At 70.7% G+C, this 55,331-nt stretch carries 56 protein-coding genes (1 of these 56 running past the window's edge); 20 read left to right on the top strand and 36 right to left on the bottom strand.

Annotated features, from left to right (window positions below; all coding sequences use genetic code 11):
• From MKK65_RS15480 to MKK65_RS15445, 8 genes are all read right to left on the bottom strand, one after another.
• A protein-coding gene (locus MKK65_RS15480; protein ID WP_243958678.1) for a hypothetical protein crosses the window boundary here: on the bottom strand, positions 1–142 show its 5' portion. The gene continues 56 nt to the left of window position 1, outside the view; 142 of the gene's 198 nt are visible here — the first part of the coding sequence; the start codon lies at positions 140–142; its stop codon lies off the left edge, out of view.
• 109 nt (positions 143–251) lie between these two features.
• A complete protein-coding gene (locus MKK65_RS15475) occupies positions 252–689 on the bottom strand; it encodes a phage tail tape measure protein (protein ID WP_243958676.1) in 438 nt (145 codons plus the stop codon).
• A 257-nt stretch (positions 690–946) separates the two neighbouring features.
• A complete protein-coding gene (locus MKK65_RS15470) occupies positions 947–1,168 on the bottom strand; it encodes a phage tail assembly chaperone (protein ID WP_243958674.1) in 222 nt (73 codons plus the stop codon).
• 5 nt (positions 1,169–1,173) lie between these two features.
• Positions 1,174–1,506: a gene transfer agent family protein gene (locus MKK65_RS15465; RefSeq protein ID WP_058192091.1), complete on the bottom strand. Its 333-nt coding sequence runs from the start codon at positions 1,504–1,506 to the stop codon at positions 1,174–1,176.
• A gap of 3 nt (positions 1,507–1,509) precedes the next feature.
• Entirely contained in the window at positions 1,510–1,920 is a 411-nt protein-coding gene (locus MKK65_RS15460) for a phage major tail protein, TP901-1 family (protein WP_243958672.1), read from the bottom strand.
• Between the two features lie 12 nt (positions 1,921–1,932).
• Positions 1,933–2,349 carry a DUF3168 domain-containing protein gene (locus tag MKK65_RS15455; protein ID WP_243958670.1) on the bottom strand — a complete coding sequence of 139 codons (417 nt, stop codon included), beginning with the start codon at positions 2,347–2,349 and terminating at the stop codon, positions 1,933–1,935.
• Entirely contained in the window at positions 2,346–2,699 is a 354-nt protein-coding gene (locus MKK65_RS15450) for a head-tail adaptor protein (protein ID WP_243958669.1), read from the bottom strand. The genes MKK65_RS15455 and MKK65_RS15450 overlap by 4 nt, the downstream gene beginning before the upstream one ends.
• Before the next feature lie 41 nt (positions 2,700–2,740).
• Positions 2,741–3,301, bottom strand: coding sequence for a hypothetical protein (locus MKK65_RS15445; RefSeq protein ID WP_243958668.1), 561 nt, complete (start codon positions 3,299–3,301; stop codon positions 2,741–2,743).
• 28 nt (positions 3,302–3,329) lie between these two features.
• Here MKK65_RS15445 and MKK65_RS15440 point away from each other — a divergent pair, with 28 nt between their 5' ends.
• The 3 genes from MKK65_RS15440 to dps all read left to right on the top strand — a co-directional run bounded on the left by MKK65_RS15440 (position 3,330) and on the right by dps (position 5,859).
• Positions 3,330–4,067, top strand: a complete 738-nt coding sequence (locus tag MKK65_RS15440) for a trypsin-like serine protease (protein WP_243958667.1) — start codon at positions 3,330–3,332, stop codon at positions 4,065–4,067.
• A 207-nt stretch (positions 4,068–4,274) separates the two neighbouring features.
• Positions 4,275–5,186, top strand: a complete 912-nt coding sequence (locus tag MKK65_RS15435; RefSeq protein WP_243958666.1) for a S1 family peptidase — start codon at positions 4,275–4,277, stop codon at positions 5,184–5,186.
• 127 nt (positions 5,187–5,313) lie between these two features.
• Positions 5,314–5,859, top strand: coding sequence for a DNA starvation/stationary phase protection protein Dps (dps, locus tag MKK65_RS15430; RefSeq protein ID WP_058192098.1), 546 nt, complete (start codon positions 5,314–5,316; stop codon positions 5,857–5,859).
• Positions 5,860–6,178: 319 nt separating this feature from the next.
• Here the strand turns inward: dps and MKK65_RS15425 are convergent, their stop codons facing one another.
• The 9 genes from MKK65_RS15425 to MKK65_RS15385 form a co-directional block, all read right to left on the bottom strand.
• Positions 6,179–7,474 (bottom strand): phage major capsid protein, encoded by a 1,296-nt coding sequence (locus tag MKK65_RS15425; RefSeq protein ID WP_243958665.1) that lies wholly within the window; start codon positions 7,472–7,474, stop codon positions 6,179–6,181.
• Positions 7,471–7,998: an HK97 family phage prohead protease gene (locus tag MKK65_RS15420; RefSeq protein ID WP_243958664.1), complete on the bottom strand. Its 528-nt coding sequence runs from the start codon at positions 7,996–7,998 to the stop codon at positions 7,471–7,473. The genes MKK65_RS15425 and MKK65_RS15420 overlap by 4 nt, the downstream gene beginning before the upstream one ends.
• Before the next feature lie 367 nt (positions 7,999–8,365).
• On the bottom strand, positions 8,366–9,559 hold the full coding sequence (locus MKK65_RS15415) for a phage portal protein (protein WP_243958663.1): 1,194 nt from the start codon (positions 9,557–9,559) through the stop codon (positions 8,366–8,368).
• Between the two features lie 513 nt (positions 9,560–10,072).
• Positions 10,073–10,324: a hypothetical protein gene (locus MKK65_RS15410; RefSeq protein WP_058192101.1), complete on the bottom strand. Its 252-nt coding sequence runs from the start codon at positions 10,322–10,324 to the stop codon at positions 10,073–10,075.
• Between the two features lie 105 nt (positions 10,325–10,429).
• On the bottom strand, positions 10,430–11,734 hold the full coding sequence (locus MKK65_RS15405) for a DNA-packaging protein (protein WP_243958873.1): 1,305 nt from the start codon (positions 11,732–11,734) through the stop codon (positions 10,430–10,432).
• 186 nt (positions 11,735–11,920) lie between these two features.
• On the bottom strand, positions 11,921–13,633 hold the full coding sequence (locus tag MKK65_RS15400) for a methyl-accepting chemotaxis protein (protein WP_243958662.1): 1,713 nt from the start codon (positions 13,631–13,633) through the stop codon (positions 11,921–11,923).
• A gap of 356 nt (positions 13,634–13,989) precedes the next feature.
• The gene (locus MKK65_RS15395) at positions 13,990–14,667 is read right to left on the bottom strand and encodes a sigma-70 region 4 domain-containing protein (protein WP_243958661.1); all 678 of its coding nucleotides are present in this window, start codon (positions 14,665–14,667) and stop codon (positions 13,990–13,992) included.
• Between the two features lie 207 nt (positions 14,668–14,874).
• Positions 14,875–15,162 carry a DUF3761 domain-containing protein gene (locus MKK65_RS15390; protein WP_152997523.1) on the bottom strand — a complete coding sequence of 96 codons (288 nt, stop codon included), beginning with the start codon at positions 15,160–15,162 and terminating at the stop codon, positions 14,875–14,877.
• On the bottom strand, positions 15,159–15,416 hold the full coding sequence (locus tag MKK65_RS15385; protein ID WP_243958660.1) for a hypothetical protein: 258 nt from the start codon (positions 15,414–15,416) through the stop codon (positions 15,159–15,161). The genes MKK65_RS15390 and MKK65_RS15385 overlap by 4 nt, the downstream gene beginning before the upstream one ends.
• A gap of 355 nt (positions 15,417–15,771) precedes the next feature.
• Between MKK65_RS15385 and MKK65_RS15380 the strand changes: the two genes are divergently transcribed.
• A complete protein-coding gene (locus MKK65_RS15380) occupies positions 15,772–16,077 on the top strand; it encodes a hypothetical protein (protein ID WP_152997524.1) in 306 nt (101 codons plus the stop codon).
• Positions 16,078–16,122: 45 nt separating this feature from the next.
• Here MKK65_RS15380 and MKK65_RS31215 read toward each other — a convergent pair whose 3' ends face one another.
• Entirely contained in the window at positions 16,123–16,251 is a 129-nt protein-coding gene (locus MKK65_RS31215) for a hypothetical protein (RefSeq protein ID WP_279596774.1), read from the bottom strand.
• On the opposite strand from MKK65_RS31215, the gene MKK65_RS15375 reads away from it, so the two are divergent.
• A complete protein-coding gene (locus tag MKK65_RS15375) occupies positions 16,198–16,758 on the top strand; it encodes a LysR substrate-binding domain-containing protein (protein WP_313902042.1) in 561 nt (186 codons plus the stop codon). The two genes, MKK65_RS31215 and MKK65_RS15375, sit on opposite strands and share 54 nt — an antisense overlap.
• Positions 16,759–16,783: 25 nt before the next feature.
• On the opposite strand, the gene MKK65_RS15370 is transcribed toward MKK65_RS15375, so the two are convergent.
• The 7 genes from MKK65_RS15370 to MKK65_RS31210 all read right to left on the bottom strand — a co-directional run bounded on the left by MKK65_RS15370 (position 16,784) and on the right by MKK65_RS31210 (position 25,592).
• A complete protein-coding gene (locus MKK65_RS15370) occupies positions 16,784–17,881 on the bottom strand; it encodes a chemotaxis response regulator protein-glutamate methylesterase (protein WP_243958658.1) in 1,098 nt (365 codons plus the stop codon).
• Positions 17,878–18,723: a CheR family methyltransferase gene (locus MKK65_RS15365; RefSeq protein ID WP_058192779.1), complete on the bottom strand. Its 846-nt coding sequence runs from the start codon at positions 18,721–18,723 to the stop codon at positions 17,878–17,880. Before MKK65_RS15365 ends, MKK65_RS15370 begins: the two co-directional genes overlap by 4 nt.
• Before the next feature lie 22 nt (positions 18,724–18,745).
• Positions 18,746–19,219, bottom strand: a complete 474-nt coding sequence (locus MKK65_RS15360; RefSeq protein WP_243958657.1) for a chemotaxis protein CheW — start codon at positions 19,217–19,219, stop codon at positions 18,746–18,748.
• 135 nt (positions 19,220–19,354) lie between these two features.
• A complete protein-coding gene (locus MKK65_RS15355; RefSeq protein WP_243958655.1) occupies positions 19,355–21,535 on the bottom strand; it encodes a methyl-accepting chemotaxis protein in 2,181 nt (726 codons plus the stop codon).
• An 18-nt stretch (positions 21,536–21,553) separates the two neighbouring features.
• On the bottom strand, positions 21,554–21,964 hold the full coding sequence (locus tag MKK65_RS15350) for a chemotaxis protein CheW (protein WP_243958654.1): 411 nt from the start codon (positions 21,962–21,964) through the stop codon (positions 21,554–21,556).
• 50 nt (positions 21,965–22,014) lie between these two features.
• A complete protein-coding gene (locus MKK65_RS15345; protein ID WP_243958653.1) occupies positions 22,015–24,105 on the bottom strand; it encodes a chemotaxis protein CheA in 2,091 nt (696 codons plus the stop codon).
• Positions 24,106–24,485: 380 nt separating this feature from the next.
• The gene (locus MKK65_RS31210; RefSeq protein ID WP_279596743.1) at positions 24,486–25,592 is read right to left on the bottom strand and encodes a methyl-accepting chemotaxis protein; all 1,107 of its coding nucleotides are present in this window, start codon (positions 25,590–25,592) and stop codon (positions 24,486–24,488) included.
• A gap of 446 nt (positions 25,593–26,038) precedes the next feature.
• On the opposite strand from MKK65_RS31210, the gene MKK65_RS15335 reads away from it, so the two are divergent.
• From MKK65_RS15335 to MKK65_RS15320, 4 genes are all read left to right on the top strand, one after another.
• Positions 26,039–26,335, top strand: coding sequence for an STAS domain-containing protein (locus MKK65_RS15335; protein ID WP_243958652.1), 297 nt, complete (start codon positions 26,039–26,041; stop codon positions 26,333–26,335).
• 23 nt (positions 26,336–26,358) lie between these two features.
• Complete coding sequence (locus tag MKK65_RS15330; protein WP_058192785.1) at positions 26,359–26,724, top strand: response regulator; 366 nt, start codon at positions 26,359–26,361, stop codon at positions 26,722–26,724.
• Between the two features lie 528 nt (positions 26,725–27,252).
• A complete protein-coding gene (locus MKK65_RS15325) occupies positions 27,253–28,203 on the top strand; it encodes a PAS domain-containing protein (RefSeq protein WP_409565435.1) in 951 nt (316 codons plus the stop codon).
• A 95-nt stretch (positions 28,204–28,298) separates the two neighbouring features.
• Complete coding sequence (locus tag MKK65_RS15320; RefSeq protein ID WP_058192787.1) at positions 28,299–28,730, top strand: SufE family protein; 432 nt, start codon at positions 28,299–28,301, stop codon at positions 28,728–28,730.
• Positions 28,731–29,201: 471 nt separating this feature from the next.
• On the opposite strand, the gene MKK65_RS15315 is transcribed toward MKK65_RS15320, so the two are convergent.
• From MKK65_RS15315 to MKK65_RS15295, 5 genes are all read right to left on the bottom strand, one after another.
• Positions 29,202–31,427, bottom strand: a complete 2,226-nt coding sequence (locus tag MKK65_RS15315; RefSeq protein WP_243958651.1) for a PAS domain-containing sensor histidine kinase — start codon at positions 31,425–31,427, stop codon at positions 29,202–29,204.
• Between the two features lie 187 nt (positions 31,428–31,614).
• Positions 31,615–31,809 carry a type II toxin-antitoxin system ParD family antitoxin gene (locus tag MKK65_RS15310; protein ID WP_243958871.1) on the bottom strand — a complete coding sequence of 65 codons (195 nt, stop codon included), beginning with the start codon at positions 31,807–31,809 and terminating at the stop codon, positions 31,615–31,617.
• 443 nt (positions 31,810–32,252) lie between these two features.
• The gene (locus MKK65_RS15305; RefSeq protein ID WP_243958650.1) at positions 32,253–33,098 is read right to left on the bottom strand and encodes a DUF6456 domain-containing protein; all 846 of its coding nucleotides are present in this window, start codon (positions 33,096–33,098) and stop codon (positions 32,253–32,255) included.
• 92 nt (positions 33,099–33,190) lie between these two features.
• Positions 33,191–33,403, bottom strand: a complete 213-nt coding sequence (locus tag MKK65_RS15300; protein WP_243958649.1) for a hypothetical protein — start codon at positions 33,401–33,403, stop codon at positions 33,191–33,193.
• Positions 33,404–33,525: 122 nt separating this feature from the next.
• Positions 33,526–33,948 carry a MucR family transcriptional regulator gene (locus tag MKK65_RS15295; RefSeq protein WP_243958647.1) on the bottom strand — a complete coding sequence of 141 codons (423 nt, stop codon included), beginning with the start codon at positions 33,946–33,948 and terminating at the stop codon, positions 33,526–33,528.
• A 391-nt stretch (positions 33,949–34,339) separates the two neighbouring features.
• Here MKK65_RS15295 and MKK65_RS15290 point away from each other — a divergent pair, with 391 nt between their 5' ends.
• Complete coding sequence (locus MKK65_RS15290) at positions 34,340–36,475, top strand: S9 family peptidase (RefSeq protein WP_243958645.1); 2,136 nt, start codon at positions 34,340–34,342, stop codon at positions 36,473–36,475.
• Between the two features lie 33 nt (positions 36,476–36,508).
• Here the strand turns inward: MKK65_RS15290 and MKK65_RS15285 are convergent, their stop codons facing one another.
• Positions 36,509–39,949, bottom strand: a complete 3,441-nt coding sequence (locus tag MKK65_RS15285) for an AsmA-like C-terminal region-containing protein (protein ID WP_243958642.1) — start codon at positions 39,947–39,949, stop codon at positions 36,509–36,511.
• A gap of 174 nt (positions 39,950–40,123) precedes the next feature.
• Here MKK65_RS15285 and MKK65_RS15280 point away from each other — a divergent pair, with 174 nt between their 5' ends.
• The 7 genes from MKK65_RS15280 (at position 40,124) to MKK65_RS15250 (ending at position 46,927) form a co-directional block, all read left to right on the top strand.
• Positions 40,124–42,487 carry an ATP-dependent helicase gene (locus MKK65_RS15280; RefSeq protein WP_243958640.1) on the top strand — a complete coding sequence of 788 codons (2,364 nt, stop codon included), beginning with the start codon at positions 40,124–40,126 and terminating at the stop codon, positions 42,485–42,487.
• A gap of 413 nt (positions 42,488–42,900) precedes the next feature.
• Complete coding sequence (locus MKK65_RS15275) at positions 42,901–43,617, top strand: PhoH family protein (RefSeq protein ID WP_243958638.1); 717 nt, start codon at positions 42,901–42,903, stop codon at positions 43,615–43,617.
• Between the two features lie 132 nt (positions 43,618–43,749).
• Positions 43,750–43,986: a hypothetical protein gene (locus tag MKK65_RS15270; RefSeq protein ID WP_058192794.1), complete on the top strand. Its 237-nt coding sequence runs from the start codon at positions 43,750–43,752 to the stop codon at positions 43,984–43,986.
• Positions 43,987–44,131: 145 nt separating this feature from the next.
• Complete coding sequence (locus MKK65_RS15265) at positions 44,132–44,416, top strand: accessory factor UbiK family protein (protein WP_243958636.1); 285 nt, start codon at positions 44,132–44,134, stop codon at positions 44,414–44,416.
• Between the two features lie 289 nt (positions 44,417–44,705).
• Positions 44,706–45,215, top strand: coding sequence for a YbjN domain-containing protein (locus MKK65_RS15260; RefSeq protein ID WP_058192796.1), 510 nt, complete (start codon positions 44,706–44,708; stop codon positions 45,213–45,215).
• A gap of 23 nt (positions 45,216–45,238) precedes the next feature.
• Positions 45,239–46,042 carry a pyrroline-5-carboxylate reductase gene (proC, locus tag MKK65_RS15255; RefSeq protein ID WP_243958868.1) on the top strand — a complete coding sequence of 268 codons (804 nt, stop codon included), beginning with the start codon at positions 45,239–45,241 and terminating at the stop codon, positions 46,040–46,042.
• A gap of 93 nt (positions 46,043–46,135) precedes the next feature.
• Entirely contained in the window at positions 46,136–46,927 is a 792-nt protein-coding gene (locus tag MKK65_RS15250; protein WP_201025766.1) for a TetR/AcrR family transcriptional regulator, read from the top strand.
• Positions 46,928–47,109: 182 nt separating this feature from the next.
• Here MKK65_RS15250 and MKK65_RS15245 read toward each other — a convergent pair whose 3' ends face one another.
• Both MKK65_RS15245 and MKK65_RS15240 read right to left on the bottom strand, forming a co-directional pair.
• Positions 47,110–49,113 (bottom strand): methyl-accepting chemotaxis protein, encoded by a 2,004-nt coding sequence (locus MKK65_RS15245; RefSeq protein ID WP_243958634.1) that lies wholly within the window; start codon positions 49,111–49,113, stop codon positions 47,110–47,112.
• 688 nt (positions 49,114–49,801) lie between these two features.
• On the bottom strand, positions 49,802–50,239 hold the full coding sequence (locus tag MKK65_RS15240; protein ID WP_243958631.1) for a histidine kinase: 438 nt from the start codon (positions 50,237–50,239) through the stop codon (positions 49,802–49,804).
• A 230-nt stretch (positions 50,240–50,469) separates the two neighbouring features.
• On the opposite strand from MKK65_RS15240, the gene argJ reads away from it, so the two are divergent.
• From argJ to MKK65_RS15225, 3 genes are read left to right on the top strand one after another with little or no spacing between them, the layout of a single operon-like run.
• Positions 50,470–51,720, top strand: a complete 1,251-nt coding sequence (gene argJ / locus MKK65_RS15235; protein ID WP_243958629.1) for a bifunctional glutamate N-acetyltransferase/amino-acid acetyltransferase ArgJ — start codon at positions 50,470–50,472, stop codon at positions 51,718–51,720.
• A complete protein-coding gene (locus MKK65_RS15230) occupies positions 51,717–52,436 on the top strand; it encodes an SIMPL domain-containing protein (protein WP_243958627.1) in 720 nt (239 codons plus the stop codon). The genes argJ and MKK65_RS15230 overlap by 4 nt, the downstream gene beginning before the upstream one ends.
• Positions 52,433–52,861, top strand: coding sequence for a (deoxy)nucleoside triphosphate pyrophosphohydrolase (locus tag MKK65_RS15225; protein ID WP_243958625.1), 429 nt, complete (start codon positions 52,433–52,435; stop codon positions 52,859–52,861). The genes MKK65_RS15230 and MKK65_RS15225 overlap by 4 nt, the downstream gene beginning before the upstream one ends.
• Positions 52,862–52,898: 37 nt before the next feature.
• On the opposite strand, the gene MKK65_RS15220 is transcribed toward MKK65_RS15225, so the two are convergent.
• Genes MKK65_RS15220 through MKK65_RS15210 form a run of 3 tightly spaced genes read right to left on the bottom strand, consistent with a single transcriptional unit; the run spans position 52,899 to position 54,983 of the window.
• Positions 52,899–53,876, bottom strand: coding sequence for a Gfo/Idh/MocA family protein (locus tag MKK65_RS15220; protein ID WP_243958623.1), 978 nt, complete (start codon positions 53,874–53,876; stop codon positions 52,899–52,901).
• A gap of 30 nt (positions 53,877–53,906) precedes the next feature.
• Positions 53,907–54,314, bottom strand: coding sequence for a DoxX family protein (locus MKK65_RS15215; protein WP_243958620.1), 408 nt, complete (start codon positions 54,312–54,314; stop codon positions 53,907–53,909).
• Between the two features lie 36 nt (positions 54,315–54,350).
• Positions 54,351–54,983, bottom strand: coding sequence for an alpha/beta hydrolase (locus tag MKK65_RS15210; protein WP_243958619.1), 633 nt, complete (start codon positions 54,981–54,983; stop codon positions 54,351–54,353).
• Between the last annotated feature and the right edge of the window lie 348 nt (positions 54,984–55,331).

The following is a 55,331-nucleotide window of genomic DNA, read 5'->3' as shown; positions in this document are numbered from 1 at the left end:
TTGATCGCCGCAGTTTACGTCCTCGTTCGAGAGATGCCAGCACGACCTGTTGCTTTTCGCCAGACGCCACTTGGCGCAGGAATGTCTCCGCATCGTGGCCAGACAGCTTCACCCCGCCGAAATTTCGGGACAGAATAGCCATCGGCTCCTCCTCTCGACTGCACCGAGCGTGATTTAACAGGGACTCCAAGTCTCGACAATGCTCGAACCGGACACCGGAAGAACCCCTGGCTGGTCCGATATGTATGCAATCACGTCGCCCGCTGCCCTCGCGCCACCGCGCGGGCGAGGCTCGCCGTCACCTGCGCCTCCGAGCGGCGGAAGGCACTCGGGTCCGGGGTGGCGATGTTGACCGTCACCGAGACCGGCCGGACCGCCGCGCCGCCGGCTGCGACGCCGAGGCGGCCGTCCGGGCCGCGGTTGAGCGGCAGGATCGCCTCGGGGCCGGCCTCGCCCGTCAGGCCGGCCCCGTTCGCCATCGGGAAGTAGGTCGGCGCGGCTACCACACCGCCCGAGGCGAAAGGCTGCACCCGGCCGCCCCGGAACATTCCGCCCCGGGCGAAGCCGGTCTCGCTGCCGGCACCGGCTCCGAGCACCGCGTTGACCAGGCCGGTGATGCCGGAGCGGATCGGGCCGGAGGCCGCCCGGGCCGCCGCGCCGGCGAGCTTGCTGCCGATCGTGCCGAGCACACCGTCGAGGCTGCGCCCCGAGGCGGCGCCCCGAGGCGGCGCCCCGGGTCAGCGCCGAATCCAGGCTGCGGCCGAAATTCTTGGCGAGCCGGTCGAGGGTCTCCAGCTGCTTGATCCGGGCGGCATCCTGCGGATCGGGATCGGCGTCGATCATCGGGCTGCCCTCCTGTTCGGTCGGGGTTAGCGTGGTGCCATAACCCGGGATCCCAAAGGGCTCAGCCCTTTGGCGGGGTGCCGGGGCGGAGCCCCGGCTCGGTTCACGGGCCCGGATCCGGATAGGCGGCGAGCAGGCGCTCGAACGCGTCGCGGCTCAGCGGCTCCGGGCCGCGGCGGCGGCCCAGAGCGGCGGCAAATTCGCGGGGTGTGGCCGCCCAGAAGGCGGCCGGGCTCCAGCCGAGCGCGCCGAGGCCGAGCGCCAGGGCGTCGTCCCAGGGGAAGGCGGAAGGCCGAGCCGGCGCCGACGCGAACGCGTCGGGCACCGGCTCTACCGAGGGTTTGCAGGGCCCGGCGCCTCCCCGAAGGCGGCGGCGAGGACTTCGCCGAGCGCGGTCGAGACCGCCTCCAGCCCACCGGCGAGGGGCAGGCGCGCGACCGCGTCGTCGTCGAGGGCGTGGCCGCCGCCGCGCAGGGCCGCGCCCAGCAGGGCGATCAGGTCCCGGGCCGAGACCCGGCCGCCGTCGAAGCGCTCGGCCAGGCCGACGAGGTCGCCGGCCTTGAGCGCGCCCTCCAGCTCGGCCAGAGCGCCGAGCGTCAGGCACAGGGTGTAGCGCCGGCCGGCGAGCTGGAGCGGCACCTCGCCGCGGATCCGGTTGGCCATGGCTCAGGCCGCCGTGAAGGCGAGCACGCCCGCCGAGTCGAGGCTGATGTCGAAGGTGACCTCGCCGGCATGGTCGCCGCGGTATTCGAGGCTCGCGATCTGGAATGGCCCCTCCAGCGTCCCGAAGGCCGGCACGACCACCTGGAAGGTCTCGATCGCGCCCTCGAAGAAGATCAGTCGCAGGCGCACATCCGACGCCTGGTCGCGAAACACCCCGGATCCGGCGATTGCGGCCCGGCGCACGCCGGCTCCGGCCAGCAATTCCCGCCAGCGTCCGGTGGAGTCCGCGTTGGTGACGTCCACGGTCTCGGCGCTGAGGGTGATCTGCCGGGTGCGCAGGCCCGCCACCGCCACGAAACCACCTGCGCCGTCGCCGGCCCGGAGCAGCAGGTCCTTGCCCTTCTGTGCGCCCATCGGGCCCTCCTCTCACTGGGTTTCGGTGACGGCCTCGAGCGTCAGGGTGGCGCGGGCCTCGCCGGTGCGGGCGTCGCGGGTCGCCTTGATCGCCCGCACCCGCAGGGTGACGAGGCGGCAGCCCTGGAGCGGCAGAGCGGCGTCCGTGAGGAGCGCGGCCATGCGCTCGGCGGCGTCGAGCGCGGTGCGGACCGAGCCGGGCTTGGCGATCACCGCGATGGCGTGGCTGTGGCGATGGCGCTCGGCGCCGTCGACGGCATCGTCCACGATCTCGGCCTCGCCGAACAGGGCGTAGACCGGCACCGAACCCCGGGGCGGCTCGTCGTGGAGCCGGACCTTGCCGCCGAGCAGGGCCGCGAGGGCGGCGTCGCCGGAAAAGCGGGCGGTCAGGCCGGCGCGCAGGGCCAGGAGCGGGCTCGGGGCGCTCACGACGCGCTCTCCCGGGTCAGCTCCTCGACATGGCAGACCAGATCGCGGCCCTTCGCGTCCGGCTCGCTGACCGCGCGGATCGCAAAGCGGCGGGGGCCGGCGGCGAGCCGCATGGTCGAATCAAGGGCGATCCGGGCGCGCAGGGTGACGCGGTAGGCGGAAAGCGTGTCGGTCCGGCCCCCCTCCGGGCGGTCGACGAGGCCGGCCGGAGCCATCGCGCCCCACACGACCGGGCCGGCCACGTAGCGGCGCAGCACGCCGCCGAACCCGTCGGGCTGCTCCAGGGGCCGTTCGAGGACGAAGCGGCGGCGCCGGGCGCCGACCGGCGGATGATGGGGGGTGGTCGCCATCGGCGAAGCTCCGGTGGGTCGCAATCGGACAGGGCGGCGGATCACAGGCGCATCCGGCGGAACGGCGCGGCGAGGTCGGCGGCGTCGGTGCGGGCGGCATCCGGCTCGTCGCCACGATGCTCGTAGCGGGCGGCGGCGAGCCGCAGGATCGCGAGCCGGAGCGGTGCCGGCAGCGGCGGCCCGTCGCCCCCGAACCCGGCCGCGACCTCGATCAGGATCGTGCGGCCGGCCGGGTCCGGCACGCCTGGGTCGATCAGCAGGCCCGGCGCCTCGACCGGGTCGGGTCCGAGCCGGACGAGGCCGGCGGGCAGCTCGGTGACGCCCTTGGCGTCGGACAGCCCAGCGCGGATCAGCGTCACGAGCGGGCTCAGCGGCAGGCCCAGCTCGCCGTTCGCGGGCCACGCATGGAGGGCGATCCGGTAGCGGCCCGGCACCAGGATGCGGCGCGCCTCGATCACGAGGCTCGCCCGGGCGGCGGTGATCAGGGCCGCGAGCAAGTCATCCTCGGTGCCGCCATCCTCGGAGTCGAGGCGCAGATAGGCGCGCAGCTCCACCACGCTCACCGGCTCGACCACGGCCCCGTCGGCGCGTATCGGGATCATCGCGTTGCCCCCTTGCTGGATGTCTCGAATGCCGGTCCCGAAGCGCCGCCGGGCGGCCCTCACCGTCCTGGCGGCGGTCCTCTGGCTCGCGGCCGGCCCGGCCGGCGCGATCGTCGGCGGCGCCGAGGCGCCGGCCGGCGGGGCCGTGATGGTCCTGTCCTCGAAGGGCGGCGTCTGCACCGGGCTGGTGCTCGCCCCCGACACCGTGCTGACCGCCGGCCATTGCGTCGCCGCCGGGCGGGAGCACCGGGTCCATTTTCGCGATGATTCCGGGGCGCCGGTGCTGGTCGAGGTCGCCGCCCGCGCGATCCATCCCGGCTACGATGCCGGCGCGGCCGCCGGGCGGCGGAAATCCATCGACCTCGCGCTCCTGCGCACCGCGACGCCGCTGCCGCCGCGCTTCGCCCCGGTCACCTTGAGCGGCGCACCACCGCGGGCCGGCGAGCGCCTGACACTCGCGGGCTACGGCGCCGCCAAGCCTGGCGATCCGCGCTCCACCGGCACCTATCGCAGCGTCGTCCTGCCGGTGATCGAGCCGCACGGGCCGAGCCGCATCCTGGTCTGGCTCCAGGGCGGCGCCGGCGGCGGCTGCCAGGGCGATTCCGGCGGCCCGATCACGGGGCCGGACGGATCCGTGCTGGCGCTGGCCGCCTGGATCGGCGGCGCCTGCGGCGGCCTCACCCAGGGCGTTCTGTTGGGGCCGCAGCGCGGCTGGATCGACCGGGTGCTGGAGGGCTGGGGCCGGGATGCGCGGTGGGGCGGTTGAGGCGGCCGTGCCTGACGGACCCGCGCCGGCCCTCCCCCCTTTTGCGGGGTCGTGGGACGCGTGCGCGTCCGGCACCGGTGCACGCCTTGGACCTCTGCGTTCGGAACCGCAGCTTGGCCGGTTCATTGCCTTGCTCTAGGCTCCCTGCGCGCCGCGCCCTCGCCGCGGCGTCCCACCTTGCGCCGTGAGCGCCCCCCGGAGTGCCCGATGTCCCGTCGCCCGATGCGCAAGGCCGGCCTCCCTGAGCGTGTGCGAGGCGCTGGGCTCGGGGCTGCCCTTCTCGGCAGCGCCCTGCTCGGATCGGTCGCCGCGCTGATGCCCGCCCCCGCGGCGGCGGTGATCAACGGCACCACCACCCGCGATCCCAACGGCGCCCGGACCTTCGCGGTGCGGATCGAGAGCACCGAGGGCGAGATCTGCTCGGGCACGCTGATCGCCCAGGACCTCGTGCTCACGGCCGCCCATTGCGTGATGCGCCCGGCCGGCTACACGGTGATCAGCGTCGACCGCGGCTTCCGCCAGCATCGCACCCAGGTCATCGCCGCGACCATGCACCCGGACTTCGTGCCCGGCACGACCCCGGAGGACCAGCCCGGCGTCGATCTCGCCTTGCTCAAGCTCGAGGCGCCGTTGGGCGCCGATTACGTCCCCCTCGATCCGCGCGGCGCCGCCTCGATCGATACCGGCGCTCCGGTGGACATCGCAGGCTTCGGCGTCGTGGCCGAGAACCGGCGCGACACGGCCCGCACCCTGCGTCTCGCCCATCTCGTGTCGATCGGCTCGCTGCAGGTCGCCAACCGGGTGACCGTGGTGACCGACCGGCGGCGCATGGCCGAAACCTCGGGCGCCGGCGCCTGCCTGGGCGATTCCGGCGGCCCGATCCTGGTCGGCGGTCCCGGCGGCTACCGGATCGTCGGCGTGGTGAGCTGGTCGAGCGGCGCCCTGCAGCAGGGCGCGCGCCGGACCGCCTGCGGCGGCTTCACCGCGGTGACGCCGGTGGCCGAGCATAGCGGCTGGATCGCCACCCGGTCGGCGGAACTCGCGCGGATCCCGGTGGGCGAGGTCCTGCCGCGGGGCAACCGCTCCGACTGGATGGCCAAGCCCGGCCGGCACCGCTGAGACCGGCACCGCCTCGGAACACCCGGCCCGCCGTCGCGTTTGTGCAACGCAATTGCGTCAGATGAGGACTCGCGGCCTGAGTGGCATATTCGCGACCGTCCGCACGCATGTTTACGGAGCAAATTTCATGGCTGACACCGGCAAGGGCGATACCGTCCGCTCGCACAAGACCCGTAACGACACCGACTCGAACGCCAAGCAGGTCTCGGTCCAGGCGCTGAACGCCCGGCTCGCGGACGGCATCGATCTCGCCCTGGCGGTCAAGCAGGCGCACTGGAACCTCAAGGGTCCGCAGTTCATCGGCATCCACGAGATGCTCGACGGCTTCCGCACCGAGCTCGACGATCTCAACGACAAGGTCGCCGAGCGCGCGGTGCAGCTGGGCGCCACGGCGTTCGGCTCGACCCAGGCGGTCGCCGAGAAGACCAAGCTGCCGGCCTACCCGACCGGGATCTACGCCATCGCCGACCACGTGGCCGCGCTGATCGACAGCTACGCCGCCTACGCCAACGCGGTGCGCGAGAACATCGACGAGACCGACGAGGCCGGCGATCCCGGCACGGCGGACCTGTTCACCGAGATTTCCCGCGCGGTCGACAAGCAGCTGTGGTTCCTCGAGGCCCACGTGCAGGAGCCGACCGGGACGCTGCGCGACGGCAACCCTGGCCGGTAAGACCCGTCCGAGCGCTCGAACAACGATCGCCCTCCCCTCTCGTGGGGAGGGCGATTGCATTTGGGAACGCTGCTCCCGCTGTCTCCATGGTGCGTCGGCGGCCTCATCACCCGCTTTGTCATCCCGGGGCCGCGCAGCGGAGCCCGGGATCCAGAAACGCCGGCGACGCTAGGTCTTGCACTGAGGGAGGATCTGGATTCCGGGCTCGCCTGCGGCCCCCCGGAATGACAGGGTGATTAATCCGGGCGCCTCTGATCCTGTCGGCAGACCAGTCGTGCTGGCCGCCAGCAACCGCCGCTTTGGCGCCCCAGAAACTCCCTCACCCAAATTTCAAAACCTTGATCGCATCAAAATCCTGCACCCCGCCGCCGACGCGCTTGGTGACGTAGAACAGCACGTAGGGCTTGGCCGAGTACGGGTCGCGCAACACCCGCAGGCCGGTGCGGTCGACCACCAGGTAGCCCCGGCGGAAATCGCCGAACGCCACCGACAGGCTGCCCGCCGCGATTTCCGGCATCGCCTCCGCCTCGGTGACGGGGAAGCCGATCAGCGTCGCGGACTGGGCGGCGGTGAGCGGCGGGTGCCAGAGATAGTTGCCCTGCGCGTCCTTGAACTTGCGGATCGCGCTCTGGGTGCGCCGGCTCATCACGAAGCCGGCATTCTGGCGGTAGGCCGCCCGCAGGGCGTAGACCAGATCGAACAGCACGTCGGACGGGTTGCTCTGCGGGAACGCCCCGGCCGCCCCGGTGGCGACGCAGCCGAGCTTGCCCGGCGCCCAGGCGGCGTTGGCCACGGTGTCGTAGCTCAGGAAGCCGCGCGGGCGGCTGGCACCGTTGCCGGTAACGAAGGCCACCCCCTCCTGCTCGGCGAAGGCCATCTCGACCTCGGCCGAGAGCCAGGCGTCGAGATCGACCACGGCATCGTCGAGCAATGTCTGGGTCGCGGCCGGCATGGCGTAGAGCTCCATGGCCGGGAACGCGATCTCGGCGAGCACCGGCCCGTCGGTGCCGGGGCGCGGCGCGGTCTCGGCGACCCAGCCGGTCGCCGGAGCGCCCACCGAGGCCGCGCGCTTGTACTGGGCGCCGGAGATCTGCTGCACGCTGGCGATGGACCGGATCGGCGAGACGTTCGCCAGGCGCGCCAGCATGGTCCGCTCCAGGGTCTGCGGCACCAGGTAGCCGCCATCCGGCCCCGATCCAGCCGACAGGGCCTTGGCCTCCAGGCGCTTCAGCCCGGCGCTCTCGCCGGCCCGGACATAGAGGTCGAAGGCCGCCTTGTGCTCCTGCGCAGCCCCGTCCTCCCGGGCCCCCGGCTGGCCGAGCGGCGGCCGGGCGCGGTCGAGGGTGATCCGGTCGAGCCGGGTCCGGGCGGCGTCGAGGGCCGCGTCGATCCGGGCGAGCTTCTCCTCGGTGAGCACGTCGGTGCCGAGCCGGCCCTCGATCTGGGCGATGCGGCTGTCGTTGGTCTCCTTGAACGCCTCGAAGGCGATGGCGAGTTCGTCCAGCGCCGGCTGGACCGGTTCGGCCCCGGGGCGGCCGGCCTTGTTCTCGAGGCCGGGCAGCACGCCCTTGGTCTCCGGGGCGGGGCGCGACGGTGCGGCGGTGTGGGACATCATCGAACGACCTCGTGGCTGGGGTGGGTGAAGCGGGACCGGACCGCCGGCGTCAGGCAGGCGGCGGGTTCGGGGGCGATCCTGCGGGCGAGACCGCGGATCTCGGCGGCGGAGGGATTGCGATCCGGGCTCGCCCGGGCCGCGGGCTGCAGCGGGAAGGTCACCAGCGAGATCTCCCACAGGTCGACCCGCTGAAGCCGGCGCTCGCCACCCGCGCCCTTGCGGGCGAGCAGGGTGCGGAAGCCGATCGACAGCCCGTCGAGACCGCCGCCGCGCATCAGCGCGTCGATCTCCCGGGCGCGCTGGACCGCGAAGTTGAGCTGCCCCTCCGCGAACAGGCCGCGGGCATCCTCGCGCAGCGACAGCCAGCGCCCGATCGGCTCGGCCGGATCGTGCTGGAACAGCAGCCGCACTCCCGCCGCCCCGCGCCGGGCCAGGCTGGCCGCGAACGCGCCCGGCACCACCACGTCGCGGCCGAGATCGGGCACGCCGAACACGCTGGCGTAGCCGGAGAAATGGCCATCCATCGGCTGGGTCCTCGGTTGTTTTTTGGGATGGGTTGAGAGGCCGTGGCTTCAAGGGAAGCCAGTCCTGCAATGGCAGGCGCTCTCCCTTCGCCCTCTGCGGGCTACTTCACACATCGCCCGGCGGAAGGCGCGGCGCCCTCTCCTCCCCCTTGCGGGGAGGAGTTGGAGGTGGGGGTGGCGCAGAAGGCACCGAAGCGCCTCGCCCGGCACCACCCCCACCCCTCCCCGCAAGGGGGAGGGAAAACGTGTCGTGTTCCAGAGCCTTGTTTCGAAACAACCCTGATGCGTGAATCCGCCAGCCCGCGCGGGGGAGGGCGGGCCTCGCGTCAGCGAGGGTCGGGAGCGGGTCTGGAAGGCGGCGTGCGCCTCACCCACCTGCTTCCGGCTCCGGTGGGTAGCCCACCGCCGCGCGCTTCTCGGCCACCGACAGGAACCCGGCCGCTTCGACCCGGCGCCAGAGGGATTCCCGCTCGCCCGACAGGGCCTCGATCCGGTCGAGATCCGGCTCCAGATCCAGGGCGCCAAAGGCCGGTTCCAGCCAGCCGGCCAGCGCCTGGGCGGTGCGGGCGGCGAGCGGGATCAGGGTCTGGCGGTACAGCGCCCGATTGGCCTCGGCGTAGTTGGCGTGGGTGCTGTCGCCCGGCAGGCCGAGCAGCAGCGGCGGCACCCCGAAGGCCAGGGCGATCTCCCGGGCGGCGGCGTTCTTGGCCTCGACGAAATCCATGTCCCTGGGCGAGAAAGCCAGCGGCTTCCAGTCGAGGCCGCCCTCCAGCAGCAGCGGACGGCCGGCATTGGCGGCCCCCTGGTAATTGGCCTCCAGCTCGGCCTTCAGCCGGTCGAATTGCGGCTCGGTGAGCGCCGCCCCGGCGAAGACCAGCGCCCCGGAGGGCCGGGCGGCGTTATCGAGCAGCGCCTTGTTCCAGGCGCTGGCGGCGTTGTGGATGTCGAGCGCGGTGGCGGCCGCCTCGATCGGGGCGAGGCCGGCATAATCGTCGTCCGGGTGGAAGAGGGACAGCGCCAGGATCGGCGCCACCTCGGGGTCGCCGGGAGCCGGCAGGTCGAACCGCCGGCTGGTCCCGCCGACCGTGTAGACATAGGCGGCGGGCCAGCCGTCCGGGCCGGGCAGCATCCGCATTCGGCCGGGCCGCAGCGCCTGCAGGGCGGCGACCCGCCCGTCCAGGCTCACCGCCTCGAGATAGGCCGTGCCGCTGAGCAGGAGGTCGGCATAGAGCGTCTCCAGCAGGCGCGTGCCGCTCTCGCGCGGGTTCGGCCGGGCCAGCAGCGCCAGCAGGTCCCCCGCCCGCGCGGCGCCGGCGCTGGCGCCGGTGGCGACGAGGGGCAGGCTCGCCGCCCCCTCGGCGACCAGCCGGACCGCCCGGTGCACCACCGGATTGCCCTGGTAGCCGGCCCGCGCCAGCGCCGCCGGATCCCGGGCCGTCCAGCTCGCCCGCCCATCGGTGTAGAGGGCGAAGGCCGGGGCGGCCTTGGTGACGAGATCCGGTCCAGGCGGGCGGGTGCCCCGGCGCGCAACCCGCGCCAGCCGATCGAGGAGAGTCGCCATGCCGGTCCGCTCCTGGGCTAGGTCCCCAACCCGAAAGGTGGTTCGTGGCTTTCGGGATGCGGCAAAACCAAAGGCCTCGCGCATCGTCCGATCCGATAGCCGGGACGATGCGCGAGGGTGTGAAGCTCCGATCCGCCCGCCGGCTCGGCGGGCGGGGTCAGCGTTCGGCGATGCGGTGACAGGATGGGCCGCTGCGCGGGTGCGGCGGATACACCGCACCCCGGGCCCGGGCGTGGCTATGCGGCTACAGCCTCGGGACGCCGCCTCGTGTATTCAGGATGCAGTTCGTTCCAGAGACCACGAACCGACTCGCGGCGCGCTTCTCGCAGAGGCGCGCCGTATTGTTGTGTCCGCGCGGCCTGGCATCGGGCTCTCGACCAGGGGATGCGGGCGATCCCCTTCTCCCGAGGTACCGCGTCAGCGGCCTCGCTCCGGCCCCTCAGGATGCTGGGGGATCGTCGGATATCCCGGTCTCGTCATACTTTGCCGAGGCCCCGCCCGGCATCGACCCCGTCAAACCGTCTCGACCGCGCGCGGGACGACACCGGCGGCTTGCCGGGCGTAGCGGAGCACGGCGGCGCGGTCGGCCTCGCTCGTGATGGCATGCCACAGGCGCAGCAACTCGACCGTGGCGCTCAGATCGGCGCGGACCGTCGGGGGGCCGAAGAAATCGGAGACCGGGCAGCCGAGGGTCTCGGCGAGCATCCGCAGGCGGCGATGAGCGCTGTCGGGCAGACCGATCTCAGGATCAGGATCCGAGTTCATGAGCCACCCTCCGGATGTACGATCAACCATAACAGCCACCCCGAGTGTATGCAATTTATGGATGCAACACGCCTCACTTTCCCGTGTGGGGCCGCACAGCCGGCTTCATAGCCGCCGGATCCGCGGTTCCCGAGCCCCGTCGAGCAGCAGATGCGTCACCGCCCAGACCAGGGCGTCGAGCCGGTCGGGCGAGGCGCCGCTCGACAGACCGTCGGGCCCGAAATCGCACAGCTCGTCCTCCAAGGCCGGAAACGCCCCGACATGGTGGACGAGGCCGCGGGCGTAGAGCAACGAGACCGGCTCGGCGCGCAGGTACTTGCCCCGCGTCGCGCGGACGGGCGTGACCGGCACCGCCGGGTCGCACTGGGCGAGCACCGCGGCGGCCATCTCGCCGCCCTGGTTGACCTCGACCACCAGGGCATCGGCCCCGAGCCGGTGATAGAGCGTCAGCGCCGCCCCGGCCCAGGCCTGGGGGCTTGCCCGGGCGAGGCTGGCATCGGCCAGCACGTAGGCCTCGGCGCCGGCGCGGCCCGCGGCCACGATCCCGCAGGCATCCGAGCGCGCGCCCGAGGTCGCGGGCGGGTCCACCGCGACGACGATCCGGGCCAGGTCCGGCGCGACGGCGACCCGGGCGGTCTCCAGGGCTCCGCGCGCCCAGAGGGCGTCGTCCCGGTCGGCGATCAGCTCGCCGTCGAGTTCCTGCCGGCCCAGCCGCGTGGCGGCATAGCGCCCGACCACCTGCTCCAGGAAATCCGGAGCGAGATGCGCGGCATTGTCGTGGGTGCGGGCGCGGCTCACCACCGTGCGCGGGTCGGCGAGCAGGCGGCGGATCAGCGGCACCGGCCGCGGCGTGGTGGTGACGAGGTTGCGCGGGCGGGCGCCCAGCCGCAGCCCGAATTGCAGCATGTCGAAGGCGGCTTCGGGCCGGCGCCACTTGGCGGCCTCGTCGCACCAGGCGCCGCCGAATTGCGGGCCGCGGAGCGCATCGGGCTCCTCCGCCGAGAAGGCCAGGGCGACCGCGCCGTTGTCCCAGGCGAGCCGGCGCAGGCTCGGCGACCAGCGCGGCCGCGCCCGGCCCCGGGCCGGCAGGTTGAGGAGGCCGGACGGCCCCTCGACCATCACGTCGCGCACGTCGAGATGGGTCTCGCCCACCAGGGCGATGCGGCCGACCGGCTCGGTCGTGAAGGCCGGGTCGCCCCGGGCCAGGGCGTCGACCCATTCGGCCCCGGTGCGGGTCTTGCCGCTGCCGCGGCCGCCGATCACCGCCCAGGTCGTCCAGTCGATCCCGGATGGCGGCAGCTGGTCGGGCCGGGCCTGGTGCAGCCAGTCGTCCGCCAGCGCGCAGACCAGCGGCGCCGGCAGGGTCGCCAGGAAGTCAGGCAGCCTCCCGGCCGCGGCCAGGGCCTGCATCGCGGCGCGCGATGCCCGCGCGGAGGGCCGGCGCGTCGGGCCCGGTGCCGCCATCGCCCCCCTCCCGCCCGTCGCTCGGGTCCCGCAGCGCCGCAGTGGATGGACCGCCTCGGGACTTCGCCGCGATCGACCGGCGCCGGGCGCCGATCGATCCGATGGTGGCGTCCGGAAGACGGACGCGTGGTCTCACGCCGCCCGCAGCTGCGCCAGCAGGCGGGTCACCTCGGTGCTGAGCGTGCCCGCTTGACGGGACACCCCGGCGGCGATGTCGAGCACGTGCTCGGCCGCCGTTCCGGTATCGCCGGCGAGGCTGGCGACGCCGTCGATCGTCACGCGCAGCGCCCCCGCGCCATTGGCGGACTGGCTGACGTTGCGGACGATCTCCTGGGTGGTCGCGCCCTGCTGCTCCACCGAAGCCGCGATGGCCGCGGAGACGCCGTCCAGGTCGCCGATCCGCGTGACGATCTCGGTGATCGCCAGGACCGCCTCGCGGGTGGCGCCCTGGATACCGCTGATCTGGGCCGAGATCTCGTCGGTGGCCCGGGCGGTCTGGTTGGCCAGTTCCTTGACCTCGGCGGCGACCACCGCGAAGCCCCGGCCCGCCTCCCCGGCCCGCGCCGCCTCGATGGTCGCGTTCAGCGCCAGCAGGTTGGTCTGCCCGGCCACGCCGGAAATCACCGCCACCACGTCGCCCACCCGCGCCGCAGCCTCGCTCAGGTGGCGCACCAGCTCCGCGGTGCGCCCCGCCTCGGCGCTGCTGGCCCGCGTCAGCGCGGCCGCGTCGGCGACCCGGCGCGCGATCTCGCCCACGGAGCTCCCGAGCTCCTCGGCCGCCGCCGCCACGGTGGCGGCATTGCTGGCGGCGTCCCCCATGGCGCGGGAGGCCTCCTCCGAGCGTGTGGCCGTCGCGCCGGCCATCTGCGCCATGGATTGCGCCGTCCCGCGCAGCTCCACGGCCGATCCGGTGACCGCCTGGACCACCGCGCCCACCGCCTCCTCGAAGGCGGCCGCCAGGGCGTGGTTCTGCGCCCGCCGTTCGCGCTCGCGCTCGGCATGGGCCGCCGCGTGCCGCGTCGCGGCATCGTCGGCCAAGCCGGTCTTGAAGGCTTCCAGGCAGCGCGCCATCGCGCCGACCTCATCCATCCGCGCCACCCCGGGCACCGCGGTCGCGTAATCGCCCGCCGCGATCCGTTCCATCGCGGCCCCGATCGACGCGTAGCCGCGCAGCAGTGCCTTGTAGCCGAAGCCGGCCAGCGCCAGGAACGCCGCCACGGTGGCGACCAGGGCGCCGATCACGCCCAGGAACCAGAGGTGCGCCTGGGCCTGGAGCGCCTGCACCGCGTCGTTGGTCCGATGCTCGATCAGCCCGTAGAGGTCGTCGAGCGGCTTCATGATCCGTGCCTTGAAGGCGTGATATTCCGGTGCGTGGACGAGGGTGATCGCCCGCTGCCGGTCCCGCTCCGGCTGCGGCTCCGCGAGGGGACGCCCTTCGGCGTCCTTGCCCTCGACGAGGTTCATGGCCTCGACGCCGATTCGCACCAGGCCGTCGGAGTTGCGCACCGCCTCGGCGAGCTTGTCGGTCTCCTCCTGGGTGAAGCCGAGGCGTTGCATCAGCGTCTGGACCGAGACGGCCTCTCCGTCGGGGCGCGGCTTGGGCAGGCCGGCCGAGATGAAGTCCCAGTAGACGCGATAGTAGTCTTGCGGCCGCGGCTTCTTCCCGGACCGAATATCGATGATGTCAAAATATTGTTTTTTGTAGCTCGGATCGCCGGTGACCACATAGGTTCGGCTGAGACGGGTGAGATCGTCGGAGCTCTGCCTGACCTCGCCGGCCAGGAGGATGGACTGGATGCGCAGATTGTTCGCGCCATCGACCTTTCCGATCGATGATCCGTACATCGTGATCATAAATGACAGAACGATGCACGATAAAACATTGACCGCACACAGTGCGAAGAACTTTCGTGACAGACTCATCCCATCGGCCCCGTGATCGATACTTTCGTTCGATCGCAGTCTTGCCTCACAATCTACGGCGAATCCACCGAGAAGCGACGATCAACGCAGTTCGGATAATGGAGGCTTACCGGCCAGCACGGCCCCGGCGGCGGCATCCGAGACGCCGCCGCACGGAAGCGCTCCGGGCCGCGAGCCGAGGGCCCAGCGCGGTGTCGGCCGATTCGCGCGGAAACCGGCAACGTGCCGCGCGGTCGAGATCCTGTCGCGGGCGCGCCGACCGGCCGGGTCCGAGCGTGTCAGGCCGCCGTCCGGGCGCGGACGAAGCCGGCATAGCGGCGCGCGATCTCCGTGCGGAGAGCCGGCAGGTCCGGTTCGGGGCCGCCATCGCTCCCGTCCCCGGTCCCCGCGCCGATCTCGTCGAGCAGCCGCTTGTGGCCGCCGAGGTCGCGCAGCACCCGGGCGGAATCGAGCACGGCCGCCCCCTCCCCGTTCAGGGCGGCATCGAAGGCGGCGATCTGCCGGGCGATATGGGCACGCAGATGCGCCCGCAGGGTCGGCGGGTCCGCTGCCGAGGCCGGATCGAGGAGGCCGGGCTCGACCGTCTCCACAGCCGGCTCCGGGGCCGCCGCATCGGGTTCGGCCGGACGCTCGGGGCGGGCCACGCCGCAGACCGCCAGGAGCCGCCCGGTCGCCTCGCGGCCGACGCCCGCCGCCTCGGCGACATCCTCAGGATCGTTGCGCCGCTCGCTCAGCAGCCGGGTGAGCGCGGCCCGGCGCGGCTCCGGCCAGCGCGCGGCGATGTCATGCCGCCAGCGGCGCGGCCTCAGCCAGCCGGACCGGGCGTTCCAGGTGAGGATGGTGGCCGGCTTCACGCCGGTGCGGGCGCTGATCTCGGCGACCGAGAGCGTGGTCTCCCGCAGGAGACGCTCGACCGCCGCACGCTGCTCCGGCGGGAGCGCATCGAGTGCCTGCATCGCCGCCGCTCCGCACACTTTTCGACCGTGCCCTGGATCTACCCCAGGAGCGGGACGGTGTCAACCCAAGAATTCCTATTTTCGGATTTTAGGCCGAAATTTTTGCGTTCGCCCACCAGTCTGCCCAAGGTTGGCGTCGAGGCTTCGCAGAACCCTCCTTGCACGACAAGCGGGACAATCTGATCCCAACACCTCAGGTCTGCCCGCTCAGCCCTCCCAATGGGCGACCCCGCCATGACCGGAACAAGTGCCCCGGTGATTGCGGCTGAAGCTCCAGGTGTCGTCCCGACACTTGGCCGTGGCGCCGGCCGGCTTGTTCCCATCGCGGCTCTTGGCCGGGCGATGGACCTCGAAGCCGTCGCGGTTGCGGTAATGGCCGTGCCGGTCGAGGGTCGATTCGTCGGGCTCGCGGACGTCCCGGGCGCTGGCGGCGCCGGAGAGGCCGAGGAGCACGGCACCGGCCAGCGCCAGCCGGGCGCAGGCGAGCCGCATCATCGGCCGCCCCCGTGGGTGCCGACGGCGCCGGTATACGGGTTGATGTTGCCCCGGGTCCCGTCATGGTCGCGGGCGGTGCCGTTCGGGTTGGTGGCGGAGTCGGGCGCGACGACCGTCCGGCGGGCCATGGTGTAGCCGGATACCGGGTGGCTGGCGCCGTTCGATCCGGTGCCGCTCAGGCCATGGCCGCCGCCCCGGACGCCGGCGCCCCCGACCGTCAGCAACAGGACGGTCCCGATCGGGATCGATCTCACGGCTCACCCTTCAGGTTGTGTCTGCCGGCATCAGACACAACCCAAGCGGGGCCGTCACGCGCTATTTCTGGTTAGGCTTAAACCTCCTTCAGGTTGTGGATCTGCCGCCACCGTCCGAGCGCGGATTGCCGAAGCCCGTGGCCTCACAGGAGGCCATGCACCCGCGATGCCGACGCGGCCGGGCGATCGCCGGCTTCCGGAGACACCCAAGTGTCGCCCGATAGAACCTCTCGCGAACCGCGAGCCGGGCGCGAAAGGCCGAGGTCGACCCGCGTATTGGGCATGGCGCCGTCGGTTCTCGCGATGCGTCCTGCAAAAATACTGGGGTTGCCGCGGCCCTGTGTGCGGCAGTAACTTGGGTCAGCCGCTTTGCGGCGACACGACCGAAAACGAATACGGGGGCGAAGTGTTCGTTCTGGTGCTGGCGACCCTGGCGGGTGGCATCCTGACCTGTGTGTGCGCCTGGCCCTGGTTCGGCCCCGGCGCGCTCCTGCTAGCGCCGTTCGGGGCGGGGAGCGCGGCGGTCTTCGCCGGTCTCCTGCTCGCCGCCCTGCGCAGCCGGCGTCCCGCCGGGTTGCACCAGCCGGTCCCGGGCGCGCAGCCCGAGACGCCGCAAACCGTCGCCAACGATACCTTGTCCGGCCACCGCCGCCGGGCGTGACGCGCCGTCGGACGCCGATCGCCTCTTCGGGGACCAGACCGAACGCTAAGGGCTGCGGGCCGGGGCCGGAGCACCGCCGGCAGCTGGGTCGCCGCCGCGGAAGGCGGCGAGGCTGAGCGCGTGCCGCACCAGGGTCGCGAGTCCCAGGGCCAGGAAGCCGGCGCTGCCGGTCATGACCACGCGCTCGATCCCGTCCGTCTGCGTCGCGATGCCGACATCGCCATCCGGATGGTCGACCCGACCCAGAACGCCCTGATCGCCCGCAGGCTCGGCGAGGCGCCCCTCGGGCTGTTCGGCACGCGGAGCTATTTCGAGCGCCGCGGCCGGCCCCGCACGGTGGCGGATCTGGCGGAACACGACGTGCTCGGCTTCGACCGCAGCGACGCGCTCCTGCGGGCCTATGCGGCCCACGGGCTCCGGGCGGCGCGCGAGGATTTCCCGGTCCGCTGCGACGACCAGATGGTCTACTGGAACCTGATGCTGGCCGGGGCCGGCCTCGGCTTCGCCCAGGTGCTCCTGGCCGGAGCGCAGCCCGGCCTGGAACAGGCGGAGATCGGCCTGCGCCTCGCGCCCCCGCCGGTCTGGCAGGTTCTGCACGAGGAAGTGCGCGGCAACGCTCGGATCCGCCGGGTCGCCGATTGTCTGGCCGAGGCGCTCGCCGCCCGGCTGCGTGGCGGCTGACCGGGATCGTCGCGCATGCCGCCCGTCACGCGGGCAGGCGCGGCACCGGGGCGTGGCCGAACCGGATGATCTCGGCGGGCAGGCGGTCCAGCGGCAGGACCTTGGCGGCGGCGCCGCGCTCGATCGCCTCCTTGGGCATGCCGAACACCACGCAGCTCTCCTCGTCCTGCGCCACCGTGAGGGCACCGGCCCGGCGCATCTCCAGGAGGCCGTTGGCGCCGTCGTCGCCCATGCCGGTCATGATGATGCCCAGCGCATTGGCGCCGGCGCATTGGGCGGCCCCGCGGAACAGCACGTCCACGGAGGGGCGGTGGCGGGAGACCAGCGGGCCGTCCTTGACCGCCACCGTGTAGCGGTTGCCGCTGCGCTGGAGCAGCAGGTGCCGCCCCCCCGGGGCGATCAGGGCGCGCCCGGGGCCGACCGCGTCGCCGTCCTCGGCTTCCTTCACCGCGATGGCGCAGAGCCCGTCCAGCCGCTTGGCGAAGGCCGCGGTGAAGTGCTCCGGCATGTGCTGGACGATCACGAGGCCCGGGCAATCGACGGGCAGCATCTCCAGCACGTCGCGCAGGGATTCGGTGCCGCCCGTGGAGGCGCCGATGCAGACGATCGGCTCGGTCCCGGCCAGGGTCCGGTTGCGGGCCGCGGGCGGCAGCACCGCGTCGGCGGTCAGCTTGGCTTCGACCGCGCGCAGCCCCGGGCGGCTCTGGCGCGGCTTCGCCCGGGCGGCGGCCCGGACCGCGTCGCAGACCCGCACGGAGGATTCCATCAGGAACTGGCGGGTGTCGACGCGGGGCTTGGGCAGGACGTCCACCGCCCCCGCCTCCAGCACCTCGAACAGCGTCCGGGAGCCCTGGTCGGTGAGCGTCGAGCAGATGATCACCGGGATCGGCCGCTGGGCCATGATCTTGCGCAGGAAGGTCAGCCCGTCCATCCGGGGCATCTCGAGGTCGAGGATGATGACGTCCGGCACCTCGTCGTGGATGCGCCGCGCCGCGATGAACGGATCCGCCGCCGTGCCCAGCACGGTGATGTCGGGCGCCGCCTCCAGGATGCCGACCAGGGTCTGCCGGACCGAGGCGGAATCATCCACGATCAGGACGCGGATCGGGGCGCTTCGGCTCATGCGATGGGCCCCTTCGTCCGGCCGAAGATCGTCGAGGAGACCTGCTCCAGGCCCGGCACGCCGGCCCCGGCCATCGATTCCGAGTGGCCGACCACGAGGAAGCCGCCGGGCTGGAGGTGCGTGGCGAGCCGGGAGAGCACCGCCCGCTGGGTGTCCTTGTCGAAGTAGATCAGCACGTTGCGGCAGAAGATGATGTCGATGTCGTGATCGACCGCATACTGGGCGTTCATCAGGTTCAGGTGCTTGAAGTGCACGCGGCTGCGCAGCTCCGGGACGATCCGCCCGACCTTCCAGGACGGGTCCCGGGCATTCATCACGTAGCGTCGGCGGAAGTGCGGTGGCACCGCCTGCAGCACCTCCTCCGGGTAGATGCCGTCGGCGGCGACGCGCAGGACCTCCGTGGAGACGTCGGTGCCGAGGATCGCGTAATCCAGCGCGTGCCCGGCCATCGCCATGTCGTGCAGCACCATGGCCAGGGTGTAGGCCTCGGCCCCCGTCGAGGCGGCGGCGCTCCAGAGCTTGAGGCGCCCATGGGTGGCCCCGTTCCGGCGCAGCATCGGCACCAGCTCGTCCCGGAGCTGGTCGAAATGCGCCGGCTCGCGGAAGAAATCAGTCTTGTTGGTGGTGACGCAGTCGATGATGTGGACGAGCTCCACGGCGAGGTGGCCCTCCTCGAAGACGTGCCGCCCGTAGGCCGACAGGGATTCGATATCGAGGGCGCGCATGCGCTTGCGCAGCCGCCCCTCCACCATGGTGCGCTTGGCCGCCGGGATCTGGATCCCGACCCGCTCCTGGATCAGGTCGGCGACGTTCTCGAAATGCTGGTCGCTCAGCTGCGGCATGGCATCGGTTCCCGTACGGCGGTCAGGCTGCGAGCGAAGGAAGCAGCAGGGCCGGGTCGTCCCCCGCCATCAGCGCCTTGAGGTCGAACACGACCACGAAGGCCTCGCCCCGGCGGCCGATGCCGGCGATGTAGGTCGAGCGCCAGCGGCCCCCGACGTCGGGGGCGGGCTCCAGCTCGGCGCTGTCGAGCTCGGCCACCTCGATGACCCGGTCGGCCACGAAGCCGACCCGCATCTCCCGCGCGCCCATGGGGATGTTGAGCAGGATGATCCGGGTTGACGGGGTCACATCGATCGCCGGCAGGCCGAGCTTCGTGCGCAGGTCGATCACCGGGTAGCTCTGCCCGCGCACGTCGATCATGCCAACCAGGAACGGCGGCGCCTGCGGCAGGGCCGCGGGCGGGCGGTAATCGAGGGTCTCGTGCACGGACTCGATGGCGATCCCGAAGATCTCGCGATCGAGGCCGAGGGTCAGGTACTGCCACACGCTGGACATGGTGGTCTCCGGCTGGGCCGCTGCCGGTCGGGTCCTGCCCGATCCGGGGGACACGGGCCTTCACCGCGGCAATCAGGGGGTCGGTCGTGAGAAGGGGGCACCGCGCGAAGGCCCTCCGCGCGGTGCCGGGGGCGTTCAGGCCGCGCGGATGAAGTCGGCGTCGCGGGCGTCGCCGTCGCCCATGTCGAGGTCGAAGCCGCCCCCCGCCGCCAGGGTCGCCCGGCCGGGGCGCGCCTTGCCCCCCGCCTTGCCCGCCGCCTTGGCCTTGGCCGGCACGCCCATGCGGGCCGCCGTCGCCCGCAGCTGCGTCGCCGCCGCGTCGATGCGGGTCTCCGTTTCGTCGACGCGGAAATAGGCGATCGTCGCCTGCAGCCGCTCGGCCTGGGTCGCCAGCTCGTCCGAGGTCGCCGAGACCTGCTCGGAGGCGCTGGCGTTCTGCTGGGTGACCTTGTCGAGCTGCTGGATCGCCTGGTTGATCTGCGCCGAGCCGACATCCTGCTCCCGGCACGCCGCCGAGATCTCCTCCACCAGCATCGCGGTCTTGCGGATATCCGGCACCAGCCGCCCGAGCATCTCGCCCGCCTGCTGGGCCGCCTTGACCGTGTCGGCCGACAGCGTGCCGATCTCGGCCGCGGCCGCCTGAGAGCGCTCGGCGAGCTTGCGCACCTCGGACGCCACCACCGCGAAGCCGCGGCCATGCTCCCCGGCCCGGGCCGCCTCGACGGCGGCGTTCAGGGCCAGCAGATCGGTCTGGCGGGCGATCTCCTGCACGATGGTGATCTTCTGGGCGATGGTCTGCATCGCGTCGACCGCCCGGCCGACCGCCGCGCCGCTGGCCTCGGCATCCTGGGCCGATTGCCGCGCGATCGCCTCGGTCTGGCTGGCATTCTCGGCGTTCTGCTTCACGTTGGCGGCCATCTCCTCGACCGAGGCCGAGGCCTCCTCCGTGGACGCGGCCTGCTCGGTCGAGCCCTGCGACAGCTGCTCGGCCGAGGACGACAATTCCTGCGAGCCCGCCGAGACGTTCCCGGCCGCCGCGTTCGCCTCCATCACCACGGCGCGAAGCCGCGTCAGCATCGTCTGCAGGGCGAGGCCCATCGTGTCCTTGTCGGAGAGCGGCGCGGCCTCGACCGTGAGGTCGCCCCCCGCGATCGCGTCGGCGAGGGCGGCGGTGGCGTTGAGGTTGGCGGTCATCCGCGTCATGGCGGTGATCAGGTCGCCGATCTCGTCGTTCGAGGTCACCGCGATTGTCTGGCTCAGGTCGCCGACCGCGACGGCCTCGGCGAGCGACACGGCCCGCGCCATTCCCCGGGCGATCGAGACCGCCAGCCACCCGGCGATGCCGAGGCCGAGGAGGAGCGCGCCGGCCAATGTCGCCAGCATCAGCGTCTGGCTCTCCTGCGACGCCGCCTTCGCGCGCTCGACCGCCTCCGCCATCTGGCGGCCCTGGTAGTCGGACAGGAGGTCGAAGGCCTGGTTGCTGGCGATGGACGCGGCGCTGTACCCGCCCGAGATGAGCTCGATCGCGTGGATGGGCGCGCCGGGCTCGATCGTGGCCAGCGCCCTCTGGAACGAGGCGAACCAAGTCTCGAAGCTCTGTCGGACCGCTTCGGTGGGAACCTTCAGAGCCGCGCCGACCCGGAGCAGGTTGTCCAGGCTGCGCCCGATCTCGTCGCGCATCTGCTTGGTCGCGGTCACGTGCTCGTCCAACCCGGCGACGCTGACCGCGCCCGTGGCGGCCTGCAGCCGGCCCCAGGCCCGTTCGAGGGGGATCTGGACCGCCATCACCGCCTTGATCAGGTCGATGGAGCGCGCGTCGGCCTTGGCCGAGAGGGTCTCCAGTTCCGTGCGCAGCCCGGCCATGGCCGGGCGCCCCACGCCGATGATCTCGGCCCAGGCCTTGGCATTGGCATTCATCCGGGCCAGTTCCACGATCCGGTTGCCCAGGGCGACCTGCGCCTCGTATTTCTGGTCCAGGTCCTGGACGAGCCGCCGGCCCTCGTCGGTCGCGGCGCCGGCCTTGACCTTGGCGATGATCTCCTGCGCGCGCTTGCGGTTATCGAGGGCGCGCTTGAGCGAATCCGCGATCTGGGCGTCGTTCACGGTAATCACCGCCGTGCGCATGTTGGCGGTGCTGCGGATGGTATTGGCCTTGGCTTCCAGCACCAGGGCCTGCGTCTCCGCGCGTCCGCGGAGGAACGCCTGGCTCCTGTCCGCCTCCATCAGGCCCTGGTAGCCCACTCCGCCGGCGAGGCCCGCGAGAACCAGCAAGGCACCGAAACCGGCGGCCAGCTTGGCCTTGATCGAAAATCGCATCGTCTTCTCCAAGGCCGGTTAGTTCAGTATTGCTTGCATGTCCGGGATGATGACGAAGTCATTCCCGGATTTGACAATGGAGCGTATGTATTCAGGCCGCCACGACGTGCCGATCTTCGGCGCCGGCTGGCGGCTTTCCAGGGCGACCGCGGTCACCTCGAACACCTTGTCGGCCACCAGCGCGACCAGGGTCGGATCGCCGTCGAGATCGAGCTCGATCACCACGAAGCGGGTATCGGGGGTGGCGGCTTCCATCGGCATGCCGAAGCGCTCGCGGATGTCGGCCAGCGGCACGACGTTGCCGCGCACGTTGACCACGTGGCCGAGATGCGGCCGGGCCCCGGCGACCCGGGTGGTCGGGATCGGATCGATGATCTCCCGCACCATCCCGGCCCCGAGCGCGAAGGTCTCGGGGCCGATGCGCATCATCACGACCTGCAGGGCGTGGCCCTGCTCGATGGCCTCGACGAAATCGGTTATCAGGCTACCTCACGGAAATCTCGCAGCGCCTCGGGGGCGCCGATCTGTCCGCCGGCCATCAGCTGGGCCGGGTCGATGATGAGCGCCGCGGTGCCGTCGCCCAGGATCGTGGCGCCCGAGAAGGTCGCGACGTCGGCATGCAGCTTCGACAGCGACTTGATCACCGTCTGGTGGTTGCCGAGGATCTGGTCGGCCACGAGCCCGAACCGGGTCTCGCCCACCGAGACGATGATCACCTTCTGGTAGGGGTCGGGCGCGCCGGTCGCCGCGAACAGGCTGCGCAGGCGCAGGAACGGCACGAGGTCGCCGCGGATGTTGAGGAAGTCCCGGCCGCGCTCGCCGCGCCCGTCCTCGGGCAGCTCGACGCATTCCTCCACGGCCGCCAGCGGCAGCACGTAGCGGCCCTCGCCGACCCGGATCAGCAGGCCCTCGATGATCGCCAGCGTCAGGGGCAGGCGCAGCACGAGGGCGGTGCCCGCCCCCGGCTCGGTGGTGATGTCGATCGAGCCGCGCAGGGCCTCGATGGTCCGCTTGACCACGTCCATGCCGACGCCGCGGCCCGACAGGGCCGAGATCTGCTGCGCGGTGGAGAAGCCCGGTGCGAACAGGAACTGGTAGACCTGCTGGTCGGTGAGCGGGACGCCGGGGGCGACGAGCCCCCGCTCCTCGGCCTTGGCGCGGATGCGGGCCACGTCGAGCCCGGCGCCGTCGTCGCGCACCGTGACGTGGACCTGGCCGCCGACATGCTCGGCGCTGAGCGTGATGCGCCCGGTGGCGTCCTTGCCGGAGGCGGCCCGGCGGGCCGGGTCCTCGATGCCGTGATCGATGGCGTTGCGGATCAGGTGCACGAGCGGATCGGCCAGGCGCTCGATCACGGTCTTGTCGAGCTCGGTCTCCTCGCCGTCGGTGACGAAGGTCACGGGCTTGCCGAGATCCCCCGACAGGTCGTGGACCAGGCGCCGGAACCGGCTGAACAGGGCGCCGATCGGCACCATGCGGATGCTCATGGTGGTGTCGCGCAATTGCGCCGACAGCCGCTCGATCTCCTCCGCGATGGTGTGGAGCCCGCCATCGGCGTGCAGCCCCGCGAGCTGACTGAGGCGGGCCTGGGCGATGACCAGCTCGCCGACCCGGTCGAGCAGCTCGTCGAGCCGCTCGGCCTCGACCCGCATCGTGCTGGACACGCGGGGCTCGGAATTGCGGGCCTGGCCCCGGCGCTCGGCCTCGGTGGCCGGCTTCGCGGCGGGCGTGGTCGCAGCCTTGGCGGCGGGGGTGATGGCGGAGGTGGCGGCCGGCGCCGGGGCGGGCCGCTCCGGGGCGGGGACCGGCACGGGCGCGGGCGCGGCGACGACGGCGGGGGTGGGCGCTGGCACAGGCTCGACGGCGTCCAGCGGCGCCAGGGTCAGCACCATGTCGTCCCGCACGAACAGGAAGACGTCCTCGATCGCCTCCCGGGTCGCGGACCCGCGGAGCGTGACGTCCCAGCCGAGCACGAGGTGCTCCGGGTCGAGGGCGGCGAGGTCGGGCAGGTCGTCGAGGCGCGGCACCACCGTGCAGGGGCCGAGCTCGCGCAGCTCGTCGAGCAGCGCCAGCGGGTTGGTGCCGTTGCGCAAAACCTCCGGGGCGAAGGCGATTCCGATCCGCCAGCCCGCGGGCGCGCAATCCGGGCCCGGCACCTCCGGCTCCGGCGCGGATGCCGGCTCCGACGGGGTCTTGGCCCGGCTCACCAGGCGCTCGAGCTCGGCCAGGATCGCCTCGCCGATCACCGGGGCGGTGGCGCCGGGATCCTCGATCAGCGTGCGGATGTAGTCCTTGGCCGAGAGGGACACGTTGACCAGATCGGCGCTGGTCGGGACCTCGCCGCGCCGGACCAGGTCGAAGGCGGTCTCGAAATCGTGCGTGAAGGCGGCGACCTGGTCGAAGCCGAACATCGCCCCCGATCCCTTGATCGTGTGCAACGCCCGGAACGCGGTGTCGATCAGCGCCGAATCGTCGGGCCGGTCGCCCAGATCGAGCAGCGTGGTCTCCAGCCGGTCGAGCAGCTCGTTGGCCTCGGCCAGGAACACCTCGCGTGGATCGTGATCAGTCATCGTCGCGTGGATCCAGTTGCGCCGTCTTCGGAGGCATCGGTGCGATCACGCACCCATTGCGGGCGCCGGCCGAAGGCTAGATCGCGCGATCAACCCAAGACTCGGGCCATCGATCGGGACACATCCTACTTTAAACTCGTTAAAAAAAGAAGTCCTGATCGCGTCAAAAACCCGACGAGATCATATTTTTCCCCAAAAAGTTTCGTTTCTTGAATGAATCAAATCGCTACTTTGCCCAATAATACAGTATTAGATTGTTCTATAACGGATCGTATATCACCCGTTCGCAGGCAATCTACCGGATGATCCGGTCGTTGCGTTATATTACCTGCGGTAGTGACAACCGATACAGATCATCCGCGTCGAAATCTGTCTCGGCCTCAGAACAAATCGATGCCCGCCAGCGGATCGTCGTCGCGCCCGTGAGTCGGCACCGCGGTGCCCAGCAGGTGGCGCGACATCCGCTCCCGGACCTCCCCGAGGGTGCAGCCGGCGATCAGCGCCGCCGCCCAGTCCCGCTCAGCATCGGCACCGGCCTCCGGGTTGGATTGGAGCGCCCGCAGGATCGCCTGCAGGTTCTGCATGCGCTGCTTGGCAAGATCCTGGAACTGCATGGACACGATCGCGCCCGAGACATCCTCGGTGATCGCCTCGGTGGTCTGCACGGTTTGGGTCAGCACGTCGGCGAAGCGCGAGCTCTGCTCGACCAGGGATTGCATCACCAGGCGCACCCGGGCGTCGGCGTTCTGGCTCTCCTCCGACATGTCGATGGTGGCGATGTCGCGCAGGAGTGCGTGGCTGCTGCGCAGGCCGCCGGCGATCGAGGCGATCTGCCCCTTGATCACCCCGGAGAGCGCGTTGATCGTCCCGGCCAGGCTGCGGACCTCGTCGGCCACCACCGCGAAGGCCCGTCCCGCCTCCCCGGCCCGGGCCGCCTCGATCTTGGCGTTCAACGCCAGCAGATTGGTCTGGCGGTTGATCTTCTCGATCTCGGCGACGCTGCCGTCCACCGAGGACAGCTCGCCCAGCACGCCGTTCAGCGCATCCCCCATGGTGGCGCCGCGCGACGACATGAAGCCGATCTTGTCGTTGAGCATCGCCAGGATCTCGCCCAGCGCCGTGGCGACCTCGGCCAGCGGCCGCTCGGCGCCGTCGATCCGCACCGACTGGATCGACGTGACCAGGCCCTGCACGATCTCGGACTGGCCCCGGGTGGTCGGGGCGATGCGCTGGAACCGGTCCGACAGGCCGTGGACGTCGGTCTCGACATCCGCCGAGATGATCCCGAGCTCGTCGATCAGGGCGTCGAGAGTCTTGCGCTGGACCTCGGACAGGCCGAGCCGGGCCTGAAGGAGATCGGCGGCCCCGAGCGGCGGCTGCGGCGGCGCCGGCGCGGCGGACGAATCCCCGGCCTCGGCGGGCGCAGCGAACGAATCCGAGTCCTCTCCGTGGTCCAGCTTCAGATTCGCGCGCCCCCAGAAGGCCATCGATATGTATTCCTCGGACTCGGCCAGCTCTCGCCGGGCTCAGGCTCGAACTTACGACCGTGAGCAGCCGCTTTCTAAGCCGGCCCCCTGAATGAACAGTTATTGCGCACGTTATAGAGCCAAGCAATGATACGAAACATGACGCCCCGGACCGGAAACGACCAGTGCTATACTCGGTGCATCCAATACAAACACTGCGCTTGGCGCTAGCCATCAGTACGATCGGATACAAGCAACGATTGATGGCGATCCGCCACAAACGCCGAACTATTCGACCAATACAAAATCGCCATCCCGCCGGCCGCGAACCGTTTTCAACAGGAAACGCCGGACGATGCATCGTGGCATTCTGGTTGCTATGATGCGCTCAAGGGAAATTTAACGCGCCCGATTCTTAAAGAGATCGACTGCAGCCAGTCTGGCCGCGCACCCGCAGCGGAATCACCATGGCCGAACCCGTCACCTTCACGATGCCGTCGGATTGCACGCTCCGGACGGCGCAGGCGCTCCGCACCGACCTGCTGGCGGCGCTGGAGGGCGCGGCAGGCCTGGTGCTGGATTGCGCGGCGATCGAGGCGGTGGATGTCACCTTCGTCCAGATCGTCGTCGCGGCCGCCAAGGCGGCGGCGGCGCGCGGCGCCCCCCTCGACCTGACCAACCTGCCCGACGCGGCCGCGGCGGCCTTCCGGCGTGCCGGCCTCGCGCCGCATGCGCCGTTCGCAGCCGCCGTCCCCGCCCTCTGACCCCAGGACCGGACCCCTCCCCCATGGCCACCGTTCTCGCCGTCGACGATTCCCCCAGCATCCGCCAGATGATCAAGATCGTGCTGGGCCCCGCCGGCCACACGGTGATCGAGGCCGAGGACGGCGCCGATGGCCTTGCCAAGGCCAAGGCCGGGGCGATCAACCTGGTGATCACCGATCTCAACATGCCGGTGATGAACGGCATCGAGATGATCAAGCAGCTGCGCACGGTCCCGTCCTGCGCGGGCGTGCCGATCCTGTTCCTGAGCACGGAATCGGACGAGAGCATCAAGCAACAGGCGAAATCGGCCGGCGCCACCGGCTGGATCACCAAGCCGTTCAAGCCGGAGCAGCTGCTCGCGGTGGTGGCGAAGCTGATCCGCACCTGACGCGCCAGGCCCGTTCCGTGGCGGGCATGCCTTGGCGGGCGTTCCTCGGCGGGCGACCGGATGCATCCTCGGGGCCTGGACGACGCACACGGCCGAAGGGCCGCCGCTCCCGCAGGGTGGCGCCCCCCCCTGTGCGGGCGCGGGAGACACGCGCGGCCGCCCCCTCCCGGCCCGCGGATGGACTGTAACGCCGGGTGCAACCCGCGCTACAGACTCCCAAAAGTGCGCTGAAAGTCCGACCTCGGCCCTAATATCGCATCCCCATGTGGATGAGCACGCCAGCGGCAACGTGGGATCGGAACGGGACCCCCATCGGCACGTTGACCGGCGCCATCACGATACGGACACGGCGTCTCACACAGTTCGGCATAGCGGGTCGGGTACAGAATGGGCGGTCAGCCACCAGGGTCCGGAACGGCTGCGCCGCAGGCGACGGTCCCCGCGGGGGATGCGGGCCGGGCGGCGGACTCCGCCGGGACCAGCGCGTTGAGCGACAGCTTCCGGCGCTTTGCCGATGTGGTGCCGCTGATGCTGTGGCGCTCGGACGAGAACGGTCACGCGGTCCATCACAACGAGTGCTGGCTGGACTTCACCGGGCGCCCGCTCGAGGAGGAATTGCGCGTCGGCTGGCGCAGCGGCCTGCATCCCGAGGATTTCGAGCGCCATGCCCGGATCGTCGCGGAGGCCTTCGCGGCCCGTGAGCCGTTCACCGTGGAATTCCGCCTGAAGCGCCACGATGGCGTCTATCGCTGGCTGCTTGACACCGCCCGCCCGCTGGTGGAGGACGGCCGGTTCCAGGGCTATCTCGGCACCTGCTTCGACATCACCGACCGCAAGCACGCCGAGGAGCATATCGAGCAGGCGCTCGCCGAGAAAGAGGCCCTGCTCGCCGAGGTCTATCACCGGGTGCGCAACAACCTGCAGGTGATGGTCAGCCTGATCGGTCTCTACGGCCGCGCGGCGCCGGACCCCTGCCGCGGCAGCTTCGAGGCGCTCGGCCAGCGAGTGCGGGCGATCGCGCTGGTGCAGCAGCACCTGCACGAGGCGCCCCATATCGCGTCGATCGACCTGCACGATTACCTCCACCGCCTGGCCTCGGGCCTCGGCCAGCTCCGGCGGGCCGGGCGGATCAGCGTCCAGGTCGGCGGCTCCGGGACCGGGCTGGTCGAGCCGCGCACCGCCAACGCGCTCGGCATGATCGTCGCCGAGATCGTGGCCGAGTGCCTCGATGCCACGGCCGAGCACGTCGCCTGCTCCATCGCCATCGCCATCGAGTCCGCCGCGGGCCATCCGCTGCGCGTCTCGATCGTCTCCGGCATCAGCGAGATGGCCGCCACCGGCCGCTCCAACATCCCCAAGCTAGGGCCGCGCCTGATCGCCGCCTACGCGGCCCAGGCCGAGATCCTGGTGTCGGGCGATGCCAGCACCGCCGAGCCCCTGGTCCTGACCCTGCCGCCGACCCAGCCGCCGGAGACGTGATCGCCGACGCCGCGCCCCCTGTGTTTCGCGCGGGAGTCGCCCAAGTTTCGCCGGGGCCTTATATCGGCCCCGGCCCATTCCAGATCCGGTCCATCATGGTTCCCCCGATCGACACCATCGTCGAGAATTTCGCGTTCATCGACGATTGGGAAGAGCGCTACCGCTACCTCATCGAGCTCGGGCGCGCCCTGCCGCCCCCCGATCCGGAGCTGCATGCCGAGACCAACAAGGTCCAGGGCTGCGCCAGCCAGGTCTGGATCGACCTCGACGTCGACCGCTCCGACTCGGAGCCGCGCTTGCGCATGCGCGGCGACAGCGACGCCCACATCGTGCGCGGCCTCGTGGCGCTGATGATCGCCCTGTTCGACGGCAAGCCGCTCCGCGAGGCGGCCGAGACCGACGCCTTCGCGCTCTACACCAAGCTGGGGCTGGGCGAGCACCTGACCCCGCAACGCTCCAACGGCGTGCGCGCCATGGCCGACCGGGTGCACCGGGACTCGGTGCGGTTCCTGGAGATCGAAGGGTAGGCGGCGGCGCCGGTCCCGCTTCTGCTTGAAGGCGTCTTCCGACCCACCTCGTCTTCCCGAGGGTTGAGCGACGCGAGCCGCGACGGAACCCTCCCGCCCGCCGCGCGATCCCTGAAGCCCTTCGTCGAGACCTCTGCTTCGCTGCGGCGCCTCAGGATGCGGGGAGTAGGGTCTGAACTCAATCCGCTTGGCCGTGACGATGTCCGCAACGGGTGGATTTCTGCCGGTCCGCTTTGGGGCAGTAATCGATGGAAAGAGACATCGCTTCCGTGCCCGCTCACGACCCATCGCAGCCCCTCGGAAGGTCCGCTTCGCGCCAGCTTGGTGGAGGATGACTTACATCCGGATCAGGTGGGGAGCAGGGGTTCAATAAATGCGTTAGGGATGTCCTGTATTCATGTTGAGCCAACCGGTCCCGTCATTCGCCAACAGCCGCAATCCTGAAACCTTCGACGCCGCTTCGCGGGGACGTTACCGACCCATGATGCGTTTGCGCCGCTGCCACTTGGCGACTTTGCTCAAGAGCCGGGAAAGATCTTCGACCGAGTAGGGCTTGTGCAGTAGCTCGAAGCCGTAGGTGCCATTCTGCGCCAAGACGTGGCTGTAGCCTGATGCCAGTAGGACGGGGAGGTCGTGGTATTCCGAGCGGATGCGGTGTGCGAGGTCAATGCCGTTCATGCCGGGCATCACGACATCGGAGAACACCACGTCGAAGCGGTCAGCATCTTCCGCGAGTTCGGCCAGTGCCTCCTCGGCGTTGGCTGCCCAGACCGTCACGTAGCCAAGGTCCGCCAATGTGTGAACCGCGAAGGTACCGACATCGGCGTTGTCCTCAACCACCAGCACGCAGGTGCCGTGGCCATCCATCAAGGGCTTCAGGTAGTCGGTGCCCGTCGCGAGCGCAGCGTCTCCGACACGTGGGAGATACAACGTGAAGGCACTGCCCTTACCGACCGTACTCGTCACCGTAACCTCGCCGCCCGACTGCTTGGCGAAGCCAAACACCTGTGACAAGCCAAGGCCGGTGCCCTGGCCGACCCCCTTGGTGGTGAAGAACGGCTCGAAGATCTGCTCCAGACCTTCCTCGGGGATGCCGCTGCCGGTGTCGATGATCGAGACGGCCACGAACGCGCCTGGGACAGCCGCGTGGGTTCGGACGGCCGGCATTTGCTCAACGGCCTCCACACTGATCGTGATCTGACCTTCGCCGTCCATCGCATCACGCGCATTGATAGCCATGTTGACCAGGGCCGTGTCGAACTGGCTCGGATCGGCGTTGAGGAAGCAGGGTACGTTCGGAAGCTCCGTCACGATTCTGATCCGGGAGCCGGTCAGGGTTCCCATCATGTCGCCGATCGCTCGCACGCTCTCGGTGGCGTCGAACACCTCGGGTTTAAGTGCCTGCCGCCGCGCGAATGCGAGGAGCTGACCTGTCAACTTCGCGGCGCGGTCCACCGTATCTGAGATCGCTGTGACGTAACGGGTCCGCCGCTCAGGGGCGAGATCGGGCCGCTTCAGCAGGTCGGTTGAGGACTTGATGACCGTCAGAAGGTTGTTGAAGTCATGCGCCACGCCTCCGGTGAGCTGCCCGATGGCTTCCAGCTTCTGAGACTGGCGAAGGGCTTCCTCCGCCCTCGACAAGGCGCCAGCCTGCTCTTTGCCGACTGTGATATCGCGGCCCGTTGCGTAGGTCATCTCGCCGGCCGGAGCCGCTACCCACGAGATCCAGCGGACGGAACCATCTTTGTGCCGGTAACGGTTCTCGATCCTAGGCAGCCCACCTTCCGCCGCAAACTCGTAGGCATCCGTCGTCTCGTGATGGTCGTCGGGGATGACGAATTCATTGACGTGTTGGCCGACCAGTTCGTCCGCGCTGTAGCCGAGAACCGTCGTCCACGCTGGGTTCACGCGCTGGAACACTCCCTCGAAGTCGATGATGAGCATCAGGTCGGGTGATGTCTCCCACATGCGGTCGCGCTCAGCCGTCCGCGCCGCCAGCTCCGCCTCGCTCTCTTTGATCGCCGTGATGTCGCGCGCGGAGCAGTAAACCTTGCCCTCATCCGGAACCGCGACCCACGACAGCCAGCGCCATGTGCCATCCCTGTGTCGGTAGCGGTTCTCGAACCGGAGCGCGGGTGATCCGAGCTGGATCGCCGCGTCCCAAGCTGCATGCGTCACCGCTTGGTCGTCGGGGTGGATGAAATCGAAGAAGACCGTGCGGGCAACCTCATCTTCCGACCAGCCCAGCACGGCAGCCCAGGCGGGGTTGGACGCCTCGAAGTACCCGTCCGCGTTGAGCACACCCATGATGTCGGGGCTCACCCGCCACGTCTGGCCTCGTGCCAGCGCCCGCTCAAGGACCTTGTTCTCAAGGTCGACGTTCAGTTCGCGCAACGCGTTTGCCGTGCGGTGCTGCTCTGTGATCTCCGTGCCCTGATTGAGGAGGCCGACAATGCCACCCTCCTCGCCTCGGATAGGTGTCGCGGTGAAGTTCCAGTAGGTTATCTCGTGCATGCCGCGCCGGACCATCGGCAACGCGACATCGCTCCGCGCGAAGCCTTCACCCGTTGCCATCGCATGGTGGAATGGAGGCGCAACCAAATCCCAGGTTTCGCCCCAGACCTCTGCGACCGGGCGGCCGAGCGCGTGCGGATGACGGTCGGCCAGCGAAGGCACGTAGGCATCGTTGTAGAGCATGATGAGATCTGGTCCCCAAAGGACCGTGCTCAACATGGGCGAGTTCAGGCAGGCGGAGACCATCGAGAGTAGCGGCAATGGCCACATGTCCAGGGGACCGAGCGGTGTCGTGGCCCAATCATGGGCGCGCATCCGTTCCCCCATCTTGCCTCCACCGGCGAGGAAGGTGTCTCGGTGGTCCGTCGTATCATGCACTGGCATCCACCTTCGGTGCCGCGTTCGACGTATCCCGGCGCATCACTGCTTCATCTCGGTCGAGCAGCCGCAGTGCAGCCCGCACGACCTCGCTGGCGCTAGCGAAGCGGCCGGACTGGATGCACGCCCTCACGAGGGCGTCCTGCTCCTGGGTGATCGAGACAGTGAGAGTTCTGCGCACGGGCATGGCCATCGAAATGCTGTGCGGTGTACGAAGGCTTCTTACAAGCCCAATCCCGCCAGAGCCGGCAGATGGTCTGCTGCTGGACAAGTCCGGACCTTGCGGCAGATCGCTAGGATGGTGAGCGTTGTGTCGCTGGCGGAACGTCCGCTTCAGGGCGAAGGGTTAGTGTCCGGTCCCTACCCCGAGCCGAAGTTGACGGACGGCCGACGAATGGCTGCTTTCGGGAAGCGCTGATGGCGATCCCTACGACTGTGTTGGGTCGGAAACAGCCGCTCAGACAGCCAAGCGGATCGAGATCAGACCTTAGGCTAGTGCACTGACGCCAACAAAACGTACACAGAGCAGCGCATTTTCTTACGCACTCTCAGCGAGTTAGCAAACGACGGCGTGGTGCGTTCGTCGGTGTCTGTGCACTAGAGGTTCGCCGGCTTCGGCGCCCCCTCCCCTCACGCCCGCCACAGCCGCATGCGCGCGTGCTCCGGCCCGGTCGCCTCGCGCGCCAGACCATAATGCTCGGCCAGCCGCCCGAGGGCGATCCGGACCACGACCTTGGCCGAGCGGGCCGGCCAGCGGCGCTCGGCCTCGATCCGCTCGAGGCCCTTGAGGAAGCCGCACAGGTCGATCAGAAGGCCCGACAGGTCGCTGCCGACCGCGTCGAGGGCGCCGCGCACCCGCTGGCGGGCCGCGATCACCTGGTCGGACGCGGCGGCCGGATCGCGGGCACCGCCGCCATCGACCCGAGGGGCGCCGAGTTCCGCCCCCATCCGGGGCAGCATCGCGGCGGTGGTCATGTCCCGGCGCAGCCGCTCGCCGGCCTCGAACGCGGCCGGGTCGAGCAGCGGCGCGCCGTCGCCGCCCCGACGCCGGACCATCCAGGCCAGGGGGTTCTCCGAGGCGTTCCGCACGGCCGGCTCCGCGGCGCCACCCGCGATCACGGTGAGATCGTGGTGCTGGGCCAGATAGGCCATCCCGTCCGGGGCCTGCCCGCGCCGGAGCCGCGCCCGCCCCGCCGGGCCGATCGTCAGGCGCTTGCCGGCCGGGTCCCAGGCGGCGAGGTCGGCATCCGTCAGGGCGCGGCCGGCCGTATCCGAAAACCGCCCGCTGCCCACGGACACCCCGTCGCCGCCGCGCCGGACCAGGAGACCGTCATCGCTCAACGGGTCGCGCATGGCGTAGGCGCCGGCCTCGCCGAGCCGTGCCAGCAACCGCCCCGCCTCCGCCGACAGGACGGCGCCGGATGACCGCCCGGGTGCCGTCGCCTTGGTTCGGCGGGATCTGCCGTTTTTGTTCATGATTTGTTCCAGACAGGACTCGCGGTTCCGACCGGCCGCGACCCTGACAGAAACGCCTCACGAAGTCAAGGACTTTTTGCCTAACGGGAGATTCAGGTCCGGCGATGGCCGGTCGGTGGCTGGCGCAGGATCTCGGCGATCTCGTCCTCCGACTTTCCGCGGACCGCGTAGCCCAACTCTTCGAAGCGATCGATCAGGGCCGTGCTGTCGGCGGCGGACCGCGCAGCCCATTCGGCGAGACTCGCATTCATCCGATCGAGATCCTGCGCGGGATCACCGTCCTCGGACTCGGGAAACGCGTTCATGCACAGCACCTCGGCGCCGGACGGGGTTTTGACCGCATCGCACGAAACGAGCCATCGCATCCCAACGCCCGACATCGTCTGCGTATCCCTCGGTTGTGACAGGCGTCCCGGCCGCACCGCTCTCAGGCGGCGTCCGACATGGCGCTCAGCCGGCCCAGCCCGGTTGCCTTGGCGAGTTCGGAACGGGTCTTGGCGTAGTTCGGTGCCACCATCGGGTAATCGGCCGGCAGGTTCCACTTCGATCGGTATTGCTCCGGGCTCATGTTGTACTTCGCCCGAAGATGCCTCTTGAGCGACTTGAACGCCTGGCCGTCCTCCAGGCAGACGATGTAATCCGGCGTCACCGACCCCTCCACCGGCACGGCCGGCGCCGACACCGTGACCGTGGCCGTATGGCTGTCGAGGACGCGCTTCAGGGCCGCGTAGACGTTGCCGAAGAGAGAACGGAGTTCGCCGACCGGAATGGAATTCCTGCGCACATAGGCAGCCACGAGGTCCGCCGTCGCGTCGATCAAGTCTACGGATCTTCCGTTTTCGCCCAACATGATACCCCCGATGTATTGCGCGATTGTGTATTCAACGCGGCCATGACGCCGCGACGCATGTCCGTGAGCATATGCGGGGACGGTCCCATGCACGACGCCGACATGCTGGCCCCAAGCCCACATGCATCAATCGATCCCCTGTACAAAGGTACAACGTGTTTTCTTAGACGACAAGATAGAATGAGAATACAAAGATTTGCGCGAAATGTCGCGCACTCGACACTATTAGGTTAGGTTTGCCATCTAGAAGTAGATGAAATCTTGAGCCAACCAAACTTTAAGTTTGCGACGTCGCGCGCGCCGGCCGGCCCCGGCGTCGCGGTGACTTGCGCCGCGGGCCCGGGCGCGACACATCCCCAGACCGGGCGGACAGGACCCGGCGGGAGATACGATGACGGAGATCGGACGCGGCTTTCTTGCTCATTCGACCGGGGCGCCGGTGGCCGAGCCCCGGCCGCGGCGCTTCAGCGTCCACGGCCGGGAGATCGTCGATGACTACGCGTGGTTGAAGGCGGAGAACTGGCAGGCGGTCCTGAAGGACCCCGCCGCCCTCCCCGACGACATCGCCGCCTACCTGAAGGCCGAGAACGCCTACGCAGAGGTTGCGCTCGCCGGCAGCGCCGACCTGCGCAAGACTTTGGTCTCCGAGATGCGCGGCCGCATCCAGGAGGACGAGAGCGGCGTGCCAGATCCCGACGGGCCCTACGCCTACTACACCCGCCATCGCGAGGGCGGGCAGCATCCGCTGGTCTGCCGGCGCCCGTCCACGTCGCCGAACGTGCCGGATTCCGGCCCCGACCCGGACGAGACGATCCTGATCGACGGCGACCGGGAAGGCGAGGGCCTGCCCTTCTTCGAGATCGCCGCCGCGGTCCATTCCGACGACCACGGGCTCCTCGCCTGGAGCGCCGACACCAAGGGCTCGGAACTCTACACGATCAAGGTGCGCGACCTCGCCACCGGCCTCGACCGCGACGACCGGGTGGACGCAACCTCCGGTGAGGCGGTCTGGGCCGCGGACGGGCACAGCTTCTGGTACGTGGCCCTCGACGCCAATCACCGCCCCGCCAAGGTCATGCGCCACCGCCTCGGCACCGCGCAATCCTCAGACGAGACCGTCTATACCGAGCCGGATGCGGGCTACTTCGTCCATATCGGCCGCACCCAGTCCGGCGCCTTCCTGGACGTCACCGCCAGCGACCACGAGACCTCCGAGGTCCGGCTCCTCGACCGGCACGCGCCCTCCGCCGCCCTGCGGCTTGTGCAGCCGCGGGAGCCGCTGCTGATCTACGACGTCGAGCATCGCGGCGACCGGCTCTACATCCGCACCAACGCGGACGGCGCCGAGGACTTCAAGATCGTCACCGCACCCCTGGACGATCCGGGCCGGGCCAATTGGACCGACCTCGTGCCCCACCGGTCCGGGGTGATGATCCGCCATCTGCACCTGCTGGCCGGCCACCTGATCCGCCTCGAAGTCGAGAATGCGCGGCCGCGGATCATCGTGCGCGACTTGGCCGACCACGTGGAGCACGCGGTTGCCTTTGCCGAGGAGGCCTACGCGCTGGGCCTCCGGGGCGGGCACGAATTCGACACGGCGACGATCTGGTTCGTCTACTCGTCCATGACGACGCCGTCCGAGACCTGGGACTACACCTGCGACAGCCGCACCCGGACGTTGCGCAAGCGCCAGACCATCCCGAGCGGGCACGATCCGGCCGCCTACGTGACCCGCCGGCTGTTCGCCACCGCCCCGGACGGCGAGCAGGTGCCGATCTCGCTCCTGCACCGCAAGGATCTAGCACTCGACGGCTCCGCGCCGCTCCTGCTCTACGGCTACGGCTCCTACGGGACGCTGATGCCGGCGGGCTTCCGCACCAACCTGCTGAGCCTGGTCGATCGCGGCTTCGTCTACGCGATCGCGCATATCCGCGGCGGCACCGAGAAGGGCTGGCGCTGGTACCTCGACGGCAAGCGCGAGAAGAAGCCCAACACCTTCACGGATTTCATCGCCTGCGGGCGGGCGCTGATCGCGGCCGGCTACACGGCGGAGAAGCGCATCGTCGCCCATGGCGGATCGGCCGGCGGCATGCTGATGGGCGCGGTCGCCAATCTCGCCCCGGAGCTGTTCGCCGGGATCGTCGCCGACGTGCCGTTCGTGGACGTGCTCAACACCATGCTGGACGCGGAGCTGCCGCTCACCCCGCCGGAATGGCCCGAATGGGGCAACCCGGCCGAGAGCGTCGCGGCCTTCGAGACGATCCTGTCGTACTCGCCCTACGACAACGTCGCCGCCAAGGATTACCCGGCGATCCTAGCGCTGGGCGGCCTCACCGACCCGCGGGTGACCTACTGGGAGCCGGCGAAATGGGTCGCCCGCCTGCGCGCCACCATGACCGGCGGCGGCCCGATCCTCCTGCGCATCAACATGGAGGCCGGCCACGGCGGCGCCGCCGGCCGCTTCGACCGGCTGGAGGAGGTGGCGCTGATCTACGCGTTTGCGCTGATGGCGGTGGGGCGGGCGTAGGGGCTCGCCGCTGAGGGGGGGATGCCCACGCGTCTACGGACGCGGCGGCTCGACCGGCGCCCCCTCGCCTGCCGTTCCCTCGTTCGGCTGCGCCCGCATTCTTGCCTGCCGAGCAGCTTCCTCGGCGGCGGCTTTATCCGCGGCGGCCTTGAGCGCGGCGGCGCGGGCGCGGTCCATCTCGATCCGGGACCGGCGACGCTGGCGCTCGACCTGGTCGGCCTCGGTCAGCTCGATGGTCTCGAGCTCGCGCTGGAGCACGAAGGTGGCGAGCCCGTTCGACAGGGCGCCGACATCGAGCACGCGCTCGGGCGCCCCGAGCGAGCCGGTGAAGCCGAGCTGAACGGCCGGGGCGCCGGCGCTCCAGCCGCGTGGGACCGGGCCGCCGGACAGGAGCCCCCGGGCGTCGAGGCGGTTGCCGCGCAGGTCGTAGCCGATCGTACCCGACCAGCGGGCGGCCCCGAAATCGAGGCCGAGGGGCCCGGCCCGCAGCTGGCCGCCGACGATGGTGACCGGGCTGCTCGCCGGGGCCTTGGCCTGCGCGCCGCCCTTGGCGAGTTCCTCGGCGACCAGGGCCTGGAGCCGTCCCTCGCGCAGGGGATCGTCGATGTCCACCGCCCGGGCGAGTGCGCGGCCGAGGCCGGCCGGGTTGGCCTCCGGGACGCTCAGGTCCTTCAGGGTGAGGCTGCCGCTGCCGGAGAGGTTGTCGGCGAGGCCCGGGGCGGTCTCGGCACTGGTGGTGAAGCGCAGGGAGGCGGTCAGGCGCCCGCCGATCGGGCTGGCACCCGCCAGGCCGGCGAGCGCAACATCGTCGAGCCCGCCTTCCCCGGAGATCGACGCCTCGGGTCCGCGGCGGGTGATCGTGGCCGAGCCGGCGATCCGCCCGCCCGCGAGCTTGCCCGTGAGGTCGCGCAGGGTCAGGGCACCGTCGGCAAGACCCAGGGCGAGGGCGGCCTCCGTGGCCGTGAGCCCGCGGCCGAGATCGAGGCTCGCGACCCGGGCATCGAGCGCGACGGGCGCCAGCGCTTGCGGTGCGGGTCCGAAGCGGTCGCCCTTGGCCGCGTCCGGCGGTAGCACAAGGGCCGCTGCCAGTTGCGGCAGCGACAGGCGGTCGAGGCTGAGACGACCGCGCAGCGCCCCGCCCGGCGCCCGCAGCAGCCGGCCGCTGACGGCCGCGCCGGCGACCTTGCCCGTGGTGTCGGCGGTGATGTCGCCGCCGTCCTTGGCGAGCGAGACAGTCAGGTCGGCCGGCCAGGCGCCGGGGCTGAGCCGGGCGGCCCCGGCCAGGGTCAGGAAGGGGCTGAGATCGGCGGTGTCGGCCCGGATCGCGCCGGCATTCGGCAGGGCGTCGGGACCGATCAGGATCGGCCGGGCGGTGGCGAGCTTCAGGCCGGCGATCGTGCCGTTGACGGTCAGCGCGAGGGTGTCGGTATCCGGCCGCTCGGCGCTCAGGTGCAGCTCGGCGGGCTGCTGCAGGCCGGCGATGTCGGTGCGACCGAACCAGACCCCGGCCCGGGGGGTGGTGAGCGTCGCAGCCCCGCCCTCGATCCGCGTCCCGCGGCTCGCGAGCGTCAGGTCGAGGGTGCCGCCGCCGGCATTGCCCCGGGCCTGGCTACGCAGGGCATCGGCCGCGCCACCCTCCCGGTCCAGGGTGACGGCGAGGTCGAGGGGCGCCTCGCGCAGGAAGGCGGGCAGCAGGCGGATCTCGCCGACCCAGACCCGCTCGAGCAAGCCGAGCAGCGGCGCCGCCACCGGGGCCTTCAGCCGCCCGGAGACGCGGCCGGTGCCATCCGCGCCGATCCGGCCGGACAGCTTGGCGCTCGCCCCCGCCAGATCCGTCACGTCGAGGCTGTCGACCACGAGGCTCGACCCGTCCGACTGGATGCGCGCCGCGATGGTGCCGTTGCCGGAGCCCGCCGGCCCGTAGCGCACGTCCTTGGCCTCCAGGGTCAGGGCGAGGTCGTGGTCGCGCAGACTGCCGAGCGTCGTTCCCACCGGTGGCAGAGTGGCGATGTCGATGCCGCTGGCGCGGATCTGGGCGTCGAAGCGCCCGCGCGATCCCGGCTCCGCGGCCGTGTAGCGGGCATTGCCGGTGATGCGCGCCGGCCCCAGGCCGAGGCGCAGGTTGCGCAGGGACAGGCTGGAGGCCGCCGCGGACAGGTCGGCCGCGGCCTCGATCCGGCGGCCGTCGAGGAGCGCGGTCAGCGGCCCCTCCAGCCCGAGCCGGCGCAGATAGCGCCCGAGCGGTTCGGAATCGGGGGCGGTCAGCGCCACAGGGCCGGTGAGGCGGAACGGCGCCGCCTCGATCTGCCCGCTGACATTCAGGGCCGCGTCGCCCGGCCCGACCGCCGACAGGCGCCGCAGCAGCAGGCCGCCCGCGCGCTCGACGGTGCCGGACAGCGCGAGGTTCGACCATTCCTCGCCGCCCAGCACCAGGGTGCCCACCGCGAGGTCGAGGTCGAGCATCGCCGGTAGGCCGCGCCCGAGATCCGGGACCCCGCGGGCGATCAGGTTCTGGCCCTCGGGCGAGCCCAGGAAGGCGTCGAGGTCGAGGCGGCGGCCATCCAGGTTCAGGCCGGCGCGCCACTGGCGCAGGTCGAGCCGCCCGGTGCCGCCGAAGCGGAGCGCCCGTCCGCCCGGATCGATCGCGAGCTCGACGCCCTCGAACCGCACCTGGGTGCCGCGGGCCTTGAACGTCCCGCCCAGCGAGAACGGCAGATAGGGACCCGCCGCCTGGGTCGGCGGCCCGACCACGAGGCGGGCCGAGCCTTCGGATTCGATCAGCGTCGCCCCATCGGCCTCGTTGGGCACCAGGCCGAGGCGCGCATCGGCCTCGAAGCGCGGATGCGCATCGCCGCCGCCCGCGATCTTCACGGCGAGCCGCCCGTCCGGCCCCGGCGTGCCGCTGACCGCCCGGAATGGAATGCCGCCGCTGGTGCCCTCCACCCGCCACGGCCCGATGAGCGCGGGCGCCTGGAGGCGCAGGTCCTGAACGTAGAGCTGGTCGGTCCGGCCCGTGGCCGGCACCTGCGTGGTCACGAGGAATTGCTGGACGTGCAGATCCTCGATGGCGAAGTCACGGGCGCGCAGGGCCTCGCCGAGCTCGGGGGGGATCCGCAGGGCGTCGCCGCCCGCCACCGGGAGCTTGATCTCGGCGCGACCGATCCGCGTCTCGGTGAAACGGAACTCGCCCTTCAGGAGCGGCGCCAGAGCGATCTCGGCCTTGACGAAGCGGGCGTCCAGGCTCGGCCGGTTCGGGTCGGTGCCGAGATGCAGCCGGTCGATGCGCAGCCGCGGCGAGGGCAGGAGCCGGACCTCGATCCGGCCATCGGTCCGGGCCGGCACGCCCAGGGACCGGGCGAGCGCCCGTTCGACAAGGCCGCGCTGGGCCTGCCAATCGATGATGGGCGGGACGGCCAGAGCCGCGACGAGAACCAGGATGACGGCGCCCGCCAGCGCGGTCAGAAGATCACGCACGCTACCCGTTCCGCCATCACCCCGCGCGGTCGCGGCACCGTGATGCCCCGCCGTCGCGTGCCCCCCTGGGCAACCTGTGACCGGCCATAGCACGATAAGTCCCGGACGGCGCCAGAGGGCCGCGCCGAGCCGAATGGCCTCGACGCCGTTCGCGATTTGGTCCAGGGAAGCGGAATGCAGAATGGCCCGCACGCGCAGCCCGCCGGGGACGGCGCTCCGACCTCCATCGCCGCCCGCGCCATGGGCGCCCTCCGACGGGACGCCGCCTCGTATCTCGAAGGGCTCAACCCCGAGCAGCGCCGCGCCGTCGAGGCGACGGAAGGTCCGGTGCTGGTCCTGGCCGGCGCCGGCACCGGCAAGACCCGGGTGCTGACCACCCGGATCGCCCATCTGATCGCCACCGGGCGCGCCCGCCCCTACGACATCCTGTCGGTGACCTTCACCAACAAGGCGGCCCGGGAGATGAAGCTCCGGATCGGCGCGCTGATCGGCCCGGCCGGCGAGGGCATGCCCTGGCTCGGCACCTTCCACGCCATCGGCACCAAGATCCTGCGCCGCCACGCCGAGCTGGTCGGGCTGAAATCCGACTTCACCATCCTGGGCACCGACGACCAGCTGCGCCTGATGAAGCAGGTGATCGCCGACCAGAACATCGACGAGAAGCGCTGGCCGGCCCGGGCGCTGGCCCACACCATCGACGGCTGGAAGAACCGCGGCCTCTCGCCCGAGCAGGTGCCGCCGGGCGAGGCCTCGTCCTTCGCGTTCGGCAAGGGCGGCGCGCTCTACACCGCCTACCAGGCCCGGCTCGCGACGCTGAACGCCGTCGATTTCGGTGACCTGCTGCTGCTCTGCCTCAAGCTCTGGCGCGAGAACCCGGACATCCTGGCCAATTACCAGGACCGGTTCCGCTACATCCTGGTGGACGAGTACCAGGATACCAACGTCGCCCAGTACCTGTGGCTCAGGCTGCTCGCGCAGTCGCGCAAGAACATCGCCTGCGTGGGCGACGACGATCAGTCGATCTACGGCTGGCGGGGCGCCGAGGTCGACAACATCCTGCGGTTCGAGCACGATTTTCCGGGTGCCGTCGTGGTGCGCCTGGAACGCAACTACCGCTCCACCGGCCATATCCTGGCCGCCGCCTCGGGCCTGATCGCCAAGAACGAGAGCCGGCTGGGCAAGACCCTGCGCACCGAGGACGAGCCGGGCGAGCGCGTCACCGTCACCGGCGCCTGGGATTCCGAGGAGGAGGCGCGCCAGCTCGCCGAATCGATCGAATCCCTGCAGTCCAAGCAGCATCCCCTCTCCGAGATCGCCGTGCTGGTGCGGATCTCGGCGCAGATGCGCGAGATCGAGGATCGCTTCGTCCAGCTCGGCTTGCCCTACCGGGTGGTCGGCGGCCCGCGCTTCTACGAGCGGGCCGAGATCCGCGACGCGCTGGCCTATCTGCGCGTCACCATGAATGTCAGCGACGACCTCGCCTTCGAGCGGATCGTGAACACGCCGAAGCGCGGTCTCGGCGACGCCACCCTGCAGCAGCTCCACACCTACGGCCGGGCCAACCGCCTGCCGCTGCTGATCGCCGCCCAGCGCCTGTGCGAGACCGACGAGTTGAAGCCCCGGGTCCGCGCGACCCTGCGGGCGCTCACCGAGAGTTTTTCGCGCTGGGCACGGCTCATCGAGACGCAGCCGCACAACGAGGTCGCCCAGACCATCCTGGAGGAATCCGGCTACACCGAGATGTGGCAGAAGGACCGCTCCGCCGACGCCGCCGGTCGCCTGGAGAACCTGAAGGAATTCGTCCGCTCGATGGAGGAGTTCCCCGACATGGCGGCCTTCCTGGAGCACGTCTCCCTGGTGATGGAGGCCTCCGAGGCCGAGGGCGCCGAGCGGGTGTCGCTGATGACGCTCCACGCCGCCAAGGGCCTGGAATTCGACACCGTGTTCCTCCCCGGCTGGGAGGACGGCCTGTTCCCCAACCAGCGGGCGCTGGACGAAAGCGGCCGGGCCGGTCTCGAGGAGGAGCGCCGCCTCGCCCATGTCGGCCTCACCCGGGCGCGCAAGCGCGCCAAGCTGTCGTTTGCGGTCAACCGGCGGATCCACGGCCTGTGGTCCTCGACGATTCCCTCGCGATTCATCGACGAATTGCCGGAATCGGCCGTCGACGTGGTCGAGGCGCCCGCGCATTTCTCGGCCGGCGCCTCGCGGTTCGACCGCAACCCGACGCCGTTCGGCTCCAGCTACGGCACACCCGGCTGGCAGCGCGCCCAGGCCAACACCGCGGCCGGCACCGGCAACCGGTCCGGCTTCGGCAACAGCCCCGGCGGACGGGCGGGCGGCCCGCGCCAGATCGAGGGCGAGCTGATCGCCAAGTCGAGCGGTACGCCTTCGGCGTTCCAGGACGGCCAGCGGGTCTTCCATATGAAGTTCGGCCCGGGCACCGTCGCCGGCGTCGACGGCAACAAGCTCACCGTCGACTTCGATAAAGCCGGCCGGAAGATGGTTCTCGACAGCTTCATCCAGCCGGGAACGAGCTAGTCCGGCCGATCAAGCCCGGACGCTTCAGGGGGGCAGGGTCGGTCGGCTTGGCCCGTGCGGGCGGAGGCGGATCGCATTCGTGCCGGAGGCCGCGTCATCCCGTATTCCCGCCCCCCCGGCCCGATGCAGCTTTGTCAGGCGACCGGCTTTTTCGGCACCGCGGCACGAACCGTCACCCCCCAGTCACACCCGCCGAGCAAACGTCCGGTGCGAATCGCGTTGGTGCGACGCTTGCACTGCGTATTCGACCCCGGGCGAGGCGACGTGACGCTCTCCACAGGCGAATAGCACGGGGCGGAACCTTCGGCATGGCGCCGGAATTAGTTTCGCAATAGAATAGATCCGGGAGCAACAAGGTAAACGGCAGTTCATCGACAGATCCAGGTTGGCAAGTCCCGTTGGAGTGTTGATCCATGAAGCGACGCCGCACACGACTTGAACTGGTTGAAGACCGCACGCCCCGTATCCACCGCACACGCTTCGACGACGAGCGCATCCTCAGTCCGATCCAGCCCCTCACCGACCGCCAGGCCGAATATCTCGACGCCCTGGCCAGCTCCTCCCAGGTGATCGTCCTCGGGCCCGCCGGCACCGGCAAGACCTACATCGCCGGGACCCGGGCCGCCGACCAGCTCCGCCAGCGCCGCATCTCCAAGGTCGTGATCACCCGCCCGAACGTGCCGTCGGGCCGCTCGCTCGGCTTCTTCCCCGGCACCCTCGAGGAGAAGATCGCCCCCTGGGTCGCCCCGCTGACGGAAGCCATGAAGGAGCGCATGGGCCAGGCCGCCTTCGAGATCGCGCTCAAGACCGGCGATATCGAGATCGTGCCGTTCGAGGTGATGCGCGGGCGCACCTTCAAGAACTGCCTGGTGATCCTCGACGAGGCACAGAACACCACCACGGCCGAGATCAAGATGTTCCTGACCCGCATCGGCGACGATTGTCAGGTCATCATCAACGGCGACGTCTCCCAGACGGACCTGCGCGAGACCTCCGGCCTGCGCACGGTCATGCACCTGATCAAGAGCCGGATGATGCCGATCCCGGTGGTCGAGTTCACCCGCGACGACATCGTCCGTTCCGGCATCTGCGCCGAATGGGTGAAGGCGTTCGAGGAAACGAATCTCTAATCCAGAAGTTGTTGGCGGCGGGTCCTCGCGGGCCCGCCGTGCCCTCACCGGCACGAGACGACTCTCCGAACCTCCCGTTTGGGAGGATGAACCGGGCGTCATGCCCGGAGATCAGAACATTGGAGTCTCCTCGTGAGGAAACTGACCTTCGCCTTCGCCGTGCTGGCCTCGCTGGGCGGTGCCGCCCTCGTCCAGCCCGCCAGCGCCGCCCCCGGCCTACCCTCCGGCGTCACGGCGCCCGACGCCCTGACGCAGGTCCGTATGACCCCGATGGAGCGCCGCATGATGCATCGGCGCATGGAGCGCCGGATGATGCACCGGCACATGCACCGCAAGATGATGCACCGGCGGATGATGCGCCGCATGTGATTGCGACGAGCGGGGCCTTCGGGCCCCGCTTCCATGTCCGGACCGCGTTTCGGACGTTGCTCCGCACCCCGCGGATTCCTATCTCGTCACCCTGAATCGCGCAGTCAGGCCGCCGAACGGCAGCCGGCCGATCCGGGAGACCACGATGCCCCCCTCGAACCGACTGTTCGACGATCTCGCCCGCCTGATGACCGATGCGGCCGGCGCCGCCCAGGGCGTGCGCCGCGAGGCGGAGACCGTGGTCAAGGCGCAGGCCGAGCGCCTCGTCCGCGACCTCGACATCGCCTCCCGCGAGGAGCTCGACGTGCTGCGCGATATGGTGACCAATCTCCGGACCCAGAACGAGGCGCTCGCCGCCCGCGTCGCCGCCCTGGAGGCCCGGGAAAGCAGCGCCGGGGCCGGCGCGGCGGGGCTCAGCGAGGTCGTCTGAGTCCCCACGGCAACGCTTCAGGCTTTTGCACAGGAAGCGCAGCCGGTGATTTCGTTTCCTGTTCACCGAGCATGACCTGCACTTTGTGTCGCGAGTCACGGCCGGTCTATAGTCAGGCATAGGGTGATTCGGCGGTTGCGGGGCGATGTCCGCAGAGCTTTGACAGTCGATCGCGTCACCCCCGGCCCGTCTGTGCCGGTCGTTTCAAGTTCTCGGAGTGTTCTCACACTCTTCTCGCGTCCCCGTCACGTCGGTCCGGGTCGATTCCGGGCCGTCCTTTTGGATCGTCATGCCGCTTCTCCACGTCGACTTCCACGACCCTGACCGGAACGAGCATCCGCTCGACGTCGTCGAGCGTTTGGCGTCCCTGCGCGACTGGATCTTCGACCGGGCCGAGACCGACGAGATGTCGATCACCAGCCCCGGCCGCTGGACCGACTATCACGTCGCTTTCACTTGGATCGAGGACGTGGAGGCCCTGCACGTGGCCTGCGCCTTCGACCTGAAGGTCCCGGAGCGGCAGCGGATCGAGGTGCTGCGGCTGATCGCGATGATCAACGAGCAGCTCTGGATCGGCCATTTCGACCTGTGGTCGAGCGACAGCGTGGTGATGTTCCGCCACGCGCTGCTGCTGGCCGGCGGTGCGGTGCCGACCCATCCGCAATGCGCCACCATGATGAAGACCGCCGTGGATGCCTGCGAGCGCTACTTCCAGGCGTTCCAGTTCGTGCTCTGGGCCGGCAAGAGCGCCCGCGAGGCGCTGGACGCCGTGCTGTTCGAGACCGAAGGCGAGGCGTGACGGCGGTTCCCGACGCGCGGCGGATGCCCGCCTCCCTGGTCCTGGCCGGGGCCGGCAAGATGGGCGGCGCGATGCTGGCGGGCTGGCTCGACGCCGGCCTTGATCCCCGTGCCACCACAATCATCGACCCGGTGCCCGCCCGCGCGATCGTGGATCTCTGCGCCCAGCGCGGCATCCGGCTCAATCCGACGGAACCGGAACCCGGGGCGGTTCTGGTCCTGGCCATCAAGCCGCAGGGCCTGGAGGCGGCGGCCCCCGGCCTCGACCGGCTCGTCGGCCCCGACACGGTGCTGGTATCGATCCTGGCCGGCAAGACCATCGCGGACCTGCGCGCCCGGCTGCCCCGGGCCCGCGCCGTGGTCCGAGCCATGCCGAACCTGCCGGCCAGCATCGGCCGGGGTGCCACCGGCGCCTGCGCGAGCGCCGAGGTCACGCCGGCCCAGCGCGATGCAGCCGACACCCTGTTCGCTGCCAACGGCACGGTGGCCTGGCTCGCCGACGAGGCGCAGATCGACGCCGTGACCGCGGTTTCGGGTTCCGGGCCGGCTTACGTCTTCCTGCTGGTCGAGGCCCTGGCCGGAGCCGGGATCGCGGCCGGGCTCGAGCCGGCGGTGGCGCAGGCTTTGGCCCGGGCCACGGTGTCCGGCGCTGGAGCGCTCCTCGAAGCGAGCGAGGAAGACGCAGCCCAGTTGCGCCGCAACGTCACCTCCCCGGGCGGGACCACGGCTGCGGCCCTCGACGTGCTGATGCGTCCGGACGGCTTGGCGCCGCTCCTGCGCGAGGCCGTGGCGGCGGCCAAACGCCGGGCGGCCGAACTCGCCGGCTGACATCCGTGCGGCATCGCCGCGCGACGGGTCTGCCCATCGCCGCCGCCTTTCCTACATGAGGACCGACGACCGACAGGAGCGGGCGACAGACCCATGACCGAGAACAGAGCCCCGTCGAAGCGCACCCGCAAGGTTGCGGGTGCCGCGCAGGACGACACGAGCCAGGCCGGCGCGGCCCCGGAATCCCCCGCCCAGGCCGACAGCCCGCCGAAGCTGCCGCCCCGGGAAGCCGCGGTCGAGGCCCTGATGCGGCTCGCCGCCGAGCAGCCCTGGAACGACATCGAGATCGGCGACATCGCCCGCGAGGCCGGCCTGACGCTCGCCGAATTGCGCGACCTGTTCCCCTCGAAGGGCGCGGTGCTGGGCGGCCTCACCCGGATCATCGACCGCAAGGTGCTGGAAGGCGACAGCGCCGGCCTCGAAGAGGAGCCGACCCGCGAGCGCCTGTTCGACGTGCTGATGCGTCGGCTCGACGCGATGACCCCCTACAAGCCCGCCTTGCGCCGGATTGCCTACGCGTTGCGCGGCGAGCCGCTGTCGATGCTGGCCCTGAACGGCGTGATGCTGAACTCGCACCGCTACATGCTGGCGGCGGCCGGGATCGACACCGAGGGGCCGCTGGGACAGCTCAAGCTCCAGGGCGTGGTGATCGCCTTCGCCCGCGTCACCCAGGTCTGGCTCGAGGACGACGACCCGGCGCTCGCCCGGACGATGGCCAAGCTCGACAAGGAGATCCGCAACGGCGAGCGGCTCATGGAGCGCGCCGAGGATGCCCGGCGGCTGACTGCGCCGCTGCGCGCGCTCGGACGCTCGCTCCTCGACCGCCGCCCGCGCGCCCGACGCACCCCGGACGGCGACGAGACGGACCCCGCCGCCGCGATCTGACGCTGCGGATGACGCACCGCCTCGGGATCCTATTCCGCTATCCGCATCCTGAGATGCCCCCAGGATCGTAAGGGCTCGGGATGGCTCCTTCGAGGGCGACGCTGGGCGTCCCTCTCGAAGGAGACGGTTGCGGGAAGGCGATAGCCGGGCGGACGGGGACGCCGGCATCCGCCGCCCGCGCGTCAGGCGGCCTGGATATCCCGTAGGAAGCTGTCGACCTCCTGCCGGACTTTCTGAGATTGGGAGGCCAGCTGGGAGGCCGCGTTCAGCACCTGCGTGGCGGCGCTGCCGGTCTCGCCCGTCGAGGCCAGCACGCTGGCCACGTTGGCGGACACGTCCCGGGTGCCTTGGGCCGCCTCGCCGGCATTGCGCGAGATCTCGCTGGTCGCCGCCGTCTGCTGCACCACCGTCGAAGCGATCGAGCCGCTGATCTCGTTGACCGCCGCGATCGTCCTGGCGATCTGTTCGATCGCATCCGCGGCCTGGCCGGTGGCGGCCTGGATCGCGGCGATCTGGCCGCCGATCTCGTCGGTGGCCTTGGCGGTCTGGCCGGCCAGTTCCTTGACCTCGGCGGCCACCACCGCGAAGCCCCGGCCCGCCTCGCCGGCCCGAGCCGCCTCGATGGTCGCGTTCAGCGCCAGCAGGTTGGTCTGCCCGGCAATACCCGAGATCGTCGTCACCGCCGCGCCGATCTGATCGGCGGCGAGCCGCAGGCTGGCCATGGCGGCGTTGGTGGTCTCGGCCTCGTGGGCGGCGACACCGGCGACCTCGTTGGAGCGGATCACCTGCCGCTCGATCTCCTGCAGCGAGGCGACCATTTCCTCGGCTGCTGCCGCCACGGTCTGGACGTTGGTCGAGGCCTGCTCGGCGGCGGCGCTGGAGGCCACCGCCTGGGTGTTGGTATCGTCGGCGACCTGGGTCATCGAGCGCGCCGTCGCGTCGAGCTCGGTGGCGGCTCCGGTGACCACGTCGAGCGAGGCGGCGACGTTCTGCTGGAAGACGCGGACCAACTGATCGACCCGCTCGGCCCGGCTCAGGCGCGCCGCCTGCTCGGCCGCCTGGGCGGCCTCCAGCTGGATGCGGGCGATGGCGTTCTTGCGGAACACATCCACCGCCTTGGCCATCTCAAGCATCTCGTCGCGCACCGTCGGCAACGGTACGACGGACTGGGTATCGCCATCGGCCAGCCGCTTCATCGCACCGGTCATACCGACGATCGGCCGGATGATGCTGCGGGCGATCAGGAAGGCCAGAGCGCCGCCCAGTGCCAGGGCGAGACCGATCAGGCCGATCTGGATGCGTCGGGCATTCGCCACCGAGGCGGCGGTCGCCTCGGTGATCTCGTTCACCGCGACGAAGATTTTGTCGCGCGCAGTCTCGCCGCCCCGCTCGATCGAGTCCGCGAACGGCTTGATACCGTTCTCGAAGGCCTCCTTCGCCACACCCATCGCGCTGTCCCAGGCCTTGAAGCTGGCGGCATAGACATCCAGACCTTCGACGACGGCATTGATCTGCTGGGCGACGGTCGCACCGTCCTCCGTAGCCCCGAATGCCTTCAGGGTACCGCGAGCCTGCTCGATCGCTGCAGCGAATGCCGTCCTATCGTCCGCGGCCAACCTGATCATGAAGCGCGCGGCTTCGAGGCGGACCCGCATAACGGCATTCTCGATTTTCTGAATGCGACCGGACATGGCCTCGTTCGAGCGGGCATGCACCGCGATCGCCAGTGCTTCCGTCGCGCCTGTGACGGCATTGCCAGCCTTGAACATGCCGATCTTGGCTTCGCTCACGCTCGTGCCCGCTACGGCCAAGCGTTCCAGCGCCGGCTTCAGGGCGCGAGCGTCGTTGTTCATCTGCTCGTAGAGTGCGCGCCGATCGCTTTGCGGGGAACGGATGAAATGCTCGTGGCTCTTTTCCTCGATGACGCGCCGCGTCTGCTCCAGCGTCGTGATCTGCTCGGCGCTCGGCGCGAGGCGATAAATCTCAGCGGTCCCGGTGAGACGGGCCGCAAGGCTGTTGATCGTGAGGATTGACCGCACGCCCGTATCGAACCGGGCCCGCGACTCATATTGATCGATAATGTAACTCTGCTGGTAGAGCGAATAGGCGCCGATGCCGGCAGCAATCAGCACGAGCAGGGTGAATCCGGCATAGAGCCGGTGGCGGATTCCCAACTTCACAGGCATCGACTTTCACAAGAGCGCGCCCGCGGCGGGCACAACCGCGATAAAAATCCCTTCTGTGACAGTGTTATGTCAGAATTCGGCTATTTACTTCAGGTATCGAAGCGTAATTTTTAATCGCTCTTGTGTGGATCCAAAATTATTGATGCTCATCTCCGCATCTTTCAGCAGCAAAGTTCGACCTCTGGATGTCCGATCAAGAAATTGCGAGAACGATATAGCAATTTTTCGTTCGAAAATTCAGCTGGAACCCTTAGCGATGCATAAGATTCAGCTAAAGCAGCTTACATATATTGACACAGGACGCCTTTAAAAAATGTTTGTGATGCGACAGCAATTCATCGACAAAAACCAATCATCACTGAATAGTATTGGTCGCCGAACCATATTGATGCACATAATGCTCTCGACTTCGATGCGATGAAGCCGACTCAGCTGTCTCATTGATGCCGGACGCAGTCGCCTCGGATCAGCGGCCGCAATCGCGACACGACGGATCCGATCCCGGCTGGATCCCATGAGCCTTTCGCTCCGCACCAGCATCGCGAGGGCAGAACAGCGAAGGGCGCCGTTCAATCTTCGGCCCGAAGCCGCATTCCGCCGCGCAACGGGTTGCGAGAAACTCCGGGCTCCTTGGTTCTCTGCACAGCTGCCGGGCCTCGATCCCGGCGGATCCGGCAGGCGGCCGCCCTCAGGCCGCGCGATTCGCCAGCGCCTCGCGCATCAGCGAGGCGACCATGCCGTTCTGGAACTGCTCGCGCTGGATGAACAGGGCGTCCGGGACCAGCACCGAGGCCTCCTGCTCCGGCGGGTCGAACGGATCGCTGGAGAGGACGATGCGCAGGCCCGGGCGCAGGGCCCGCGCCTCGACCGCGAGCTGCGCGCAGCACAGGCCGCCGCCCTGCAGGGCCGCATCCACCACCATCACGTCCACGGGCAGCCCGAGGGCCAGCACCGTCATGGCGTCGACGCCCCGGTCGCAGGCGGTGACCTGATAGCCCAGCATCCGGATCTCGGCGGAAATCGCGTCGCGCCAGCGCTTGTGGCGGCCGACGACCAGCACCTGGATCCTATAGCAGACGCCTTGGGGCAGCCGGCCGGAGGCCGTCTCGACGTCGGTTGTGGGCATCGTCCGCACTCGACCTCGCTCTGGCTTTGCGATGCAGCATGCTATGCCGGGAACCAAGCCTCGCGCAAGCCCGACGCCGTGAAGACGCCGCATTCGGAGCCACCGCTGCCCAAAACGCATGCAGCCTCGTGCATGAGCATCGCGTAGGCGTGCGGTTGACGGCGCCGGGGTCGCGCGGGCAACACCGGGCCGCCGCGGGAGGTCCCGCGCGCTGCCGGAGCTTTCAGCCGATGTCGTCCGCGAAATCCCCGCCCGTCTCTCCGCTGGCGCCCGCTACGGTGCCGGAGCTGCCGCCGCTGCTGGGCGTGCGAATCGCCACCGCCCAGGCCGGCATCCGCTACAGCGGCCGCACCGACGTGCTCTACGTCGACCTCGCTCCCGGCACCCGCGCGGCCGGGGTGTTCACCCGCTCGAAATGCCCCTCCGCGCCGGTGGATTGGTGCCGGGAGGCCCTGGCGCACGGCGCGGCCCGGGCCGTGGTGGTCAATTCGGGCAACGCCAACGCCTTCACGGGCCGGCTCGGCCGGGAGGCCGTCGCCAAGACCGTGCAGATCGCCGCGCAGGCGGCCGGCTGCGGCGACCGGGAGGTCTACGTCGCCTCCACCGGCGTGATCGGCGAGCCGCTCCCGGCCGAGCGCTTCGAGGGCGTGCTGGCCGATTGCGCCGCCCGGGCCACGGACGGCCCGGCCGCCTGGGCCGAGGCCGCCCGGGCAATCATGACCACCGACACCTTCCCCAAGCTCGCGACCCGCACCGCCGAGATCGACGGCGTGCGCGTGACCATCAACGGCATCGCCAAGGGCGCCGGCATGATCGCCCCCGACATGGCGACGATGCTGGCCTTCGTGTTCACCGACGCCGCCCTGCCCCAGGCGGCGCTCCAGGCGCTGCTGAGCGACGGCACCAAGACCAGCTTCAATTGCGTGACGGTGGATGGCGACACCTCGACCTCCGACACCCTGCTGCTGTTCGCCACCGGAAAGGCCGGCACGACCGAGATCGCCGACGCGGCCGACCCGCGGCTCGCCGGCTTCCGGGAAGCCCTGGACAGCCTGCTGATCGAGCTTGCCCAGCTCGTCGCCAAGGATGGCGAGGGCGCGCGCAAGTTCGTCACCGTGCGGGTGACCGGCGCCGAGAGCGACGCCTCCGCCCACCGCATCGCGATGTCGATCGCCAATTCGCCGCTGGTGAAGACCGCGGTGGCCGGCGAGGACGCCAATTGGGGCCGGGTGGTGATGGCGGTCGGCAAGGCCGGCGAGCCGGCCGACCGGGACCGGCTCGCGATCTGGTTCGGCGATGTGCGCGTGGCCGTCGCGGGCGCCCGCGACCCGGATTACAGCGAGGACGCCGCCAGCGCCGTGATGCGCGAGCCGGAGATCGGCATCCGGGTCGATCTCGGGTTGGGCGAGGGACAGGCCCGCGTCTGGACCTGCGACCTGACCAAGGCCTACATCGAGATCAACGGGGATTACCGCTCGTGAGGGCCGGCCTCGCCAGCCTTCTCCTGCTAGCCCTGCTGCCCGCCCGGGCGCACGCCGACGATGACGCATGCAAGCGCCGCATCAGCGTCGTCGGGCACGCCGCGGAGGCGCGGGCGCCGGACTTCGCCGAGGTCACGGTCGGGATCGAGGCCCGGGGCGCGACCCCGGCGGCCGCCCTCGACGCGGCCTCGAAGGCGGTGGCCGGCGTCTCGGCGCAGGCGCGCGCGCTCGGCGTGCCGCCGGCCGATATCGGCACCGCCGCGGTGTCGCTCCAGGCGGGCTCGCGCACCGTGACCCGGCCCGGCGGCGCGGTCACCGAGGAGCCCGACGGCTACCGGGCCGGCAATGCGGTGACCGTCCGCCTCGCCGACATGGACCGCCTCGGTGACCTGCTGCGCCAGGCCCTCGAGTCGGGCGCGAACCGGATCGACGGGGTGAGCTTCGGTTTGCGCGAGCCCGACAAGGCCGAGGCGGCCCTTCAGGTCGCGGCGGCCCGCGATGCCCGGACCCGGGCCGAGGCGCTGGCCGAGGCGCTCGGCGCCAAGCTCGGGCCGGTCTGCGTGCTGACCACCACGGGGGGCGCGGTCCCGCCCCCGCCGGTCTTCGGCCGTGCCCTCGCGGCGCCGATGGCCGCCAAGGGCCGGCGCGTCCCGATCGAGGCCGGCACGATCCAGCTCGCTTCCGAGATCTCGGCCACCTTCGCGGTGGCGCCATGAGCGGGCCCGAGACGCCCGCCCTGCGCCTGTTGCTGGTGGTCGCCGTCGCCCTGGTCGACGTCGACGGCCGGATCCTGGTGAGCGAGCGCCCGGCCGGCAAGCAGCTCGCCGGCCTGTGGGAGTTTCCCGGCGGCAAGGTCGAGCCCGGCGAGCGCCCGGAGGAGACCCTGATCCGGGAGCTGTCCGAGGAGCTCGGCATCCGGGTCGAGGAGCCGTGCCTGGCGCCGCTGACCTTCGCCAGCCACGCCTATCCGGACTTCCACCTGCTGATGCCGCTCTACGTCTGCCGGCGCTGGTCGGGCACGCCGCGCCCGATGGAGGGCCAGGCGCTCAAATGGGTCCGCCCCAAGGCCCTGCGCGACCTCGCCATGCCCCCGGCCGACGCGCCGCTGATCCCGTTCCTGGTCGAGCTCTTGGGGAGCTGATCCGGGCTCGCCATCACACGCAGGACGCGCTCGAACCTCAGAGCCGCAGAATCCCCTCCACCACCTCTTGCACGGCGAGCGCCTCGGCGAAGGTGGCGAGGTGGTGGGGTTCGCCGCGTGTCATGCGGACGACGCCGTCGAGCTGGCGGCGCAGGGCGATCGGGCGGGCCTGGACGTTGGGCAGGGCATCGGGGGCCGGGGTGAAGGTCCCGTCCGGGTCGCGCCGCTCGGCGATCGCCCAGTCGCGCAGGCGGATGGCGCCGGCATCGCCCTCCAGCGTCCAGGTGTTGTGATCGTCCTCCGGGACGCCGCCGACCCGGCCGGTCAGGGTCACCGGGATGGCGCCGGCCCTCAGCGTCACGTCGATCGCCCGCTCGGAGCGGCCGGCCTCCGGGAAGGCAACCGTGCCGGAAAGCCCGTCCAGCGGTCCGCACAGGCGGCGGGCGAGGAACAGGAAGTGCGAGACCACCTCGCGGGTGAAGCCGCCCTCGGCCCGGGCGTCGAGCCAGCGCGCCGCATCGGCCTGCCAGGGGCGCGGCCAGCGGGCGAACTGCACCCTGATGCTGAGCCGCCGGGGCGTACCGACCGCGCCCTCGGCGATCCACCGCTCCAGCGCCGCGACGCCGGGCGAGGAGGCGAACGGGAAGTTCACCGCCCCGGCCGCCCCGGCCTCGGCCACGAAGGCGCGGGCCTCGGCGCGGTCGATCGCCAGGGGCTTCTCGCAGAAGACGGTCCGGCCGGCGGCCAGCGCCGCGCGAGCGTAGCCGAGATGCGAGGCCGGCGGCGAGGCGACGTACACGCAGGCGCTCGCTGCCACCACGGCGGCGGCATCGGCGACGAGCGGCACGCCCGGGAAAGCCGCACCCACCCGCGCCAGGGCCTCCGGGGACGGGTCCCAGAGGGCGGCGATCCGGACCGGTGAGTCCGATACGCCGTGGATCGCGCCGATCAGGCGCTCGCCCATGATGCCCGCGCCGATGATCCCGAGGGCGAGCGGCTGGTCGGTGGCGGTCATCAGGGTTCCTTGCGTGACGGTGGCGCCCGATCAGGCCCGGCCCTGTCGCGCGTCGAGGCTGAACGGGCCGGGCCCGAAGGCCGCGACCTGAAGCAAGCCGCCCGCCACGGCGAGGTTCTTCAGGAAGTGGAACATCTGGTTCGGGTCCGCCAGCGCCGTGTGGAAGGTCAGGGCGGTCGCCACCGTAAATCCCGCGAGCGCCAGGGCGACGAGCCGGGTCCGGTAGCCCGCGATCAGCAGCAGGCCGCCCACGATCTCCACCAGCGTCGCGGCCGCATAGGAGACCTCCGGCAGCGGCAGGCCGGCGGCCCGGATGGTGGCGAGCGTCGCGGCCGGGGCGGCGAGCTTGCCGATTCCGCTCACCAGGAACAGGGCGCTCATCAGGACCCGGCCGGTCACGGGCAGAAACGCCAGCGCGGGGGCGATCGGGGATGCCATGGGGGGACTCCGTGTCGGCAGGGGGAGGTTTGGCGATCAGGCCGCGTCCGGCCGGGCGAGCCCGCGGACCCAGTCGGCCGCGAGGCTGACATCGGCCTGCGAGAGGCCGTGACCGACCGGCACGACCCGGTGCTCGACCGCCGCGCCGGCGGCTTCGAGCTGCCGGGCGAGCCGGCCCGCATTCTCGGCCGGGACGATCGGGTCCATGGCGCCGGAGAGCATCAGCACTGGCTTGCCCGCGAGGTCGGCATCGGGGGGCTCGGCCAGCGGCACCATAGGCCGGATCAGCACCGCGCCCGCCAGCACCTCCGGGTGCAGCATCAGCAGCGCGGCGGCGATGTTGGCGCCGTTCGAGAAGCCGAGCGCCAGGGGTGCTTCGATCCCGTAACGGTCCCGCGCCGCGCCAACGAAGGCGGCTAGGTCCGCAGTCCGGCGGCGCAGGTCAGCCTCGTCGAACACGCCCTCGGCGAGGCGCCGGAAGAAGCGCGGCATGCCGTTCTCCGACACCGCCCCGCGGGGCGACAGCAGGGCGGCGCCCGGGGCCACGATCCGGCCGAGCGGCAGGAGATCGTGCTCGTTGCCGCCGGTCCCGTGCAGGAGCAGCAGCGGCCGGGCGGCCGGTGCGCCGGGCTCGAACCGGTGGATCAGGCTGAGAATGTCCTGGGTCATGGCGACCTCGCTGGTGGCATACTTCGAAGAACGGCCGTCACAGAGACCAACGGATCGACCGATCCGGCTCGTCGATAAGACCCTTGGAACACAGGACTTTTTCCCTCCCCCTTATGTGGGGGGGGGGGGGGGGGGCGGGGGGGGGGGGGGTGAGGGGGCCCCCGCGCCGTCAATCCTTGCCCCCCCCCCCCACCCCCCCCCCCAGAGGGGGGGGGAGGAACCCCACCGCACCGGTTCTTTACACGCCCGCCCCCCGAGGGGGAGGGAGGAGGGTAAGGCCAACCTTGGACCCGCCCCCCCCGACTGGGGCCGGGCGCCCCCCCGGCCGGCGGGCGCGTGTGGGGGGCG

This window comes from Methylobacterium sp. J-001 (genome assembly GCF_022829565.1).
GTDB lineage: Bacteria > Pseudomonadota > Alphaproteobacteria > Rhizobiales > Beijerinckiaceae > Methylobacterium.
This window is presented reverse-complemented; position numbering and strand designations above follow the sequence as displayed.

Coding starts and splice junctions, on each gene's coding strand:
- MKK65_RS15465 (WP_058192091.1), bottom strand. CDS start 1,506: ATGGCCAACCGGATCCGCGGCGAGGTGCCGCTCCAGCTCGCCGGCCGG.
- MKK65_RS15460 (WP_243958672.1), bottom strand. CDS start 1,920: ATGGGCGCACAGAAGGGCAAGGACCTGCTGCTCCGGGCCGGCGACGGC.
- MKK65_RS15450 (WP_243958669.1), bottom strand. CDS start 2,699: ATGGCGACCACCCCCCATCATCCGCCGGTCGGCGCCCGGCGCCGCCGC.
- MKK65_RS15445 (WP_243958668.1), bottom strand. CDS start 3,301: ATGATCCCGATACGCGCCGACGGGGCCGTGGTCGAGCCGGTGAGCGTG.
- MKK65_RS15440 (WP_243958667.1), top strand. CDS start 3,330: ATGCCGGTCCCGAAGCGCCGCCGGGCGGCCCTCACCGTCCTGGCGGCG.
- MKK65_RS15435 (WP_243958666.1), top strand. CDS start 4,275: ATGTCCCGTCGCCCGATGCGCAAGGCCGGCCTCCCTGAGCGTGTGCGA.
- dps (WP_058192098.1), top strand. CDS start 5,314: ATGGCTGACACCGGCAAGGGCGATACCGTCCGCTCGCACAAGACCCGT.
- MKK65_RS15425 (WP_243958665.1), bottom strand. CDS start 7,474: ATGATGTCCCACACCGCCGCACCGTCGCGCCCCGCCCCGGAGACCAAG.
- MKK65_RS15420 (WP_243958664.1), bottom strand. CDS start 7,998: ATGGATGGCCATTTCTCCGGCTACGCCAGCGTGTTCGGCGTGCCCGAT.
- MKK65_RS15415 (WP_243958663.1), bottom strand. CDS start 9,559: ATGGCGACTCTCCTCGATCGGCTGGCGCGGGTTGCGCGCCGGGGCACC.
- MKK65_RS15410 (WP_058192101.1), bottom strand. CDS start 10,324: ATGAACTCGGATCCTGATCCTGAGATCGGTCTGCCCGACAGCGCTCAT.
- MKK65_RS15405 (WP_243958873.1), bottom strand. CDS start 11,734: ATGCAGGCCCTGGCCGCGGCCGGGAGGCTGCCTGACTTCCTGGCGACC.
- MKK65_RS15400 (WP_243958662.1), bottom strand. CDS start 13,633: ATGTACGGATCATCGATCGGAAAGGTCGATGGCGCGAACAATCTGCGC.
- MKK65_RS15395 (WP_243958661.1), bottom strand. CDS start 14,667: ATGCAGGCACTCGATGCGCTCCCGCCGGAGCAGCGTGCGGCGGTCGAG.
- MKK65_RS15390 (WP_152997523.1), bottom strand. CDS start 15,162: ATGATGCGGCTCGCCTGCGCCCGGCTGGCGCTGGCCGGTGCCGTGCTC.
- MKK65_RS31215 (WP_279596774.1), bottom strand. CDS start 16,251: ATGACCGGCAGCGCCGGCTTCCTGGCCCTGGGACTCGCGACCCTGGTG.
- MKK65_RS15370 (WP_243958658.1), bottom strand. CDS start 17,881: ATGAGCCGAAGCGCCCCGATCCGCGTCCTGATCGTGGATGATTCCGCC.
- MKK65_RS15365 (WP_058192779.1), bottom strand. CDS start 18,723: ATGCCGCAGCTGAGCGACCAGCATTTCGAGAACGTCGCCGACCTGATC.
- MKK65_RS15360 (WP_243958657.1), bottom strand. CDS start 19,219: ATGTCCAGCGTGTGGCAGTACCTGACCCTCGGCCTCGATCGCGAGATC.
- MKK65_RS15355 (WP_243958655.1), bottom strand. CDS start 21,535: ATGCGATTTTCGATCAAGGCCAAGCTGGCCGCCGGTTTCGGTGCCTTG.
- MKK65_RS15350 (WP_243958654.1), bottom strand. CDS start 21,964: ATGATGCGCATCGGCCCCGAGACCTTCGCGCTCGGGGCCGGGATGGTG.
- MKK65_RS15345 (WP_243958653.1), bottom strand. CDS start 24,105: ATGACTGATCACGATCCACGCGAGGTGTTCCTGGCCGAGGCCAACGAG.
- MKK65_RS31210 (WP_279596743.1), bottom strand. CDS start 25,592: ATGGCCTTCTGGGGGCGCGCGAATCTGAAGCTGGACCACGGAGAGGAC.
- MKK65_RS15335 (WP_243958652.1), top strand. CDS start 26,039: ATGGCCGAACCCGTCACCTTCACGATGCCGTCGGATTGCACGCTCCGG.
- MKK65_RS15330 (WP_058192785.1), top strand. CDS start 26,359: ATGGCCACCGTTCTCGCCGTCGACGATTCCCCCAGCATCCGCCAGATG.
- MKK65_RS15325 (WP_409565435.1), top strand. CDS start 27,253: ATGCTGTGGCGCTCGGACGAGAACGGTCACGCGGTCCATCACAACGAG.
- MKK65_RS15320 (WP_058192787.1), top strand. CDS start 28,299: ATGGTTCCCCCGATCGACACCATCGTCGAGAATTTCGCGTTCATCGAC.
- MKK65_RS15315 (WP_243958651.1), bottom strand. CDS start 31,427: ATGCTCTACAACGATGCCTACGTGCCTTCGCTGGCCGACCGTCATCCG.
- MKK65_RS15310 (WP_243958871.1), bottom strand. CDS start 31,809: ATGCCCGTGCGCAGAACTCTCACTGTCTCGATCACCCAGGAGCAGGAC.
- MKK65_RS15305 (WP_243958650.1), bottom strand. CDS start 33,098: ATGAACAAAAACGGCAGATCCCGCCGAACCAAGGCGACGGCACCCGGG.
- MKK65_RS15300 (WP_243958649.1), bottom strand. CDS start 33,403: ATGAACGCGTTTCCCGAGTCCGAGGACGGTGATCCCGCGCAGGATCTC.
- MKK65_RS15295 (WP_243958647.1), bottom strand. CDS start 33,948: ATGTTGGGCGAAAACGGAAGATCCGTAGACTTGATCGACGCGACGGCG.
- MKK65_RS15290 (WP_243958645.1), top strand. CDS start 34,340: ATGACGGAGATCGGACGCGGCTTTCTTGCTCATTCGACCGGGGCGCCG.
- MKK65_RS15280 (WP_243958640.1), top strand. CDS start 40,124: ATGCAGAATGGCCCGCACGCGCAGCCCGCCGGGGACGGCGCTCCGACC.
- MKK65_RS15275 (WP_243958638.1), top strand. CDS start 42,901: ATGAAGCGACGCCGCACACGACTTGAACTGGTTGAAGACCGCACGCCC.
- MKK65_RS15265 (WP_243958636.1), top strand. CDS start 44,132: ATGCCCCCCTCGAACCGACTGTTCGACGATCTCGCCCGCCTGATGACC.
- MKK65_RS15260 (WP_058192796.1), top strand. CDS start 44,706: ATGCCGCTTCTCCACGTCGACTTCCACGACCCTGACCGGAACGAGCAT.
- proC (WP_243958868.1), top strand. CDS start 45,239: ATGCCCGCCTCCCTGGTCCTGGCCGGGGCCGGCAAGATGGGCGGCGCG.
- MKK65_RS15250 (WP_201025766.1), top strand. CDS start 46,136: ATGACCGAGAACAGAGCCCCGTCGAAGCGCACCCGCAAGGTTGCGGGT.
- MKK65_RS15245 (WP_243958634.1), bottom strand. CDS start 49,113: ATGCCTGTGAAGTTGGGAATCCGCCACCGGCTCTATGCCGGATTCACC.
- MKK65_RS15240 (WP_243958631.1), bottom strand. CDS start 50,239: ATGCCCACAACCGACGTCGAGACGGCCTCCGGCCGGCTGCCCCAAGGC.
- argJ (WP_243958629.1), top strand. CDS start 50,470: ATGTCGTCCGCGAAATCCCCGCCCGTCTCTCCGCTGGCGCCCGCTACG.
- MKK65_RS15225 (WP_243958625.1), top strand. CDS start 52,433: ATGAGCGGGCCCGAGACGCCCGCCCTGCGCCTGTTGCTGGTGGTCGCC.
- MKK65_RS15220 (WP_243958623.1), bottom strand. CDS start 53,876: ATGACCGCCACCGACCAGCCGCTCGCCCTCGGGATCATCGGCGCGGGC.
- MKK65_RS15215 (WP_243958620.1), bottom strand. CDS start 54,314: ATGGCATCCCCGATCGCCCCCGCGCTGGCGTTTCTGCCCGTGACCGGC.
- MKK65_RS15210 (WP_243958619.1), bottom strand. CDS start 54,983: ATGACCCAGGACATTCTCAGCCTGATCCACCGGTTCGAGCCCGGCGCA.